The 55529-nt window shown below is 43.2% G+C and carries 55 protein-coding genes and 1 tRNA gene; 27 read left to right on the forward strand and 29 right to left on the reverse strand.

Annotation, left to right across the window (positions count from 1 at the left end):
- Positions 1-325: 325 nt before the first annotated feature.
- On the reverse strand, positions 326-568 hold the full coding sequence (locus tag N2K84_RS15315) for a hypothetical protein (protein WP_282592702.1): 243 nt from the start codon (positions 566-568) through the stop codon (positions 326-328).
- Positions 569-1078: 510 nt separating this feature from the next.
- Between N2K84_RS15315 and N2K84_RS15320 the strand changes: the two genes are divergently transcribed.
- Positions 1079-1651, forward strand: coding sequence for a hypothetical protein (locus N2K84_RS15320; protein ID WP_282592703.1), 573 nt, complete (start codon positions 1079-1081; stop codon positions 1649-1651).
- Between the two features lie 536 nt (positions 1652-2187).
- Here the strand turns inward: N2K84_RS15320 and N2K84_RS15325 are convergent.
- From N2K84_RS15325 to N2K84_RS15385, 14 genes are all read right to left on the reverse strand, one after another.
- A complete protein-coding gene (locus N2K84_RS15325; protein ID WP_282592704.1) occupies positions 2188-3360 on the reverse strand; it encodes an ATP-binding protein in 1173 nt (390 codons plus the stop codon).
- Positions 3361-3847: 487 nt separating this feature from the next.
- Positions 3848-4924: a DUF1972 domain-containing protein gene (locus tag N2K84_RS15330; RefSeq protein ID WP_282592705.1), complete on the reverse strand. Its 1077-nt coding sequence runs from the start codon at positions 4922-4924 to the stop codon at positions 3848-3850.
- Between the two features lie 66 nt (positions 4925-4990).
- Positions 4991-5992, reverse strand: a complete 1002-nt coding sequence (locus tag N2K84_RS15335; RefSeq protein WP_282592706.1) for a polysaccharide deacetylase family protein — start codon at positions 5990-5992, stop codon at positions 4991-4993.
- Between the two features lie 78 nt (positions 5993-6070).
- Positions 6071-7213, reverse strand: coding sequence for a glycosyltransferase family 4 protein (locus N2K84_RS15340; protein ID WP_282592707.1), 1143 nt, complete (start codon positions 7211-7213; stop codon positions 6071-6073).
- Positions 7214-7259: 46 nt separating this feature from the next.
- On the reverse strand, positions 7260-8009 hold the full coding sequence (locus tag N2K84_RS15345) for a glycosyltransferase family 2 protein (RefSeq protein ID WP_282592708.1): 750 nt from the start codon (positions 8007-8009) through the stop codon (positions 7260-7262).
- A gap of 1 nt (position 8010) precedes the next feature.
- On the reverse strand, positions 8011-9216 hold the full coding sequence (locus tag N2K84_RS15350; protein WP_282592709.1) for a hypothetical protein: 1206 nt from the start codon (positions 9214-9216) through the stop codon (positions 8011-8013).
- A 77-nt stretch (positions 9217-9293) separates the two neighbouring features.
- Complete coding sequence (locus N2K84_RS15355; protein ID WP_282592710.1) at positions 9294-10454, reverse strand: glycosyltransferase family 2 protein; 1161 nt, start codon at positions 10452-10454, stop codon at positions 9294-9296.
- Positions 10455-10463: 9 nt separating this feature from the next.
- Positions 10464-11453, reverse strand: coding sequence for a glycosyltransferase family 2 protein (locus N2K84_RS15360; protein WP_282592711.1), 990 nt, complete (start codon positions 11451-11453; stop codon positions 10464-10466).
- Positions 11454-11474: 21 nt separating this feature from the next.
- The gene (locus N2K84_RS15365; protein WP_282592712.1) at positions 11475-12464 is read right to left on the reverse strand and encodes a polysaccharide pyruvyl transferase family protein; all 990 of its coding nucleotides are present in this window, start codon (positions 12462-12464) and stop codon (positions 11475-11477) included.
- A 10-nt stretch (positions 12465-12474) separates the two neighbouring features.
- Positions 12475-13560: a radical SAM family protein gene (locus N2K84_RS15370; RefSeq protein ID WP_282592713.1), complete on the reverse strand. Its 1086-nt coding sequence runs from the start codon at positions 13558-13560 to the stop codon at positions 12475-12477.
- Positions 13561-13618: 58 nt separating this feature from the next.
- A complete protein-coding gene (locus N2K84_RS15375) occupies positions 13619-15133 on the reverse strand; it encodes an oligosaccharide flippase family protein (protein ID WP_282592714.1) in 1515 nt (504 codons plus the stop codon).
- Between the two features lie 315 nt (positions 15134-15448).
- Complete coding sequence (locus tag N2K84_RS20550; RefSeq protein ID WP_428221993.1) at positions 15449-15631, reverse strand: type II toxin-antitoxin system PemK/MazF family toxin; 183 nt, start codon at positions 15629-15631, stop codon at positions 15449-15451.
- A gap of 308 nt (positions 15632-15939) precedes the next feature.
- Entirely contained in the window at positions 15940-16179 is a 240-nt protein-coding gene (locus N2K84_RS15380; RefSeq protein ID WP_282592715.1) for a hypothetical protein, read from the reverse strand.
- A gap of 36 nt (positions 16180-16215) precedes the next feature.
- The gene (locus tag N2K84_RS15385; protein ID WP_282592716.1) at positions 16216-16359 is read right to left on the reverse strand and encodes a hypothetical protein; all 144 of its coding nucleotides are present in this window, start codon (positions 16357-16359) and stop codon (positions 16216-16218) included.
- Between the two features lie 267 nt (positions 16360-16626).
- Between N2K84_RS15385 and N2K84_RS15390 the strand changes: the two genes are divergently transcribed.
- Together N2K84_RS15390 and N2K84_RS15395 are read left to right on the forward strand one after the other, a co-directional pair.
- Complete coding sequence (locus tag N2K84_RS15390; RefSeq protein ID WP_282592717.1) at positions 16627-17781, forward strand: hypothetical protein; 1155 nt, start codon at positions 16627-16629, stop codon at positions 17779-17781.
- A gap of 1 nt (position 17782) precedes the next feature.
- Positions 17783-18298 (forward strand): FMN-binding protein, encoded by a 516-nt coding sequence (locus N2K84_RS15395; RefSeq protein ID WP_282592718.1) that lies wholly within the window; start codon positions 17783-17785, stop codon positions 18296-18298.
- A gap of 2 nt (positions 18299-18300) precedes the next feature.
- On the opposite strand, the gene N2K84_RS15400 is transcribed toward N2K84_RS15395, so the two are convergent.
- Positions 18301-20166 (reverse strand): ABC-F family ATP-binding cassette domain-containing protein, encoded by a 1866-nt coding sequence (locus N2K84_RS15400; protein ID WP_282592719.1) that lies wholly within the window; start codon positions 20164-20166, stop codon positions 18301-18303.
- Positions 20167-20250: 84 nt separating this feature from the next.
- Between N2K84_RS15400 and nth the strand changes: the two genes are divergently transcribed.
- From nth to N2K84_RS15415, 3 genes are all read left to right on the forward strand, one after another.
- Positions 20251-20898, forward strand: coding sequence for an endonuclease III (gene nth, locus N2K84_RS15405; RefSeq protein ID WP_282592720.1), 648 nt, complete (start codon positions 20251-20253; stop codon positions 20896-20898).
- 166 nt (positions 20899-21064) lie between these two features.
- On the forward strand, positions 21065-21235 hold the full coding sequence (locus tag N2K84_RS15410) for a DUF362 domain-containing protein (protein WP_282592721.1): 171 nt from the start codon (positions 21065-21067) through the stop codon (positions 21233-21235).
- A gap of 111 nt (positions 21236-21346) precedes the next feature.
- On the forward strand, positions 21347-21694 hold the full coding sequence (locus tag N2K84_RS15415) for a T9SS type A sorting domain-containing protein (RefSeq protein WP_282592722.1): 348 nt from the start codon (positions 21347-21349) through the stop codon (positions 21692-21694).
- Positions 21695-21698: 4 nt separating this feature from the next.
- On the opposite strand, the gene N2K84_RS15420 is transcribed toward N2K84_RS15415, so the two are convergent.
- On the reverse strand, positions 21699-24221 hold the full coding sequence (locus tag N2K84_RS15420) for a DUF5686 and carboxypeptidase-like regulatory domain-containing protein (protein WP_282592723.1): 2523 nt from the start codon (positions 24219-24221) through the stop codon (positions 21699-21701).
- Between the two features lie 354 nt (positions 24222-24575).
- On the opposite strand from N2K84_RS15420, the gene hutI reads away from it, so the two are divergent.
- Both hutI and ftcD read left to right on the forward strand, forming a co-directional pair.
- A complete protein-coding gene (hutI, locus tag N2K84_RS15425; protein WP_282592724.1) occupies positions 24576-25823 on the forward strand; it encodes an imidazolonepropionase in 1248 nt (415 codons plus the stop codon).
- A 13-nt stretch (positions 25824-25836) separates the two neighbouring features.
- Complete coding sequence (ftcD, locus tag N2K84_RS15430; protein ID WP_282592725.1) at positions 25837-27519, forward strand: glutamate formimidoyltransferase; 1683 nt, start codon at positions 25837-25839, stop codon at positions 27517-27519.
- Positions 27520-27694: 175 nt separating this feature from the next.
- On the opposite strand, the gene N2K84_RS20555 is transcribed toward ftcD, so the two are convergent.
- Positions 27695-27916: a PLDc N-terminal domain-containing protein gene (locus tag N2K84_RS20555; RefSeq protein WP_428221994.1), complete on the reverse strand. Its 222-nt coding sequence runs from the start codon at positions 27914-27916 to the stop codon at positions 27695-27697.
- Between the two features lie 141 nt (positions 27917-28057).
- Positions 28058-30127 carry an HD family phosphohydrolase gene (locus tag N2K84_RS15435; protein ID WP_282592726.1) on the reverse strand — a complete coding sequence of 690 codons (2070 nt, stop codon included), beginning with the start codon at positions 30125-30127 and terminating at the stop codon, positions 28058-28060.
- A 173-nt stretch (positions 30128-30300) separates the two neighbouring features.
- Here N2K84_RS15435 and N2K84_RS15440 point away from each other — a divergent pair, with 173 nt between their 5' ends.
- Both N2K84_RS15440 and N2K84_RS15445 read left to right on the forward strand, forming a co-directional pair.
- Positions 30301-31086 (forward strand): C40 family peptidase, encoded by a 786-nt coding sequence (locus tag N2K84_RS15440; RefSeq protein ID WP_282592727.1) that lies wholly within the window; start codon positions 30301-30303, stop codon positions 31084-31086.
- 55 nt (positions 31087-31141) lie between these two features.
- Positions 31142-31564: an NUDIX domain-containing protein gene (locus N2K84_RS15445; RefSeq protein WP_282592728.1), complete on the forward strand. Its 423-nt coding sequence runs from the start codon at positions 31142-31144 to the stop codon at positions 31562-31564.
- A 2-nt stretch (positions 31565-31566) separates the two neighbouring features.
- Here the strand turns inward: N2K84_RS15445 and N2K84_RS15450 are convergent, their stop codons facing one another.
- The 4 genes from N2K84_RS15450 to dapB form a co-directional block, all read right to left on the reverse strand.
- On the reverse strand, positions 31567-32241 hold the full coding sequence (locus N2K84_RS15450; protein WP_282592729.1) for a WbqC family protein: 675 nt from the start codon (positions 32239-32241) through the stop codon (positions 31567-31569).
- Complete coding sequence (locus tag N2K84_RS15455; RefSeq protein ID WP_282592730.1) at positions 32241-32570, reverse strand: LapA family protein; 330 nt, start codon at positions 32568-32570, stop codon at positions 32241-32243. Before N2K84_RS15455 ends, N2K84_RS15450 begins: the two co-directional genes overlap by 1 nt.
- Before the next feature lie 86 nt (positions 32571-32656).
- Positions 32657-33997, reverse strand: a complete 1341-nt coding sequence (gene lepB, locus N2K84_RS15460; protein WP_282592731.1) for a signal peptidase I — start codon at positions 33995-33997, stop codon at positions 32657-32659.
- Between the two features lie 3 nt (positions 33998-34000).
- Positions 34001-34717, reverse strand: coding sequence for a 4-hydroxy-tetrahydrodipicolinate reductase (gene dapB / locus N2K84_RS15465; protein WP_282592732.1), 717 nt, complete (start codon positions 34715-34717; stop codon positions 34001-34003).
- Positions 34718-34994: 277 nt separating this feature from the next.
- Here dapB and N2K84_RS15470 point away from each other — a divergent pair, with 277 nt between their 5' ends.
- The 9 genes from N2K84_RS15470 (at position 34995) to N2K84_RS15510 (ending at position 44370) form a co-directional block, all read left to right on the forward strand.
- Positions 34995-35483 carry a T9SS type A sorting domain-containing protein gene (locus N2K84_RS15470; protein WP_282592733.1) on the forward strand — a complete coding sequence of 163 codons (489 nt, stop codon included), beginning with the start codon at positions 34995-34997 and terminating at the stop codon, positions 35481-35483.
- A 15-nt stretch (positions 35484-35498) separates the two neighbouring features.
- Entirely contained in the window at positions 35499-36878 is a 1380-nt protein-coding gene (locus N2K84_RS15475) for a fibrobacter succinogenes major paralogous domain-containing protein (RefSeq protein WP_282592734.1), read from the forward strand.
- A gap of 318 nt (positions 36879-37196) precedes the next feature.
- Positions 37197-37772, forward strand: a complete 576-nt coding sequence (locus tag N2K84_RS15480; RefSeq protein WP_282592735.1) for a hypothetical protein — start codon at positions 37197-37199, stop codon at positions 37770-37772.
- 114 nt (positions 37773-37886) lie between these two features.
- Positions 37887-38303 carry a hypothetical protein gene (locus N2K84_RS15485; protein ID WP_282592736.1) on the forward strand — a complete coding sequence of 139 codons (417 nt, stop codon included), beginning with the start codon at positions 37887-37889 and terminating at the stop codon, positions 38301-38303.
- Between the two features lie 133 nt (positions 38304-38436).
- Positions 38437-38841 carry a hypothetical protein gene (locus tag N2K84_RS15490; RefSeq protein ID WP_282592737.1) on the forward strand — a complete coding sequence of 135 codons (405 nt, stop codon included), beginning with the start codon at positions 38437-38439 and terminating at the stop codon, positions 38839-38841.
- Between the two features lie 402 nt (positions 38842-39243).
- Positions 39244-40116 (forward strand): pyridoxamine kinase, encoded by an 873-nt coding sequence (locus tag N2K84_RS15495; RefSeq protein WP_282592738.1) that lies wholly within the window; start codon positions 39244-39246, stop codon positions 40114-40116.
- Positions 40117-40953: an HAD family hydrolase gene (locus N2K84_RS15500; protein WP_282592739.1), complete on the forward strand. Its 837-nt coding sequence runs from the start codon at positions 40117-40119 to the stop codon at positions 40951-40953.
- Positions 40954-41001: 48 nt separating this feature from the next.
- Positions 41002-43803, forward strand: a complete 2802-nt coding sequence (locus N2K84_RS15505; protein ID WP_282592740.1) for a M16 family metallopeptidase — start codon at positions 41002-41004, stop codon at positions 43801-43803.
- A gap of 129 nt (positions 43804-43932) precedes the next feature.
- Positions 43933-44370, forward strand: coding sequence for a Spy/CpxP family protein refolding chaperone (locus N2K84_RS15510; protein WP_282592741.1), 438 nt, complete (start codon positions 43933-43935; stop codon positions 44368-44370).
- Between the two features lie 61 nt (positions 44371-44431).
- On the opposite strand, the gene N2K84_RS15515 is transcribed toward N2K84_RS15510, so the two are convergent.
- The 3 genes from N2K84_RS15515 to N2K84_RS15525 all read right to left on the reverse strand — a co-directional run bounded on the left by N2K84_RS15515 (position 44432) and on the right by N2K84_RS15525 (position 46489).
- Entirely contained in the window at positions 44432-45175 is a 744-nt protein-coding gene (locus N2K84_RS15515) for a nucleotidyltransferase family protein (protein ID WP_282592742.1), read from the reverse strand.
- Between the two features lie 67 nt (positions 45176-45242).
- A complete protein-coding gene (gene ribH, locus N2K84_RS15520) occupies positions 45243-45728 on the reverse strand; it encodes a 6,7-dimethyl-8-ribityllumazine synthase (RefSeq protein WP_282592743.1) in 486 nt (161 codons plus the stop codon).
- Between the two features lie 71 nt (positions 45729-45799).
- Positions 45800-46489 carry a tetratricopeptide repeat protein gene (locus tag N2K84_RS15525; RefSeq protein WP_282592744.1) on the reverse strand — a complete coding sequence of 230 codons (690 nt, stop codon included), beginning with the start codon at positions 46487-46489 and terminating at the stop codon, positions 45800-45802.
- Positions 46490-46670: 181 nt separating this feature from the next.
- Between N2K84_RS15525 and recF the strand changes: the two genes are divergently transcribed.
- Together recF and N2K84_RS15535 are read left to right on the forward strand one after the other, a co-directional pair.
- Positions 46671-47789, forward strand: a complete 1119-nt coding sequence (gene recF / locus N2K84_RS15530; protein ID WP_282592745.1) for a DNA replication/repair protein RecF — start codon at positions 46671-46673, stop codon at positions 47787-47789.
- A complete protein-coding gene (locus N2K84_RS15535; RefSeq protein ID WP_282592746.1) occupies positions 47776-48066 on the forward strand; it encodes a DciA family protein in 291 nt (96 codons plus the stop codon). The genes recF and N2K84_RS15535 overlap by 14 nt, the downstream gene beginning before the upstream one ends.
- Here N2K84_RS15535 and ndk read toward each other — a convergent pair whose 3' ends face one another.
- A complete protein-coding gene (ndk, locus tag N2K84_RS15540) occupies positions 48067-48486 on the reverse strand; it encodes a nucleoside-diphosphate kinase (protein ID WP_282592747.1) in 420 nt (139 codons plus the stop codon). It lies immediately after the preceding gene.
- Between the two features lie 118 nt (positions 48487-48604).
- Here ndk and N2K84_RS15545 point away from each other — a divergent pair, with 118 nt between their 5' ends.
- From N2K84_RS15545 to N2K84_RS15555, 3 genes are all read left to right on the forward strand, one after another.
- Positions 48605-49639: a DHH family phosphoesterase gene (locus tag N2K84_RS15545; protein WP_282592748.1), complete on the forward strand. Its 1035-nt coding sequence runs from the start codon at positions 48605-48607 to the stop codon at positions 49637-49639.
- Between the two features lie 12 nt (positions 49640-49651).
- The gene (locus N2K84_RS15550; RefSeq protein ID WP_282592749.1) at positions 49652-50170 is read left to right on the forward strand and encodes an FKBP-type peptidyl-prolyl cis-trans isomerase; all 519 of its coding nucleotides are present in this window, start codon (positions 49652-49654) and stop codon (positions 50168-50170) included.
- Positions 50171-50286: 116 nt separating this feature from the next.
- The gene (locus tag N2K84_RS15555) at positions 50287-51315 is read left to right on the forward strand and encodes an NUDIX domain-containing protein (protein ID WP_282592750.1); all 1029 of its coding nucleotides are present in this window, start codon (positions 50287-50289) and stop codon (positions 51313-51315) included.
- A 48-nt stretch (positions 51316-51363) separates the two neighbouring features.
- Here N2K84_RS15555 and N2K84_RS15560 read toward each other — a convergent pair whose 3' ends face one another.
- Positions 51364-52065, reverse strand: a complete 702-nt coding sequence (locus N2K84_RS15560) for an SAM-dependent methyltransferase (protein WP_282592751.1) — start codon at positions 52063-52065, stop codon at positions 51364-51366.
- A gap of 39 nt (positions 52066-52104) precedes the next feature.
- On the opposite strand from N2K84_RS15560, the gene N2K84_RS15565 reads away from it, so the two are divergent.
- The gene (locus tag N2K84_RS15565) at positions 52105-52923 is read left to right on the forward strand and encodes an MBL fold metallo-hydrolase (protein WP_282592752.1); all 819 of its coding nucleotides are present in this window, start codon (positions 52105-52107) and stop codon (positions 52921-52923) included.
- Here the strand turns inward: N2K84_RS15565 and N2K84_RS15570 are convergent.
- Positions 52889-54088, reverse strand: coding sequence for an MFS transporter (locus tag N2K84_RS15570; protein WP_282592753.1), 1200 nt, complete (start codon positions 54086-54088; stop codon positions 52889-52891). The genes N2K84_RS15565 and N2K84_RS15570 overlap by 35 nt on opposite strands.
- A 212-nt stretch (positions 54089-54300) precedes the next feature.
- Between N2K84_RS15570 and asnA the strand changes: the two genes are divergently transcribed.
- Both asnA and N2K84_RS15580 read left to right on the forward strand, forming a co-directional pair.
- Complete coding sequence (gene asnA, locus N2K84_RS15575) at positions 54301-55335, forward strand: aspartate--ammonia ligase (RefSeq protein WP_282592754.1); 1035 nt, start codon at positions 54301-54303, stop codon at positions 55333-55335.
- Positions 55336-55406: 71 nt separating this feature from the next.
- A tRNA-Arg gene (locus N2K84_RS15580) sits at positions 55407-55480 on the forward strand.
- Positions 55481-55529: the final 49 nt, after the last annotated feature.

Consider the following 55529-nt stretch of genomic DNA (forward strand, 5'->3'; position numbering starts at 1 on the left):
ATCGACGAAAAACTATCGATTCCCGAGAAAGAAGCCACCTGAATACTTTACAGCGGCAAGCAGGTTGTGTGGGTGGTTGGACGCCGCATCGACGATCGCTTCAAAATCACCAAAGGCACCCAGGAGGTTTTCCGGATCAGGCTGGGGTAGGGCGCATGGTTTGCCTGCCTGAAGCCAGAAAGGACGAACTTTTAACGATATGATCGGCTTAGCGGTTTCTTCTCCCTGCGATATGAGCCGCTTAGCCGGTGATCGGCTTAGCGGTTTTCTCTCCCTGTCAGGTCTGCTCGCGTCCTGCTACCGCACGAATCCTTTCGTGTGGTGTTTAAGGATCACGCGATACAATAGCGCGGGAGCCCCCGTTTCCGGTCGATATTTCCGTATAGCTTCGGTATAGGTTCCGTAAACTTTCCGTATAGGCTCCGTATAGCGCCCGTATAGCCACCGTATAGCCACCGTATAGGCGCAGTATAGCCGCCGAATTTTTAATGTCATCGATTAAATCGATCGGTATACTGGATGTCCCGAGCTTGTTGACTTTTAGCAGGCCCGGATTCTGCCGTTTCATAATTGGCAGGTTAAATATGATGCACTGTAATTTTTAACATTCAGCATTTTTCCTCTTGTTCTTTGATTTGGACCTGTAGGGGAATTGTGTAATTGTAATAGGCCGACGTTCAGCTTGTTATGGTTTTACTCCCCGGTTTGTGGTTTACCAAATTGGTGAATTTTTTTTACTTATTTAAGCGCTTATGATCTCATATTCAGTCAACTAACAAATTTTAGTTGATAACTTTAGTGCTGTTCCCGGAAAATCGTATTTCATTTATAGATTATGCATTGTATTTTTGGTTAATAAGATTTCATATAAAGAAGATACCAACAGTACGATCTTAATAACTAATCAGAATGAATGCTGAATATCAGGAGAAAAGAAGTTATCAACAAGTTGGATTGATATCAATTGAATTGAACTATGGATCTCTCCGGCGACGCCGGGATGTCCTTCCTCTCAAACGTGCATTGCGCACGGTACGTTTGCCGAAAGGCTGATTTTTTATGCCATTAAACTTTTAATATGGCACGAATTAGTGGTAACCCCGCCGTTAAAGGGGCACGCGGTATGGTCAACGGGACGTTGGTTTACCGTAAGTATCAAGATGGGATGATCCTGACCGGAGCTCCGGAGAAGAGCTCGAAGGCCCCGAGTGAGAAACAATTGGAACACCGGAAAAACTTCAGGTTGGCGAATTTTTACGCTGCCAGGGTGAAAGCCGATCCGGAGTTGCTGGCCGCTTACCGCGAGGCAGCCGTGTATCGGGAGTATCCCAATGTTCACAGTTTCATTGTGGCCGACTACTTTCACTCGCCGGAAGTGCTTGGATTTATGATCGACCCCAAAAAAGAACCATCGGAAGTCGGTTGGGTAGCGGTACACGTGATTGATCTCATGTTCCCGAGGTCCGTGACGTTACGCATCCAAACCCCCGATGGTACTGAACTGGAGAGTGGTCCGGCCGTGATGGCCAACGACCGTCAAAGCTGGGTGTTAACCCTGCTTGATCCGACCCACCTGGCTGTTGGCAACCTCCTCGAGGTGGAGGTGACCGACTACCCGGGTCATGTGGTCAACGCGTCGTTCGTGCTCTAACACGATCTGACGCCCTATCGGAGAGGGAGCAGCAGCAACTGCTTCCTCTTTTTTTTATACTTTCCTTAGGTGTACCCAAGTTACAGAATCGAAAGCGAAATTACAAAAAAAGATACAGCCTGATTCACCGGGGACTGCCAAAATGTATGGCTGGCAGTAGAATAACAACTGACGGTACCGTCCGACCGACCGGGCGCAGCAGGTCATTCGACCAGCCACGTCATGACGTGGCCCTACCGGTCACTTTTACTACGCAACCGCTGCGAACGGGAATGCCGGGTACGGTCACGACAGGTTGTGACCGGCATCATCACTCCGAAGAAGTTAAATGTTCATCACCGCCAGTGGTACTGGCGGCAAAGTAAGGGGCTTTTCGCCCGGAACGCTGAAGGAGTTCAATATTTTTTGATTCGTTCAACCCGCTCCGGGGTTGGGGGAGCGCTCCTATTTTGCGCTTTCCCCCAATTCAATTGGGGGTGATGCATGGTTTGGTCCCTTCGGGATCAGGAAGTGACAAGCGTTTTTAATGCCTTCTGTTAGTACGTTAGTCCAAATTGCCAAAGCGGTATCGTGTTCAAATAGCCCAGCTCAATATCGTCTTTTACAGCAAAAGCGTTATCGATGCCCCGGATTTGTTTTAGCCCTCTATTTTTACCGCCAACTTCAAAGGTATAGTCACCGACCAAAAAATCAGCTATTGACGAAGCAATCACGTCATATTTTACCCGAAGCTGGTTCAGAAAAAATGTTTCCCGTATGTTGCCGGGATTCGGATGATCGCTGGCCAAATTGTAAACCAGGTTGGTATTGTCCAGGTATATTTTATTCACCTTCCCTAAACCCCTTATTCCTCCGGTGGCATCCCTCAGCTGGCTAATCATTCCTGCTTCTTCAACAAACAGGCAATAGTCGGCAATATTATTCCGGCTGGCTGCAAGTGTTGTGGCAATACTGGTCATATTGGGTTTGAACGGAACACTTTTGGCAATAATGGCCAGCAATTGCTTTAATTTCCTGCCGGTCGATACATTCATGCCGGCATAGAGCGGGATATCGGTTTCCAACGTCTGGTTAACCATCTGCTGTAGCCTTCGTTCAAAATTCTCTTCCAATGCAAAGGGGTAATAACCTTTCCTCAGGTAATCTTCAAAAAGCGGTAGCGGATGCTTTACGCCGGGGAGTTCAGCCTTGTGCGCGAGAATTTCTTCCAACGACCAGCTGCGGGTGGTTATCCGGTGAAATAGTTGCAAATACTCCCTGAACGATAATCCCTGCATATGGTACATCACGGCCCTGCGACTCAAATCCGAGGCCCCTTTATTGATATCCAGCACGGAAGAACCGGTGAAAACGACATTCAATTCCGGATGATAATCGTAGATCAGTTTTAGTTCTTTAGCCCAATCTTTATACCGGTGAATCTCGTCGATAAACAGGTATTTTCCGTTATACTTTACGAAAGCGTCAGCCAGATCAATCAACCGGTGGTCCGCGAAATAGAAATCTTCAGCAGTTACGTAAAGCGTTTCTGCGGAATTTAAGCGCTGTTTAATGTGTTGTAAAACCAATTTCGTTTTTCCAACGCCACGCGGACCGGTAAGCCCAATCATCCGGTTGTTCCAGTTTATTTCCGAATACATGTAACGGATGAATTCGGTATTGGTCTCTTTTAGAAGCTTATGGAACTGTTCGAATAATTTGTTAATCACCGGTTTTTTTATACAAAAAAATAAAATGCACTATGAATGATTATATATTGCAATAAAAATGCACTGTTAGGGTGCGTACACCCAGAGCTACCACACGAAGCCTTTCGTGTGGTGTTTAAGAATGACCACGCGATACAATCGCGCGGGAGTCGGTTGTATCGCGTGGCGTGGTTTTATAACCGCGCATTTTTATTTGTTTTGACGCTGGTCTGGCGACGCTGACAGGTCGGGACTGTTTGGGGTGAATGGGATTAATCCATCGGAGCTTCATTCAATTGTCGTTACAAACGACTTTCAGCGAACCACTCGTTACCGCTCCGCTCAAACGAGTGGTAGTTCGGAAGCCAAGGCAGACCGGCTGACCGGTTTTATTTCATAAAGAACTGTGGCAGTTTCGAGAGGTTCTTACAAAGCAGCGTCCAGGCAGGGAAGGGCAGACCGTTCCTTCGCTTGGCCCGGTAATCTTCGGTTGATTTCCCCAGTTTATTCATTGCTTAAATAGTTCCAAATATTGTTGAGATATCTTTTCCCAAGTGTAATGCTCGTTGGCGATTTCTTTCATGTCCTGCGCCAGGGATTCCAATTCTGAACTGTTAAGCGAATTAATCAATTCTGTTAATTCACTTGCCGTTCTAAAGTATCTGCCTTTATTAAAGGTTGTTTCCCGGTTATAGCTGACATCATAGGCAAATACAGGTATTCCTAGGCTCATGGCTTCAACCAGTGAGGGGTTGGTGCCGCCTGCACTGTGACCATGGACATAAACGGTGCAGTTGCTTCTGATTTGATCCAGGATTTGCTGGTCATAAATCGGGTCTAGAAGGGTTATCGATGAGAAAGAAGAATATTGTGTCTTTAAGTTGCGGCCATATTCACTTTTATCCCAATTGCCAATTAGAACCAAAGGCAGGGCGGCTTCCTTGAATGCATTGAGTATCAAATGAATATTATTTTCAGGCTCAATTCGACACACCTTAAAAGCATATTTTCCCGGAATACCAAATTGTTCGCGAATTTCACTTTTTAGCTCTATTCTTTTTGCATGATCCCCGCCGTAAGCGATAAGCTCACTTGGCTTTTTATACTCAGTGGTAACGTAGTCCTGAATGGCTTTGTTATCCGCAATAATGATATTCCCATGTTTGACTGCGAGTTTTTCCGAAAACTTAAGGAAGCGTTGAATCGATTTGCTCCATTTTTCACGTCGGTGTTCCAAGCCATCAATATTGATGATTAATTTTTTCTTCGGATAAAACAGTCTAAAAACAGGAAGGATAATACAACCGGAGACGCCTAATACCAAAATCTGTTCGTGTGTTCTTGCAGCCACAAACAATGAAATAATATCATAGGGAATGCTTTGAATTCCATTTGCATCCAGATTAATATAGTTTAACTGGGCGTGGTTATGGCGATCTTTTTTTAGTATGTAAGTTTTCGCAGAACAAAAAACTGTAATAGCTATTTTTTTCCCTAAAAACTTTGTAATATATTCGGCTAAAGTTTCAAATCCACCGTATTTACTAGGAATACCGGCAGTACCTATAAAGGCAATTTCATTCATGTTTTTGTTTAATGAGTTATCGTTCTGAAATGATGGACTATGTATTTATTTTTTGTAACTCGATTCCTATTCCTTTATCTTGATCTCGTTACTATTCATAATATCTACATTTACTATGTACGTATAATATCCATCTTTATTTTCTTTAATTTCAGTATCAATGATATTCTGTCCATCTAATGTGATCTCTTTTGAAGAAGTGAAGCTCAAGGATATGATACATGATTTCAAATTATGGTGGTAAAATAGCGCTATACAGTCGTCGATACCATCTAAAACAATTTTTTTGTCTCCATATTTTAGGTCAACCAATTTATAAATTGTATAATATTTGGCAATCTCTGTGAAAGTATCAACCCATATATCTTTATGAGAAACATAGCTTAACAATGAGTCTAATTCATAATCAGGGATTGGGTTATATCCAGCTTCATCTAGGCCGTGACCACCAAATAAAGCCCACCCATTTATAACTTGTGATTCGTCGATGGCATTGATTCTACTTTGTAGCGTATTATCCGAATTATTTCCCCATGCAACGACGTCGTTGTTGTTAACAAAAAAATTTCTGCAAAATATGTGAGTATCTTTTACAATCTCATCGGACAATTCTGATCGTAAATGAAATGGGTAAGCAAATGAATAACAATAGCCAAATAAATCGAGAAGCTTGTTTTTTGCACCTACAATTTCCTTATTTAACCCATCTATCCCCATCGTGTCCAAGCGAGCATGAGAAGCACTGTGGTCGCCAATCTCGAAATTACGAGCATTCACTTTTATTAAGTCGGATAGAAGACCTGCTGACATATAACCGGACGGATTAACAAAAAAAGTACAGGTATAGTCATATCTTTCAAAAATTTCAGAGCAGTCCTTGATTGTCCAATTATTATCATCCCAAGTAAAAGAGGCAGCGGAAATGTGATTATTCTTCCACTTACAGATTTTTACTCTAACGTCATTACTTTTGATATATATATCATTAGATTTTGAGACGGTGTCGGGTTCTTTATTACAACTCAACAATATAAAGGCTGCGAAGACAAAAAATAGGTATATTTTCATTGTCGAGAGCTATTTATTTCATTATCTGTTTTGTGATACTTAACTAGGGAAGTGTATGTGAAGACTATCCTGGTATTCTTATAGAAACTTACTTAAACCCTCTTTGTAACGGATATTAAATTTTTCTATAGTGAAATAATGGTTGAACCGTGCTTTACCCTTCTCCCCAAAAGAACCGATCTCTTTCGGATTTTCAATAAAATATTGGATGCTTTTTGAAAGCGCTTCAATGTCATTTCGTTCACAAAGAAAGCCAGTTTCATTTTCAACAATCATTTCGGGAATTCCTCCAACTCTATTGCCGATAACTGGCTTCGAGAAGAACATTCCTTCCAATACGGTAGTCGGGAAAGGATCTTCAAATACTGAAGGGACTATAACTACGTCTAAATTTCTGTAGATTACCTGAATTTCTTCAACAAATGGGATGATAGTTACACTGTTAGATAGCTCGTACTCACGAATTTTATGGTAAACCTCATCGAGCATGTATTCTTGTCCGGGAACTGTGCTGCCCACGAAGTAGAAATGACCTTGCTGTAGAATATCTTTGGGTAATTTATTTATTGCATTTAGCAAGTGTATTTGTCCTTTATGACTTGGCTTAATACGACCAATCAGTCCAAATTTTATTTTTTCGGTATTCAAATAATTTTTGGAACCATCTTTTTGTTTGTCGACGAACTCTACACCATTCTGGATGAGCAATAACTTATCGATCATCGAAGGGAGGGCTGAAGCAAGGTTCCTTTTTACAGCTTCTGAAACACAAATAACTACATTTGAGTACTTTATAGCAACTTTGTTGAGAAGTTTGTTAAGGATATTGTTATTGGATAATATCTCATGCACATGGACAATCTTTAGTGCAGATTTAGAACAGAAAAATAAAACTGGAAGAGTGGCTAAAGTATTCAAGTAAACTATTGATACTCCATTTTTGAACAATGATTTTGAATTTCTTTTAAACTTTATTAATGATATCAGAAAAGCAAAAATACCTAATGGAGTCAGATTCTTTTTGGCTATTATTGGAAGATTTTCTTCGACGACTAACAGTATATCGGGGTACTGAGCTTTCACAGTTTTTAGAAGAGGCCCATCCGATTTAATTACTAACGTTTTTTTATAATCCTTGTAGTTGTTTATAACAGATGCCAGAATTTTATCAGCTCCATATAATTCCGCAGTTGGATGAAAGAAAACAATAGATTTTTTCATAACTAATTTATTCAATTAAGCTGTTTGTGAAATTTATTACCAGCGATTAATTGGTAAGAAGTAGTTTCAATTTTAACAAATAAAATGTTGTAACATTTCTAATAAAGTAGAACTGATTTTCCAACGGGGTAAGTGTACTATGATATTTTCTTATTTTGTATAGTTCCCTAACTGCAGCATATGAAAAGCTCATTCCTCCGGTTTCCATTTTAGCAATCTTTATGGGGATGAAAATTGATTTAAGTGAATCCCTTTTTCGTACTAATAGTTCATAATCTGCGCATATTCTAAACTGGAGATCATAGTCCCCCACTTCTTTAAATAGCTTTTTATTGTGTAACGACCCTACATGTGCAGCACTCATGTACTTCCTCATTTTAGGCCAAACACACTTATCACCAATTGTAGCGACTAATTTGCCGTTTTTATCAATATATTCATTCAAAGCGCAGATGTAATCGATATACGAGACATTGTTATTTTTTAAAAATGTCAGATAATTCTGTAAAGCATTCACTTTTAGCTGATCATCTGCTCCCAAGAACATGATCCATTTTCCTTTTGCTACTTTTATGCCTTTATTCCATGCATCATAAATCCCTTTGTCATTTTCACTAATCCAAAAATCAATATCGTGTCTATTTTCATTAAGAATATCAAGGGTTCTATCATTCGATTTACCATCGATGATAATCAGTTCAATATTTTCAGATTTATTAGCCTTGATGCTGTCAAGACATCTTTGTAAATATTTCTCTGCATTATAGGTTGCAATAATTATTGAGATATCTGTCATTTTATTCAGGTTTAGTTTCGGTGCTCAAGTTAAGAAATGGGATAAATGATAAGAATATAATCATAGGTTCCAACTCTAATATTATTGGTAGTACTAAAAGTGGAGGTCCGATAATTAATGCGTAAAACAGTAAATTTTTCTTGAGCGCTATATTATTCATCAGACAAAGAAAATATAAAGCGAAAGACACTAAACCCAGATCTACTAATAGCGTTAAAACTGAGGATTCTATAACAAAGTCAAAGTTTGGGAAATTCATTCCTTTTTGCCCATGTGAACCTTTGTTAGCGCCCAAAAACCAATTCTGTTGAAGAGTATTTAAACCTTCTGTGAATGAAGATATATGACCTTGAGATGAAGAATCTTCCAATTTAACAATTGAAGTAATCCATTTTACGATTGGATACTCGTTTTTATAAATCAAAAGAAGATTAAAAAGCAACACAGCAGAAACCATAATAACTCCGATTCGAATAACGTTCGTTATTTTCATTTTTGTAAGCTTTCTGACTACTACGAATATTAGGTATGCTCCGATTGCACTTTTAGAAAAAGTAAGTATGAGGCCTATTATGAGAACGATATAAATTGAACGAATTTTTCTTCTTGAGTAAAGAAAATTAAACTCATCAATTTTTAAGTGGAATAAGGCCAAAAATGCTGCTTGAACAATTCCCGCATTGTTGGGCCCTGCGATCAAAACCCCGTTTCGTATAATGTCTGTAAAAGTAACCCTCCAATGACTAGTGATGTACGAATCGTCTTTAGTTAAAAAGTCCAAGGATTGACTAAAGTTAATCAGTAAGAATGTAATTGTACCTAAAACGGCAAATACAATAATATGCTTTGTAATCATTTTCAGGTATTCCAAGAACAACTCTCTATTTGTTAAAATCGCATTTGTGCATATCAGGAATAGAATAGGTTCAAAATAAATTCTTAAATACAAAACCGTAGGTACGACACGGTTTTGAATTATCCCTACAGTTAGATAAGTAACAGCAAAAAGGACCAATAGAAAAATTGAGAATGATATTTTACCTTTTTTAGGCACAATTAGAAAAAGGAATAGAAGAGTCAATGTTTTCAGTGGGCTAATAATACCTGGAATATGGATAATCTTTAGCAAAACGTTAATAATTACACCATACAAATTCAATGTAAATGTTAATAGAAATAATGTCCTAATCAGGTACTTTTTGCTCATGAAATATCATTTATTTAAATGAATGATTAGTCATTAAGGTTGCTATGATGCATCATTTGACTTACGCTGAAGCGATTTTACATGATTCTTTTGGCATAGTATGCCAGGCTCTTCCAAATGCGTTGAATAAGCTGCTTTATCGCTTTTCCAATGGATAAGGGCAACGTATAGTACACCCATATCCTGGTTCTGTTATCTTTGACTGCAAATGCTTCTTTTTTTCCTAAAAAAATATTGTTTTGATTGTGTTGAATATTAAGTAAAATATTTTGTTCCAGAGGCTTTAAAATCATCGGGAATTTAAGTAACGGACTTGAGCATTCGAAAGTTGACAAAAAGTATTCGGCCTTAACTCCGTCAAGCAATTTTTGGCCATATAAGTCAACTTCAAATTCGAATTTTGCCAGGTCTTTATTCAATGCTTTTATGTAAGTTGCATTCAACTCAAAATATGCGTCGTATTTAATACTCTCATTGTGGTACGGAGCGAAGTTACTATCAATGCTTTGTGTGGCAAGCTGACACTGGTATGTAAACTGGTCGGCACGGTTGTGAACGCCGGCATCGTTTATATTTGTTGCATACCCCCAATAGGGATATACAGATACCTTGTCCGACACCATCAGGTATTTTGTGAAGTACTTTAGCCAGGAAGATTCAGGCCAGCTTACAATATTGGAAGGAAGTTTGTCTGACTTGCTAACTTCCTGGCCAATGTTATACCATTGCCGGAAGTCTGACCACTGGGACTTGGTCCAACATTGCCCCCATGAACAACCGTATTGCATAAAGAAAGTGTCGTACTCTGATTTTAGCGGAACAAAAGGGAGTAATGTATGAATATGGATATTAAAAGAATAAAGAGATATTTGTGCAATTTTCTCATCGTTTTTGTAATATTCTGCCGCAGAACAAGCATATTTATAAAAATTGGGAGAGACATAAATATCATCTTCCAAAACTATTACGGCTCCATATACCTCACTTAAATCGCCGCAGGATAATATATGATTTCGCAATCCCAGATTTTGATCGTGTTTAATGATTCTTTTCGACCCAAATGACCAGTCAAAATCTTCAGCGATCCGGCAAGTTTCTTGGTTGTTTGTACCACCTCCATCAATACTGATAACAAGTGGAACATCTTGTACATTGTATATCGCGTTTTCAACTGAAGATAATAGACGCAAAAGCGATGCTGGTCGGTTATATGTTGCTATTACAATTGCTGGTTTCATAGTTTAGTATTAAAGAAATCTAAAAAGGAATCCAATGATTTTTTGAGTAAAGAAATTTTTATAAAGAGCAGGAGGTAAAAGCATAGCTTTGAATATAAGCATTTCTCGTAGAGATTTGTCAGACTTCGATTTACGAAAAAATTCAGCTATTACTGTTCTATATCTTTTTAAAGTATCACCTTGGTCATTTTCATTTATTGCACAGAGTAAATTAACCCGTAGTTTATGATATGCAAATTGTTTTTGGAGACATGCAAATTCACCATCGAAATTATTAGTCCAATCCTGAATGATCGTTAGCCAGGCTAGTATGCTTTTATTGTCAGAGCCGGTTTGCATTATCGAACCCGGTACTATGTAGTGTAAATAACCATAGTTTTTGGAAAATGTAATTCTGTGCAGATATTTAGAAACAAAAAACATCCAATGCTCATCTTCATGGATAATTCCTTCCTTAAATATCAGTTTATTTTCAATTAAAAAATCTATTTTAATTAACTTATTCCATGCGTTGACAGGGATACGAGGTTCAGAAAAACAGTGCTTCTTTATCCATAAGTGATCAGCAACATATTCGGGAAATCCTTTGGATTTTATATTTCTCCAATCTACCTCTGGCTGGGGGATTGTTTTGGTATTTCCCTGCACCATCTCCACTCCAGGATATTTCCTGGCAAGTTTAACGAGTGTATCAATACAATCAGGTGTAATCTCATCATCACTGTCGAGGTAATAAATATATTCGCCGGTTGCGGCCAAAGTACCCGTGTTTCGCGCCCCCGATAATCCTTTATTTTGTTCATGCCGGAGAATTTTAAAGTCAATCCAACCAGAGTATTCTGCGATCTGTTGCTTTAAAATTTCATAGCAATTATCCGGTGAACAATCGTCAACGAATATACATTCAATAGTTGTGTAGGTTTGGTTCTTAATTGAATCAAAACAACGTTGAATGTATTCTTCAACTTTATAAACCGGGACAATGATTGATACTTTCATGAGACTTGTTTTGTTCTGTTTCTATAATTCACGTTCAACAAATTCAATTTCTTTAGCATCTTTCAACCATGTGTTGTAAAATGAACTGTTTTTACCGTAAGAATTATCAAAAAACGTTATTGTTTTTTGTAATAAAACTGCAAGGATGGCGCCATGCAAACGCGTTGTGAAAATGTATTGATAGCTGCTCAGAAATTGAATTCCAATTTTCACTAAATATGGCATATAAATGTGAATGGCATACCAATCAACCACTTTAGCAGTGATTGCACCGAGAAACTTGAACCGGCTAAATATCCCATGCGCCGATTTCAAATAATTAAGGATATTGTTTCCTATCAAACGTTTCTCCATGCTCGGCCATTCGTGCTCCTCAACGTTTGAGTGGTTTCTTAAGTGCTTTCGAAAATCGAACGACTGAAACTCTTTGTCTTTTCGTTTAAAGAACAAGGTTTTGTCTTCTACTGGTTGGATGTATTTATTTAAATAAGATTGTGGAATACAAAATGCCATATCAGGCAAAAGCAAAATATTGTTGTTTGAAAAATTTGTTTTTAGTAATTCGTGCGTTACTAAGTCTCTGGCGCAGATGGTCAGATTAGGGTGTTTTGCCATTCGTTCAGCATCCGCTTTTAATACAGTTATATCGGCATAATAAACCGTCTGCGGGAGAACGATGATTCTATTTTCCGGAAATTCATGAATGATTCGCAAACAAAAATCAGTATGTCGGCGCCAAATATCCCCAAAGTTACCTCCTCCTTGCAGCAAAATGATAACATCTCTTGATATTGTTGGCTTACGATAGGTTTCAATGGCTGCTCTGTACCGACATTTGTAGGGTAAGGTTTTTAGAAACTCCTCTGTTCCCTTCCAGATCAACGTGTCGCCGATGTTTGTATAATAAGGTAGGTCGAGGAAGATATAATCATTTTTGATTAATGGAGTTACCTCCACCATGATTTTATCTTTTAGAAAATTCAACATTCCAATTGCTTTCTTTTGTACCACTTTAGTTAGGTTATTTCAATCTATTATAGAGCCTTGAGGCTTTATTCTTTAATTTTTTAATATTGTTCAGGACGTAATACTTTGAATTAAAATATAATTGTTGATTCTTCGAATACTCAATATTCTCATCACGAAGTTTCTGAGATAGAAAAGTTTTCATATCAGGAGAATACCAACTACCGTCTTCCCTGTCCCTGAGTTCTGCGTATGTAGGAGTATTAATCGAGGGAATTATTCCCAACGACATAAAGTGGCTGGAATTAAAGCAAAATGCGAAAGGGCAGTTTTTACCAATAGGTTCGAACTTAATCGGAGTGCTTAAATCTTCAAATATATTCTGTGTAATTCCATATCCATAGCAGCTTGTGAGTATCCCCGTTGCCAAATTCAATTTTCCAGACCAATCTCCCGCATAGCAGAATTCACGTCTTTTTACTTTGAAATTCTTTGAAGTAAATTCGAATAAGGGAGAATCCATTTCTTTACCAATTTTAAAATACTCTTCTTGTGTTTTATTGGTTAGGATTTCATACTCCTGTTTCGTCTCATCTCGTGTCAATGCTACTTGCGGAAAAGCTCCAGTATGTTCTTTTACTATTCTCTTAATTTCATCCCAATGGGGCATGTATTCATCGCACAGATTGATTTGGACAATAAAGGAACAGCCAGCTTCTTTTACCTGCCTGACGTTATTAAAAAATACATCCAGGTTATTTGTCTTGATTAATTCCAGATAGTGAAACGAAAAAGCAAAGTGAAGCTTCTTTAGAAGATTATTTGGAATAGTATTAATAATTTCTTGATGTCGTTGAGTTATTGTCCCGTTCGTAGTAACATTGACATAATGACCTTGTTCTAGAATGTTATAAATAATGCCCGTAATTTCTTTTTGTAGTAATGTTTCTCCTGAGCCGCAGATACTAATATAGGATGTACCACCCAAGCGTTCTGCACTTAAAGCCTTGCCAATATGTTTTGGGGAATACTGAAATTCTGCTTGTTTCGATGTCCTTCTATTTTCTTGAATAATATAACAATAGCTACATTTCAAATTACATGCAGTAATTGGGATTAAACATTCTAAAAATCGCTTCATAATATTACTGTTTAAACGAATATCTTTATTATTATCTCTTCTAGTCTAGCGGTAATATTTATTTTCTAATTAAGGCTATCAAAAATTTTCGTTCATTCATTGTCAAGCCTAGAAACCATATTGCAGCCGATGTGGAAATTAGTCCGGTAAGAGCAATGAATAAGAACTTACTCCATCCAGTTAATGCCAGAAAATGTTCAATTCCTAAAGGAACAGAAATTGAAACCATCGTGACCAGCGCTGCTACCCCAAAAACATGGTTAAAGAGTTTCTTAACGGGCAAAGAGGGTATTTGTATCTTTATAAGCACCACCCGCAATATTAACGCAAAAAAAGCAAGAACAATTGAAACAACTAATGTGGCTTGCGGGGGATATCCCACCTTTAAAATCCAATAAGATATGGGAAGATTAAGCAATAAAAAGCCACCTACTCCAATTTGATACCACTTAATCTTTCCTGTTGCCTGTATGGATGCGCCCAACACAAACGTAAAAGATTCGAGCAGAGAGTTAATAATTATCAGTTGGGTAAATATGACGGCATATTCGGGCACGTCAACCAGCCAGAGGTCAAGAATAAATTCCGCTTCCAAAATAATTGGGAGTCCCAAAAACAAAAGCAGAAAATAAGAAAATTTGGTTCCTCTGAAAAGCAAATTCATCATCACTTCAATTTCTCCGTTGGCGTAATTCTTAATAATTTGAGGATTAATAGCCGTGGTGAAATTTTGAGTAAAACTATTGACAGCATTGTTTACCTGGTAAGCAATTCCCCGCGCAGCATTTACAGCAGGGCCAAAGAATATATTTAAGAGAATATTGATGCCTTGTAATTTCATTATGGTTGCAAAACTTCCAATAAAACTCCAACCGGAATAGTGCAGCATTTCTTTTAATAGATCTTTCTCAAAAATAAACAGAAGGATGTATTCAGAAAAATTCCGCTGGCAAAAGAGATGATAAATCAGAAATACCAAGCCTGAAATAATTGTCAGCAAAAAACCATACGTAATTAATTTATCGAATCCGGAATAGTCAAGCAAAAGTACCATGGCCAGTTTCATTGCTACATCAAAAATTCCCAGCCAGGCATAAATATTCATCCTTTCATGGGCAATAATTGAGGCCGTAAGTGGAATTTGAATAATACTGACAATAGAACTAAAAATTGAAAACTGGTAGATCCAATTGGCAGCATAGAGCCGTTCTGCTGGTATAACCAATTTGTTATTGACAAACCACAAACCAACGGTCTCCAGAAATAGTAAAATTATAACCGCGAATAAGATATGGATCGTGAATGCCGTCCGAAATACCTTTTTTAGTTGCTGGGTATCTCCTCTCCCCAGTTCAAACGTCATAAAGCGCGATGTTGCCGCTCCTAATGCTCCCTGTAGAAAAACAAACATAGAGACAACGCCGCCCACAACATTGTATATTCCAAAGTCTTCAACCCCCAATATTCTGAGCACGATCCGGGATGTATATAAACTGATGAGCATGGTTAGCATCATCCGGATATATAACATCGCCGTATTCTTCGCTATCCGCTTATTGTTTTCTGAAGACATTGGTTTTCCGTTCTTATGACATTTCGAGGTGAAATAAAATCATCCCAATAACGGTGTTTGAGATAATTTATTCCAGTTGCTGACAAAAGTAATCAAATTCTACCAGCTGGTATTTAACAGCCGTGTGAAAATTACTGTTAATTAATATTGGGAGCCTCCCCCGGCCCCTCCAAAGGAGGGGAGTAAAGAAAGCCATCCCGGGCTTGTTCCTTCAACGATTCTTTTGGATTTTCTTGCTACTCGTTACTCATGTCTCGCGACTCTTTCAACGATCTACGCGGATGGGCACTGCAGGCTTGAAGCATGGCCAACAGATCATCGGATACCAAATAATTGGCGGATGCGAATTTCGATTTCTTTTTGAGTTGGCAAGTTTATAGTTCCTAATTTCCTTTTAATAAGCGACTGAGGAATCGATACCAATTTATGTAGCCGAATTACCGAATCTACTGCCAAGCCTGTACCTTTCCAATCATCGGAATGTTTCAGGATAATCACGTCGCTTTCTTCCTGTTCCTCCGGAATTTCTACTTTAACAGATTAAACCATGCACTCGATTTTTCTCCTGATTTCACCCCGTCCCTGAAGGGTGTCAGGAGAAAAATCTGGCTGTTCCCTTCAGGGGGCGGGGTAAAAACAGCCAGATTTTTCGAATGTGTTAAAGTAGAAGTATTTGGCTTGAAATAAACGCTATGATTACATGCTTATATTTGCCAATGCTATTGGTTAAACAAAGGGCCGGCCTGACTTTTGACGATGCAAAATCATCAAACGGAAATGGCACCAGGACAATTGAATACTTGCTCTCAGACATTAAACGGCTCTCCGTCAGTTGATTTATATATATCCTCTTGCGGCTCTTTCAAAAAATCAAAGGCAGGGTTCTTTGTGACTGACTCCATCCATAACTGCTCTTCATCATTTGTGGCATAGTCCTCCTCAATTAGTATAAGCAGACGGACATTGCAGTCTTTTTTGTTCAAGGGAAAATCGATCCTCAAATGACCGGAGTTATCAGTTTTTGATTTTATTTCTATTGCTTTCATTCGGACGGGTTTTATACAAAGGTAATTATTTTCGGATTATTGATGATTGATGAATGGAAGCCAGCGTGTTCGCGTTGTCGTGTCGTTGGGCGCAACCTTCCATCCGTCAAAAGCCGGACTGAAAGGTTTAAACGCCATTTTATCGGCGTTTTCCCGTGCGGCGGCATGAATCGCCAGCATTTCCAATTTACCTTTTCGGTGCGCCGTTCATCTATCCCGTTCTTCTATCCCGGGGTGGCACTTCCCTCTGGTCGTTTACCCCGGGCTATTCAGATTTAACCCTTTCAGGGTTTTTTCTGTGTCTTCTTGGCGGTCTTTGCGTTAAAAGACATAATATTTACACCCTTTGGCCCCGGAACTGATAAAATATCCCAATAAATAGGGATTGTGGGATTTTGGGGGCGCCGGTATTTTTGCCGGCAAATCAATCTTATATCTACGATGAAAATGAAAACTCTTGTGGCAGTTATTGCCTTGTTGGTTGGAATGCAAGCTGCTTTCGCCCAGAATACCGCTGAGGTGTTGATGAACTCTGATCAGAAATTAACGATTGGCGGCTATGCGCAAATCGATTATAACCAGAAATTCTCGTCGGATACCCGGTATAACGGAACGCTGGATGTTCACCGTATGGTGCTCATGTTTGGTTACCGGTTCAACGAGAAAACCCAGTTTATTGCCGAAGTGGAATACGAGCATGTGCAGGAAGTATATATCGAACAGGCATTCCTGAATTACCAGATCAACGACTGGCTGAACTTTCGAGGTGGCTTGATGCTGATCCCGATGGGGATTATCAATGAATATCATGAGCCGACTACCTACAATGGGGTAGAGCGTCCGAACCTCGACAGTAATATCAATCCGACCACCTGGCGCGAAATCGGCGCCGGTTTCAGTGGCCGTTTTCAGGGCCTGAACCTGAAATATCAGCTGTATGCGGTTAACGGTTTCAACGGCTACAATGGCGCCGGGACCCTGAAAGGAAGCAATGGTTTCCGCTCGGGGCGTCAGAAAGGCGCAGAGTCGTTTATGTCGAGCCCAAACCTGGCCACCAAGGTGGACTACTATGGTGTTCCGGGGCTGAAACTGGGCTTGAGCGGTTACTTTGGCAACACCCAATCGACCTTGTACAATGGGCTGGGTAAGGATGACGCGCTTGCCGAAGCCAGAGCCGACTCATCAGTTGTGGGGATCAGCATGGTGGGGGTAGATGCTGCCTACTCGCTGAAAGGGCTGGTGCTGAAAGGGCAGTTGTACCACGCTTCCGTTAGCAATACCCGCGAGTACAATGCCTTCACCGGAAAAGATTTGGGAAGCGCCCTGTTTGGCTATTATGTGGAAGCGGGCTACGACTTGCTGAGCGCCAAAAACTCGGAGCAAAAGCTGGTCCCGTTTGTTCGCTTCGAACAGTACAACACGCACCAAAAAACGGCTGGTATCGCCAAAAACGCGGCGTACGACCGCACCGACATCACAGCCGGTTTGGGGTGGTGGCTCACATCAGGCGCTGTGCTGAGAGCGGATGTGCAGTGGTTTGGCAACGAAGCCACCGATACGAAAACAAAGCAATTGAATTTGGGAATTGGAATTTGGTTCTGATATGAAACAACGAATTTACATAGGGATACTGATAGCACTTTTTTTGACACTTCAGATGGATCTTTTCGGGCAGGACTCCGAAAAGATCCTCAAGGTGTTGAGCAAGGAGATGGAAATGCCGAAAAGCAAAATACAGCTGGAGGCCTGCAAGCTGAATGATTTGCTGAGAGAAAAAGTGGACGCCGTTTACAAACTTCAGGTTGAAGGGCAGCAGGAGGGATATGTGATCCTGGCCAAGGGAATGGGACGCTATGACGAGTTTCGGTTTTTTCTGCTCACCGGGTTGGATAAGGCCACCGCAATGGTGCGGGTGGTGAACTATATTTCGGACCACGGCGGCGAAATAAGCTCGAAGAAGTGGCTGGGACAGTTTGTTGGGTATAAAGGCGGCGAGCTGAAATATGGCGAAGATATTCAGGCCATCTCGGGTGCTACCATCTCGGCCCGCTCCATCACCAACCGGGTACACGAAATTGTGAGCCTGCTGAAAGAAACGGAAATACAGGCCGTTTACTAAGCTTATATTTTCTCGCTCAGTTCGAGCCAGCGCAATTCTTTCTCGTCCAGTTCGTCGGTCAGGGATGAATATCGCTGGCTTTTTTGCAGCAGTTCTTCCGGCGACAATTCGCCCGAGTTCATGATTTTTTCCAGAGATGCTTTTTCTCGTTCCAAACGATCGAGGTCTTGTTCCAGTTGCTCAAACTCGCGCTTTTCGTTAAAGGTCAGCTTTTGCGATTGCTTTTTGGGTTTTTCGCTTACCGCCTTCGGTGCGCTTGCCGCCGCTTCCGCCTTTTCCTGCTTTTCTTCTTCCTCTACGCTATTGCGGTAAATGGTATAATTTCCCGGGAAATCCTTGATTTTGCCGTTCCCGTTGAAAACAAACAGGTGATCCACGATCTTGTCCATGAAGTAGCGGTCGTGCGAAACAATAATCACGCAGCCGTCAAAAACGGCCAGGTAATCTTCCAGCACGTTCAGGGTCATGATGTCCAAGTCGTTGGTTGGCTCATCGAGAATCAGGAAGTTGGGGTTTTGCATCAGTATGGTGCAGAGGTACAACCGGCGACGTTCGCCGCCACTGAGCTTGTCGATGGTATTGTACTGCGTTTCGGGCGGAAACAGGAACCGGGTGAGCAGTTGGCTGGCGGTCATCTTGTTGCCGTCTTCAAATTGAATGACTTCGGCAATATTTTTAACCACGTCAATCACTTTGTCGGTTTCCCGAAAGGCGATTCCTTCCTGCCGGTAGTAGCCTATTTTTATGGTTTGGCCGATTTCAACGGTTCCGCTGTCGGCCTGAATGGCGCCGGTGATAACATTCAGGAAGGTTGATTTCCCGGTACCGTTTTTGCCGACAATGCCGACTTTTTCAAATCGCGAGAACTTATAGGTAAAGTCCTCAATCAGTTTTAAGTCGCCATACGCTTTCGAAACATGTTCCAACTCCAGTATTTTGCTGCCCATGCGCGAGGAGGCAATATTTAGGTCGATGCTATCGTCACGACGTTTGTAGCCCGCTTTTTCTTTCAGTTCATAAAACTGATCGACCCGGTATTTGGCTTTGTGGCTGCGGGCTTTGGGCATGCGCCGCATCCAGTCCAGTTCGGTGCGCAACAGGTTTTGTGCCTTTTCGGTCGATGCCTGTTGTTGTTCAATACGTTCCTGACGTTTTTCCAGGTAGTAGCTGTAGTTGCCCTGGTACGAATACACCTGATTTTGATCGATCTCGATGATCTCATTGCACACCCGGTCCAAAAAATAACGGTCGTGCGTAACCATAAACAGGGTGCAGTTTGTCTTCTCCAGGTAATTTTCGAGCCATTCAATCATTTCCAGGTCGAGGTGGTTGGTTGGCTCATCCAGCATCAGCAAATCCGGTTCGTTTACCAGTACATTGGCCAGCGCCAGCCTTTTTTGTTGACCGCCCGAAAGTTCGCCTACCAGCTGGTCAAAATTGTCAATCTTTAGCTGGCTCAGGATTTGCTTCACTTTCACATCGAAGTCCCAGGCATGAAGCTCGTCCATTCGCGCTGACAGACGTTCTATTTCATTTTGCTGGTTGTGTTTTATGGCTGCTTCAAAATCGCGGACCACTTGCATCGTCGGATTTTCCGATTGCAGAGCTTGTTCCAGCACGGTCAGCGACGGATTTAAATCAGGCGCTTGCCGCAGATACCCAATCCGTACATCTTTGGTTTGTATGATTTTACCATCGTCAGGCGTGTCGTTACCCGCTAAAATTTCCATCAGGGTGGTTTTCCCGGCGCCGTTTTTGGCAATCAGGGCAACTTTTTGGTCTTTAAATATGGTGAAGGAAATATTTTCAAAGAGCATGAAATCGGCGTAGCGCTTTGAAATTTGTTCAGCCTGAATGTAGGGGGTCATGTCAAATTTGTTTTGCGCAAAAATAGGAATAATTTGTTTGGTAAGCGGGATGGTTTATTTTTGTTCGTTCTGAAAGAACTGAACATGCAAAAGAAAGAACGCTACCAGAAGGTGATCGGGTATTTCCGGCAGGCCATGCCCATTGCCGAAACCGAATTACATTATACAAATCCCTACGAATTGTTGGTTGCCGTTATCCTATCGGCCCAGTGTACCGACAAGCGCGTGAACCAGATTACACCCGACTTTTTCAAGCGGTTTCCCAAACCGGAGCTGCTGGCCGAGGTGGATGCAGCCGAAGTGTTCGATTATATCCGGTCGTGTTCCTATCCGAATAACAAAGCCAAACATTTGGTGGGCATGGCCCGCATGTTGGTGAACGATTTTAAGGGAGTAGTTCCCGATGATGTGAACGAACTGCAGAAGTTGCCGGGCGTGGGCCGAAAAACTGCCAATGTAATTGCATCGGTGGTTTACGAGAAGCCCGCCTTTGCCGTGGATACGCATGTGTTCCGGGTAGCGGCGCGCATTGGGCTTACCACCAATGCCAAAACCCCCCTCGAAACAGAAAAGCAATTGATGAAGTATTTTCCGGAGGAATTGGTTCCATTGGCCCATCATTGGTTGATTTTACATGGCCGCTACACCTGCCTGGCCCGAAAGCCGAAGTGCTCAACCTGCGGACTGAAAGATTTCTGCAACTACTTTGCAGAACAGGAGAAAAACAAGTAAGGTTGATTAAGCATGACCGGATTTAAGAGAAAGTGTCCGGACATGCCATGTTAAGCAGACTTTAAGTGTTGGTCGTTACACCGGTAAAAAAACAGGGAGGAGTACTTTGATTTTTTTCCAAACTTTGTACATTTGCTGGTAATCTCTAACTTAAAAAAGAAGTGTTATGGCTTATGTAATTTCAGATGAGTGCATTGCTTGCGGAACTTGTATTGATGAATGTCCTGTTGAAGCTATTTCTGAGGGCGATATCTACAAAATTGACGCTGATCTTTGCACTGATTGTGGCTCTTGTGCCGAAGTTTGCCCGGTTGATGCAATCTCATTGGCAGAATAGTCCCGGACAGCATAAAAAATTCGCCCGTCAATCAGTTGGCGGGCTTTTTTCTTTCCAAAAATTGTAACTTTATGGAATAATTCTTGTCTATAATGTTGTAAAGAGATAAATATGAGGGCAAAAATTTTACTTCTTCTTTTCATACTTATTGGATTTACAGCATTTTCGCAGCCCGGTGTGGTTACCACCGACGCGGAAAAGCCCTACCGGATTGAGAAAATATTTCCCAATCCGATCAATGATTATGTTTTTGTGGAGATTGAAGCTGTTGATTATGCCACCGCCCGTTTTGAGTTGTTGGATATTATGGGGAATAGGGTTCAGCAGTGGGAACCCATGCGAATTATTCCCGGTGCGCAACGGGTACGGTTGGATATCAAAAATTTACATTCGGGGGTTTACCTGTTTCGGGCAAAGATCGGCGACGAGAACATTGTCCTTCGTGTACGGAAGGTTTAAAATGTTAGAGGCCGATTTCAAATTTTGCCCGGATACCGAATGATGGGGCACCTATTGCCGATGATGGACTTACCCGCCAGATGGCTTCCACCCGAAACATGCTCAGAATATTTTCAACTCCGGCGCCAAGTTCCACATAGGGATTCTTCATGTTTGTAATGGCAGATGGAAATGCCACCACTTCCTGATGTTTTTCGCTCAACGTACCAATCATCATTTTACTGGAGAAAACCTCCCGCAGGCCTGTTTTTCGTAGCAGTGGCAAGCGGCGAAAGATAAATCCGTTCGAGTGATATTCCAGGTAGGTATGCACGTATTTATCGTGTACAAATTCCAGGTAGTTCAGTAAGTTAAAGTCATACGAATACCAACCAAAAGTTTCGTTGCCCCGCGGTATGTCGAGCATCGTGTAGGGCAGTTTTCCAAGGTATGCGCCAGCTTCAACCGCGTAGTCGAACCGGCTTTGTCCCAGGTTTATTTCTTGTTTTACTGTAGCGCCCAGCTTGCCGTAGAAATTCGATTCATCCGCATAAAATACTTGCCCGCCTCCGATCATAACATGTACAATAGGGAATTCGGTGCCCATGTAAAGCCTTAAAAATCCGTTGTCGATAAGTTTTTCTTCGCGTGACCAACGGGTATCTATACTTATTTCAACGGCACTGACGGAATTTAGCGGGAGATCATTTCTGAAAAACGGATAGAACTCAGGCGATTCGTGTTTGGTGTAGTTGAAGGCTAATTTCTGTGATAGTCCGGGGTGCCATTCGTGTTCATATATGGCGTTAAGCTTTTGTTCCCGGTAAATTTCATCCAATTGGTCATGTTTCAATAATTGCGAAACCAGGTTGTTTTCCGTCGGACTAAAGGCATTCTCGTACAGGTTGAGGATTTTCTCATTTTCGCCATGACGAATCATCTTGTCATCATAAGAGATTTTCATCACCCGGCGGTTGATAGTGGGAAATTTATAGCCAAACCCCAACATGCCGTTGACTTTTTTATTACGAGTCCCGTAACCGATTCCGCCCCAGATCATCTTGTTCTTACTGATTTCTTCGCTGGTGCGCGCACCCACAAAGAAATGATAATTTTCCACTTTATTGGTGTTAAAAAAACTGGTAAATGGCCCCAGCTCAATCTTGCCAATATCATAGTAGCTGGTCATCGACATGCGAGCCAGGTTATTGGCGCGTTTTATTGCTTTGAGTTGCGTGATGGAGTCAATAACCCGGTTGGCCATGATCTCTTTTTCGGTTAAATCTTCCAACCTGTTCGCAGCCCAAAAAAGCGAATCCCGGTTATGGGTTTCGGGGAGTTTAACGGTTTCGTAGCGGGCTTTTGGCTTACTGAGTTCAATTTCATCCCTGGGATTGATGGTTACCTGGTCGATATTGGCTGTTTGCGTATAAAATAAGGATAACCTTTTGGCATCCGGTTTTTGGGTTTTAAAGGGGATGTAATCAAACAAAGCGTCGATTTGAACCCGTTTGAAAAATGGGGTGGTATCGTTCACAAATGTGTAGTTGCTTTTCAATCGCAGGCTTTTTAAAAAGTTGATATTGCTGGTTTGCGATAAATCCCCGTCAATTTCAACAATCGAATAATATTGATTTTCAACCAGAAAATAACCTTTCAGCGTGTTTTCTCCGGTACGGCGCGGTTGGTAGTTGACCCGGTAGATTTTGTGGCTGTTTACCAGCAGGCTGTCCGCCAGAAAATATTTGTAGTAAAACCAACCATTTCCGGCAATAGGGCTTACGAAGTTTTGCGTGAACAGGTTGATAAAGTTATCGTAGTAGTTCACCTCCAGGTCGAGAGCGCTGGTATAGCCCGCAATTTCCAGCTCGTTCAATATACCAACACCCGATGTCCTGTCGGCAATAACGGTTGACTTTTGCAGCGGCGGATTCTTTTGGACTTCGTTAAATGCCAATTGCTCCGAAAAATACAGGGGCAAATAGCGCGAGCTGTCGGGCGCTGTTTTAAAAACCTGTTGGTTGTTCCGGAAAGGTTTCGACTCAATGATTTTGTCCGTTACATGGTTGATCTGGTATTCCCATTTGGTATATTTCCGGTACGAGTATTTTGTAAACTGTTCCGGATTATTCTTGTCCTTATTATGTTGGATTTGTTGAAAAAGCCTGCGCATGGGGCCTTCATCCGGGGCAACTTTTATTTCGGAGATATCGAAGGTTTCCGGTTTCAGTTGGACCGAAAGTGAGGATAATATTGTTCGTGGAATAATTTTTTCGGACGAGCGATAACCAATGGCTGAAAAAACTAAGGTATCTGTGCTTGCGGGATATTTCATCCGGTAAATACCCAATGTATCTGTCGTGGTTCCGGTCACTGAATTCTTAATCACAATATTGACATACGGAATCGGTTCTCCGGTTTGGCTGTCGGTAACAGTCCCGCTAAGAATTGATTGTTGAGAAAAGGTCTTTCCACCAATAAGTAGTAAGATCACCAAATGGATGAAGCGTAAGGCTAAATATCCAGATGACAAGCTCTGTTTTTGCATGTTCAGTTTTCTGTTTCAGTATTACACAGCTTTCGAAAGGAAGCATGCTTGGCTGTAAACAAGCTTCGTTTGAAAGGCCGCGTAAAGTTGAATAAAAAATCAGTAGGATGTTTATAAAATAGTTTTTTTACGGCTGATGATTAAATATGCTTTTATTTCGGCCTTTTGCCGAAGGGAAAGTCACAGGGCGGAGCGCCAAATCAATCGATAAGTTTGCGTTGAGATTATGCAGATGACAACTTTTGTTTGCATTTGTAAAGTGGATTTCCGAACTTAAATAAAAATTGCACGATATGATCTTAAACAGCATTTTAGTTCGGTGACAATGATTAACTTGTAATAAAGATTAGCCAGATGAGAATAGTTTTGGAGAATATAAAAGAGTTGGTTCAGGTGGCAGATTGTACCGTAAAATATAAAGCAGGACAGGATATGTCCGTTTTAAATGTTATGCGGGATGCCTATTTGGTCATGCGGGATGGGATCATCGAAGGCTTTGGGCCGATGGACCACCTGAACGATGAGAAATTGGACAATGACGTGTTAATGGAATTGGATTGCTCCGGGAGATTGGTGTTCCCGGCGTATTGCGATCCACATACGCATCTGGTTTTTCCGGCCAGCCGCGAACAGGAATTTGTTGATCGCATCAACGGACTGTCTTATCAGGAAATTGCCCGGCGGGGTGGCGGTATTTTAAATTCGGCCAAAACGTTACAGGCTTATAGCGAAGATGAGTTGTTTGATGCTTCGATGAAGCGGCTGCACGAAATTGCTTTGCTGGGTACCGGGGCTTTGGAGATAAAGAGTGGTTACGGATTGACCACCGAAAGCGAGCTGAAAATGCTACGGGTAATCCGTCGGTTGAAGGAAACCAGCCCAATGGTCATCAAATCAACATTTCTCGGGGCACATGCCATTCCTGAAATCTATTTGTCCGACCGGCAGAAGTATATCGAAATGATAGTCCATGAGATGATTCCGCAGGTTGCTGCCGAAGAGCTGGCTGATTACATCGATGTGTTTTGCGACCTGGGATTCTTCACGCCGATTGAAACCGAGCAAATACTGATGGCAGGGATTAAATACGGACTGCGCCCAAAAATTCATGCCAATGAATTAGGATTTAGCGGGGGCGTTCAGGTGGGGGTAAAATACAATGCGCTTTCGGTTGACCATCTGGAATATGTGGGCGACGATGAAATCCAGTTTCTAAAGGGCACGGAAACGATGCCGGTCGTCCTTCCCGGAGCAGCTTTTTTCCTGAATATGCCCCAGTCGCCTGTTCGGCAGATGATTACAGCCGGACTTCCGGTTGCTTTGGCTTCCGATTTTAATCCAGGTTCTTCACCTTCGGGAAATATGAACTTTGTGCAATCACTGGGGTGCATCAATTATAAAATGACACCTGAAGAAACCGTCAATGCAACAACAATCAATGCTGCTTACGCGATGGGGGTTGAAGGTATATGCGGAAGTATTTGCGAAGGAAAACTTGGTAATTTGTTTATCACCCGCGAATTACCTGGTTATGCTTCGGTTCCCTATTATTTTGGAAGTAACCTGATCGAAACCGTTATCCTCGACGGAGAATTTATCTAAACTACCTAGTTGTATGAATCAGTTAATCGAATGTGTTCCTAACTTCAGTGAAGGAAGGAACCCGCTTGTCATCAAACAAATTACCGATGCCATTGAAGGTGTTGAGGGCGTTAAGCTATTAAATGTTGATCCCGGTAAAGCAACCAACCGGACAGTGGTTACTTTTGTTGGTTCGCCCGGTGCCGTTGTCGAGGCTGCCTTTCAGGCCGTAAAAAAGGCCGCAGAGGTGATTGATATGAGCCAGCATCACGGCGAGCACCCGCGTTTTGGCGCTACCGATGTTTGTCCGTTGGTTCCGGTGGCCAATATCAGTATGGAGGAAACTGCAAAATATGCCCGCCAGTTGGCGAAACGGATTGGCGAAGAATTGGCAATACCCGTGTATTGTTATGAATTTGCTGCTCAAAACGAAGAACGCCGAAGTTTGGCCAATTGCCGTTCGGGCGAGTATGAAGGCCTTCCGCAGAAACTGAAAGACCCGAATTGGCAACCGGATTTCGGCCCGGCTGAGTTTAATGCCAAATCGGGGGCAACTGCTGTGAGTGCACGCAATTTTCTGATTGCTTACAATGTCAACCTGAACACAACGTCCGTGCGGCGTGCCAATGCTGTCGCTTTTGATGTGCGCGAAGCCGGAAGGCTGCTCCGTGAAGGCGATCCTGTTACCGGTAAACTGGTGAAAGATGAAACCGGTGAGCCGATCCGTATTCCCGGATCGTTGAAAAAAGTACGTGCTATTGGTTGGTTCATCGAGGAATATGGCATTGCCCAACTATCCATGAACCTGACCGATATTACGGTGACCCCTGTTCACGTGGCTTTTGAAGAAGTGTGTAAAAGTGCGGAAAAACGGGGTATGCGCGTCACGGGTTCGGAGCTGATTGGCTTGATCCCCTTACAAGCCATGCTGGATGCCGGAAAATATTTTTTACGTAAGCAACAGCGTTCCACCGGGATTGCGGACGAGGAAATCATTAAGATTGCTGTAAAATCGATGGGGCTGGACGAGTTAGCGCCATTCGACCCGAAACAGCGGATTATTGAGTACTTGCTGGAAAACCGGGAGCCGAAGCTTCGCCAACTAGACCTGGAGAATTTTGTAAATCGAACGGCTTCGGAAATGCCCGCTCCGGGAGGCGGTTCAGTTTCTGCCTACGTTGGGGCGCTTGGTGCTTCGCTTGCTGGTATGGTAGCTAATTTGTCGGCGCATAAAAGGGGTTGGGATGAACGTTGGGAAGAGTTTTCCGAATGGGCAGAACAAGCAAAAACATGGCAGCAAAAGTTATTGCAGTTGGTTGACGATGATACGCAGGCATTTAATCAAATCATGGAAGCCTTTGACCTTCCCAAAAACACAGCAGAAGAAAAAGCGCTGCGCTCTGCAGCGATACAACAGGCGACACTGCATGTGATTATGGTGCCACTGGAGGTGATGGAAACCGCTTTTGCATCGATGGAGGTTATTGGGCAAATGGCAGAACGGGGCAATCCCAATTCGGTTTCTGATGCCGGGGTAGGGGCACTGTGTGCCCGAACTGCGGTTCAGGGAGCCTACCTGAATGTTTTGATAAATCTGTCGGGCCTGGATGATGATGAAAAAGTGAAGGAGTTGAAGCACCGTGCTGAGGAATTATTATATCAGGCTGAATACAAAGAGCAGGCGATTTTAGCCGTTGTTTACGGCAAAATAAATTGATAAGGTCGCAGGCCTCATTGATTTATTTGATCAATACCAGAAATTAAAGGATCGAAACAAGACAAGAAATAACTTGCCGTACTTGCATAAGTACATTGAAATCAATTCACCTTTTGGGTAAATGAAGTGACGGATGCAGGAAAATTCATTCCTGGAGCAATTTTGTCATGTATGCCTAGTACCTGTTGAGCCGGCGATTACGGCCAATAAAAATATACAGAAATGGGCCAATGATGGGCAGAAGGATAATAATTGTAAGCCAGACGTATCGGTCATGATTGGTAAAGTCATTTCGCCTTACACTCATAACAGCTAAGGCTGGCAGGATTATCAACAGGATAAACAGTGACTGAATTGCCAGAATTTCATGCGATCTTATTGCCAATAGTGGATACATAAGCGCTAAATTTTTCGTTTATGCAATTTAAGATATCTTCATCCAAAATAAAAGCGTTTTCCTACATTCTTTATTAACAGATTGTTAACAAGTAATAGAGAGTTCTGGATTTGAGCATGACAGGAAATGTTATGTATTCTGTTATGTGTTTTCTTTCGGATATTCGATTCGGATATGGTAAATATTCATCAACTTTTCTGTCAGGGTTTCTTTCACGATTCGGATATCTCGCAGGGTGAGGTCTGCATTGTCCAACTGCCCGTCATCCACTTTTTGCTGCACCATATTTTCAATCACTGTTTTCAGGTTATCGGGTGTTTTTTCTTTGAGTGCACGGGTAGCTGCTTCGATTCCGTCGATGAGCATGACCACCGAAGTTTCCTTACTTTTAGGCCGGGGACCTGGATAAGAAAACTCTTTGGGGTCAATCGCCATATCGGGATTTTCATTTTTATAGAGGGTGTAAAAATACTTGGCTTGCGTGGTGCCGTGGTGCGAGCTGATGAAATCGATTAATACTTCGGGCAGCTTATGCTTACGCGCCAGTCGCACGCCATACGTTACATGGTCGATAATGACCCGGGCGCTATCTTTATAATCCAACTCGCTGTGCGGGTTCATTCCGGCAGATTGGTTCTCAATAAAATATGCAGGTTGGTTTGTTTTGCCAATGTCGTGGTACAAGGCGCCTGCGTATGCAAGGAACGGATTTCCGCCAATGCGGTGGATAACGGCCTCGGCCAGGTTGGCAATTTGCAACGAATGTTGGAACGTGCCCGGCGCTTCCTCTGCCAGTTTTCGCAGCAGGGGCTGGTTCGTGTTCGATAATTCGATCAGGGTCACATCCGAAACGAATCCGAACATCTTTTCGAAGATATAAATCAGCGGGTAAGCCAGCAGTACAAGGACAGCGTTTGCTGCGAACCATTCCAATTCCTCCCAGCGGATGGCCTCCATGTTGCCTTCCTGAATCATGGAAAGTGCCAGGTAAACAACCGAGTAGCTGATCAGTACCCACAAAGCTGTAAATACCAGGTGCGACCGCCGGTGAAGTTTGTCGAGGCTAAAAACAGCAATAATGCCTGCAATAATGTTCATAAAGATGAACTCATAATTGTTTGGCGCAAAATATCCGATTAAGAGCGAAGTAACCAACAAAGCATAAATTGCTGTTCTCGAATCGAAAAAAATACGCAGCAAGATTGGGAGAATGGCCAATGGAACAACATAAATGTTGATGAAATCGTGTTGCGAAACAAAGCGCGTGGAAAACACCATCAGGATGATTAGCAGTAGAATGAAGCTCAGGTGCCGCTTTTCCCTGAAAATCTCCGGACGAAAATAGGCCAGGTACAGAATGAGGATGAGCAGACAGGCAATGATAAGGATCAACTTGCCCAGAATGAGCAGGTAACGGTCCATGTTGTAACCCTGTTTGATGGAATAACTTTTTTTCAGCGATTCCAGAATCAGAAATTTGTCAGGCGTAACAATATCTCCTTTGAAAATGATACGCTCGCCAGCCTGCACCATTCCTTGAGTAAGTGATACCGAATTGATAAGTTTCTCCAATTCCAGCGCATTAAATTCTTCATTGTAGTTCAGGTTTGCCTGAATATAATCGGCCAGGTTGGTGCTCTGGTTCAGGTTTTCGTATTGGTCTTTTAGCAAGGTCCGGGCGCTGTCACTTAAACTTTGAAAGGCAGTTTTCATCGAATAAACAGAGCTCACCGGAATTTTTCGGGCCATTTTATCGCTCACTTCAAACAATTCGCTCTTATCTTTCAAAACCGGATGGGCCTCGGGAGATTGGGCGATAACCCCAGCCTGGTAGATTTTGGTCAGGTGCGAGGTTAATTGTTGGATGGTTTCCGGTTTCAGAGCTGGTAGCTCACCACTGATCCCCTGCAATTCCAACTCGAAATTCCGGCTTTGCAGCAGGCTCACCAACGTATCTTTGGTGTAATACGGAATGAACTGTTTTTTGACGGAATCCTGCTCGCTTTTTATTACTTCATCGGGTTTGTAAATGGCAAAATTGTAAGGGGCAATCAGGGTTTCGTGGCGCCAGGGGGCATTTTTTTGAAATTCGTACCGAAACCGGCTTTCCCCGGGAATAATCAGATAGAGCAAAAATATAGCGGCAGAAAAAGCAAATGCGATATAGAAGAAATGATAATACTGAGCCAGCCGGGTTAATAACTTTTTCATAAATATCTTTTTAGCGACTTTTGTAAAGTATTAAAACTTATTCCGAAGTTTTATCTTTGAAAAATAAAATTAGCAATTTCTTTCATGAAACACGCCATGGTAAATTAATTCACCAGCAATTAGTGTATTTTCGAGCGGGTTTTATGTGATCTTACGAAGTAATTATTGAACGTATGAATTACGGGATTTCCGGTTTGAGTATTATTCCATTGCGAAAGGAACCCTCCGAAAAAAGTGAAATGACCTCGCAGATTCTGTTTGGCGAGCACTTTTTGGTACATGAACTTTTTGTTGGTTGGTGCCGTGTCACCATGGCCTATGATGGCTATGAAGGTTGGGTGGACCAGAAAATGGTTACACCGGTGACCGACAGGTTGTTCCATAAAATTGAAAAGTCGCCGTCAGCCGTTTCTACGGATATTTTAAGCCTGGTTCCGGTAACCGACGAGCAAAACATGATGATTGTTGCCGGGAGTTCGTTGCCCTGCTGGAGACCTTATAAGCACGAATTTTCCATCAATCGCGACGTGTTTAAAATGAATGGTAAGTTCAGGTACCAGCAACCGGATAACGTGCGAAATTTCATGATCCAACATGCCCTGATGTTTTTTAATGCGCCCTATTTGTGGGGCGGACGTTCACCTTTCGGGATCGACTGTTCGGGCTTCACTCAGATTATTTATAAAATGGCCGGCATAACATTGCCGCGCGATGCCAAAGATCAGGTGCGCGAAGGAGTGGCCTTGAGTTTCGTGGAAGAATCGCAGCCCGGCGACCTCGCCTTTTTTGACGATGATGACGGGAACATTGTCCATGTTGGAATTATCTGGCAGAAGAATAAAATTATTCATGCTTCCGGTAAAGTCCGCATCGACAATGTGGACCAGTTTGGCATTTTCAATATTGATACCAAACGTTACTCGCACAAAATGCGCGTGATGAAACGGATACTTCCGTAACGTTTGTCGTTTAGTCCTAAAATCATCATTCACCAATCACCAATCATCATTCAAAATGTACACTTACAAATATCCACGTCCGGCATTAACTGTTGATGCGATTGTCTTAAAAGAAGAAAGCCACGAATTGTTGCTTATTCAGCGCGGGATTGAACCATTTATGGGAAAGTGGGCGCTTCCCGGGGGATTTGTGGAGATGGACGAATTGCTTATGGATGCCTGTAAACGGGAATTACAGGAAGAGACAGGATTGGAAATTCCGGAGTTGACCCAATTTAAAACTGCTGATAAAGTAGATCGCGATCCCCGTGGACGGACGATCTCGGTTTTGTTTTACGGCTATGTGCCTGAAAACGCAATTGTGCAAGGTGGCGATGATGCTGCAAGTGCCAACTGGTTTCCCTTGGATCAGTTACCCGAGTTGGCATTTGATCATGCGGAATTGATTGCCGAATTTGTCGAACAAATTCTGAAATAAGGTTACAAACCAAGTTGGAATTTTCCCGATTTTTCGGGCGATAGATTGCTTTTCAGCAAGACCTCGTAACTGGCCGATCCGCAGTTGAAAAGTAGGTCCAAAATACTCAGGTTGGGAATGAACCCGAATTTGTCATCAAACACTTGTGTGTAAACGATCGGCTCAAAAAACGGATCGGGAACTGATTTTTTCAGTTTGGGCTGAATGGCTTCCCTGAAATTCAGGCAATTTTCCGGTACTGCTTCAAAATCTTCTGTAAACCTGATATCGGGCGATATTTCAAGGATATCAAAAACAACCTGCAACAGTTGGAAGTTAAAGTCAAAAAGAAAATCAAATTTCTTTTCAAAGAAGGGGCGGAAATCGGCTTCCAGAATTTCAAAAAATGGCGATGAGTTGTAAGCCGAAACAATGGCTTGCCAGTGAATATGCGGCCAGTTCGTGTCGTACGAAATGCGCAGGTCTTTCATTTTTTGCTTGGGGCTGCGTCCTTTTTCTACCGGAACAATCAAGGCTTCCGGGCCGTTTGCAGCCAGAATGATCGTCCGGTTGCGGAAGGTTTGCTTGATGAAATGTTCGTGTGCCTCGATTAACACGGACGGATGCAGCAAAAATTTTGAGACGTATTGGATTGGCGGCAAATAAGCCGAACTTAACAGGATTGGTTGCGTTGTCATTAATCTTCTTCGGTAAAAAATCCTTTTTCAGATCCTCCGGTCATTTCAATGCCTTCGGGGTGATTGTCTTGTTGGGATAACGTTTCTGTCAGTTTCGCCAGTTGCTTTTGCTGATCTTTTACCGTTGATTTCAGTTTCCAGATCCGGGGGTAGTAAATCATCATGGCAGCCAGCATGCCAATCAAGACGCAAATAATCAGCGCAAGAACCAGCGGAAGATCACTGATTTGCCAAAATAGCAGCTTAATATCAATCAACATGGCGTTTTGGAGGGTGAAAATGACCAGTAACATGGCCAGCACAAGGATGAAAACAATACCAACTGACATAATCGTATTTTTGCTGTAAATTAAGAAAAAAAGGATAATTAACCAATGGGCCAATTATCCTTTTTTGAATGCCTTGCCGTTCGTTTTTACCGGACAACCCGGAACAGACGACTCCAGCGGATGTTGGCCGGAAGGCTTTTTTCCTTGTCCAGCGACAGCCAGATAAAAACAGCTTTACCCACAACGTGGTCTTCGGGCACAAATCCCCAGTAGCGCGAATCGGCCGAATTGTGGCGGTTATCGCCCATCATCCAGTAGTAATCCATGCCAAAGGTGTAGTTGTCGGTGGCCACGCCGTCAATATAAATGGTGCTGTCTTTTACGTTCAGATCGTGCTCTTCGTACAAGTCGATAATTCGATCGTAAAGTGGCAGGTTTTCCATCGTTAGGCTAATGGTTTTCCCTTTTTTCGGTATTTCCAACGGGCCAAAATTGTCCACGTTCCACGGGTAGTTCGAGCTGAAAGGGAAAATATTGCGGTCCCAATTGCCGGCAGCCATATTTACTTTTTTCACCGAAGTTACATTGGTGAGTTTTTCAATCTGTGCAGCCTGTTCGCCGGTCATCGGGAACAAAAACTGCGAGCCGTTGAACACCTGTTGGTCAGCTTTCGAAATGCCGATTTTCTCCAGGGTCCGTTTATTGATGGCTGTACCGTTTGTAGTTACAATGTAATCGTATTGGATACCGGCAAAGTGCTCTTGTTCTTTTCCGTTTACAAATACCTGCCCGTCTTTTATTTCCACCACATCGCCCGGAATGCCTATGCAGCGTTTGATATAATTCTCACGTTTATCCACCGGACGGCTGATGATTTCGCCAAAGGTGCGGGTGTCGGCCCATACGCGTTCGCGGCCATAATTTCGCACCAGGTTGTAGTAGCTCTGCGTAGGCATGTTGGTAGCCACGGTGTCGCCCTCCGGAAAGTTGAACACCACCACATCGTTGTTCTTTACCTCTCCGAAACCGGCAATCCGTTTGTACGGTCTCTGGATCAATTCCACATACGATTTGGTTTTTTGCGAAAAAGGCATGGTGTGGTGAACAAACGGAAACGACAGCGGCGTGTTGGGCAGCTTGGGTCCGTAAGAAGTTTTGCTTACGAATAGGAAGTCGCCCACCAGCATCGATTTTTCCATCGAAGAAGTGGGGATGGTGTACGCTTCGATGAAGAACATGCGGATGAATGTAGCCGCGATGACGGCAAAAATGATGGCATCGACCCATTCAACTACTTTGGTTTGCTTGCCATTTGGCGGATTCTTCTTTTTCCAAAAAGCCCAGTGTACTTTTTTAGTGACGTACATGTCGAAGATGATGGCCAGGCCAATAAACCACCAGTAGTTTTCGAGCCAGATTACCCACAGACTGTAAATAAGTCCCACTAAAATGAACTTGAACCATTTGTTGGTCAATAAATTCCTCATGTATTATAAGTTTAAAAGATCATTCATGGTTAACATTCCTTTTTTGCCGAAGCTGAATTCGGCGGCCAATACGGCGCCGAGGGCAAATCCCTGGCGGCTTTTGGCGCTGTGTTCGATCAGGATATGATCGACTTCCGATTCGTATTTGATGCGGTGGATGCCGGGAACCTGCCCCTCTCGAATGGCGGTGATTTGCATCTGCTCCGGGCTTGTTGGTTTATCCAGTGTCCACGATTTTTTGCCGGGATGGTTTTCAAAAAGCTCTTCGGCCAGGGTAATGGCTGTTCCGCTGGGAGCATCCAACTTTTGGGTATGGTGCACTTCTTCCATCGAAATATCATATTCCGGACGGTTGGCCATTAAGGCGGCCAGTTTCTTGTTGAGGGCAAAAAACAGGTTCACCCCAAGGCTGAAGTTGGAAGCGTAGAAAAACGTTCCGTTGTGTTTGTTCATTTCATCCAGCACCTCCGTTTTCCGGTCGAGCCAGCCGGTGGTGCCGCTGACAACCGGAATGCCGGCCTCGAAACAAAGCCCGTAATTGGCTGTTGCCGAAGTGGGAATGGTAAATTCGATGGCCACATCAGCTTTCCGGAGGTTTTCAACTGTCAGATCGTGTTGGTTGGTGATATCGATGGTGAGTACTAGCTCGTGTCCGCGGTCGAGGGCAATCTGTTCAATGGTCTTTCCCATTTTGCCGTATCCAATCAAAGCAATTTTCATATATCTCATTTTTTGTAAAGGCTTACAAAGATATAAATTACAGTCTAAAACTATCATTTGTTTTCCGGGCTGCCAGCCTTTTTTCGATGAACGGAAGATTGGTTTCGGTGTATCGGTTTAAACATACCGTGTGTACCTCATTTCATCATTTCTGCGTAAAATACGCAACGCTCATATACCTGAGCGCTAACGTTCACTGGGCCAAGACCCCAACTACAAAATAAAGACCGAAATAAATAAATTAATGAGTGTTTACCAATAAAAAAGGAGGTCAAACATGCGACACAAACGACTAAAATTAAGTGCCGTACTTTTGTTAGGACTCGGACTGACAGCATTGCAGGCACAGGAAAGCGTTAACGCCACAGGCAGTAATGCTTCGGGCAGCGGAGGCTCAGCAGGTTTCTCCGTGGGGCAAGTCGCGTACCAAATTAATACAGGCACAAATGGCTCAGTAGCTGAAGGGGTACAGCAACCCTATGAAATTTCCGTGGTAACTGGATTGGAAGAAGCCATAGGCATAAACCTTACGGTTTCAGCTTATCCCAACCCAACTGCCGATTATTTACAGTTGATAATTGAAAGTGAAACGTTAAAAGATTTACGCTTTCAGCTGTACGATATGAACGGAAACCTTTTGCAAGGCGAAAAAATCACAGGCAATCAAACAAGTATTGTTATGAGCAACCTTGTTCCAGCAACTTATTTTGTGACAGTGATACAAGAAAACAAAGAAGTAAAAACATTTAAAGTGATAAAAAAATAGGGGGAGGACAATAAAATGAATAGGATATTTACAATGTTGGTCCCGGTGGCTATCGGGATATTCTTAACCGCAAGTGTGTTCCTGCCACAGCAGGCAGGTGCACAATCACCTGAAAAAATGAGCTATCAGGCAGTAATTCGCAATAGTAGCGGCCAGTTAGTAACTAACACAAGTGTAGGCATGCAAATAAGCATACTACAAGGTTCTGCAAGTGGTACTTCGGTTTACGTAGAAAGACAATTCCCAACCACCAATGCAAACGGATTGGTAAGTATTGAAATTGGAGCTGGAACAGTAGTAAGTGGCAATTTTGTAACCATCAACTGGGCAAACGGACCCTATTTTATTAAAACCGAAACCGATTTGAACGGCGGTGCAAACTACACCATAACCGGCACAAGCCAATTACTGAGCGTTCCTTACGCGTTGCATGCAACAACAGCAGAAACAGTAAGCGGGGAGATTCCCGAAACAGATCCTGTATTTGTTTTATCGGTAGCAAACGGAATTACTGAGGCCGACACCATCTATTGGAACAATAAACTTGACAACTACACCGAAACACAAACTATTGGTGATGTTGCAGCTTTAGGAAATTCGGTTAATGCCCAGTTAAAAAATGTTACCAACCCCACCGACGCACAGGATGCCGCTACAAAAGCGTATGTAACGCTCAGTGTTTCGTTAACTGGCGATACCTTGTTCTTGGGAAGCGAACAATATGTGATTATCCCTGGAATAAGTGTTGCTAACCTAACCGGATCAGGTACATTTACCGACAGTCGCGATGGCAATGTGTATCACTATGTAACCATAGGCAATCAGGTATGGATGGACGAAAACCTGAAGTACCTGCCAAGTGTGGTTGGTCCCGGGACCGGTTCCGAATCAACTCCGTATTACTATGTGTATGGTTACGATGGTACCAATATAGACGATGCCAAAGCCACATCAAATTACAACATTTACGGTGTTTTATACAACTGGCCTGCGGCCATGGCAGGTTCCGCGAGCAGCAGTTCAAACCCAAGCGGCGTGCAGGGCGTATGCCCCGCAGGCTGGCATTTACCAAGCGATGCAGAGTGGGCAGAATTAACCGATTATCTGGGCGGAATAACCGTAGCCGGTGGAAAACTAAAAGAAACCGGCACCACGCATTGGAGAAGCCCAAATACAGGAGCGACCAATGAAACCGGCTTTACAGCCCTTCCGGGTGGCTTCCGTCTCAACATTGGTTCGCTCAGCAACAATGGTTACTACAGCTACTGGTGGAGCGCTACAGCGGATTATGCCAATTACGCCTGGCGCCGGTATGCTGGCTACGATTACAGCGATCTAGGCAGAAGCAGCAGCAATAAGGAGTCTGGGTTCTCCGTGCGCTGCGTGAAAGATTAAATTATTTGCTTTTTCTGCTGGCGCTGTGATCCGTGCTTTGTTTTGTAAAAACAAAAATCCTTAGGGACCACTAGTATTTCGTGCAAACTATGAAATAGTTTTTCAAGTTGGCCCGTTTCAAAAAAGTCTTTATATTTTTGATCAAGCGATGATAGAGATGAGCCGCGCGATTGATTAAACCGGAGAGAAGGTTATGCTTGGCATAATAGTGATTAAATAATCTCGGCACGCTTTGCAAAAGCGCGCCAGCGGGGGGTAACTAATATTAGAATTCAATCCTGTTACTTTAATTTAAAAAAATAGAAAAGGAAAATAAAAATGGATAAAAAAGCAACTCCTAAAGCGATATTAGACCTTTTTAAAGAAAAGTTTGACCGATTGGAATCGTCAAGTTTGATTCGTTTTATGAATAATCCAGGATGGAGATTTTCTTTTGATTTTAAAACAAACACATTAGGTTCAGATGCAAATTTTCCCGATTTAGAAAATATAGAGAGTTATGTACTTAATTTACGGTTTTTTATTCAGGATAATGAGCCTATTTCTATTCGCAACCTTAATGAGTTTTATAATAAAAATTGCCATGATCATGAAATATTAAATAAGTTTGTTGAATTACGTGATATCCTTAAATCTGAATTTGATAAATCATGGCCATTCCTTATTAATGGCAAAAAACTAACATTCCGAGATATTTTTGATGGATTTATTTATACAAAAATAGCACATAGCAAAACAGGGAGTCATTTGGTTTTTCTAAACTTGACCAAACAACCCTTTGGGTACTATTTGGCACTTGATTATTTCTTACGTTGCATCAGTCTGATTCAGGACATTCTTACAATGATTAATCATCTGAATAATATAGCTTTTAATGATTTAAAGACTAAATAATGCGTGCCAGCGGGCAAAGAAACAAGTTGAAACAAATGATATTTGAGTTGTCATAGCTATTTTATAATTATTGTCTAATGGCGACTGCTTCGATTAACCCAAATAATATATCATATGAATCCGACATTTTCACACATTATTACATTTCTATCTGGATTAGTTGTGGGGATTTTTGGTAATTATTTTGCTACTAGACTTTCTGAAAAAGCTAAAAATAAAGACCTTAGAAAAGAAAGGAAAAAGAAATTTCTTGAGATACAGAAGCGGATGCCTAATTTGATAAATGAAATGAGGGCAGATTTGAAAAGTTCTAACATGAAAGATTGTAGAGAATTTTTCATATCACCAAGCAAACAAGTTCCATTTAATACCAAGCAGCCGGTATTCTTTTACTATGAGGACGAACACCCAAATTTAATCAGTAATATCAGGATCATTGAACGTGCTGATTTTATTATCGACATAAAAGAGGGTAGGAATTCACCAAAATACCAATTTACAGAAGAATTTGTTAATCTACTGAAGAAATAAATTACCCCTTATACATCGGGATGCGCTAATACAGCCAGTAGGATCGAATTTGTTATTCGATACAGCAGCTTCGGTCAATATTGGCATAAATCCGGCGAAGCAGGTTAGACAAAACTAAAATTTGAGACCTATCATGAACTTATTTGTAATACTTATAATTGTATTAGCCGTGATAATCATATTCAGTTATCAGGCAAAAAAGAATAAGAAAAAGAAAGGTGAAGTAGTTGTACGTGAAATTCAAAAACTTTATTGGAAATTAAATGATACCGTAATCCCACTTTATAATTTCAAAAAATGTCCAACATGCGGTTCAAAGGCTATGAATATAAGAAACATATCCCCTACCGGAAAATCCATTGAATATTCATGTGAACACTGCGATGAGGTACTATCATGTACACTTATTTCGGGCAAAAATCCAAGAAAAGCAATGCATATTCAGGAAGAGATTAAGATGAAAATAATTGAATTGCGCGCTTTAATTGGAGATGAAATCCACAACAAAAATATTGACATTACCTTTAAAATTAATTAGTCTGCCCCTGCATTAGCCAGAGCAGCCATTGCACAAGTTTAAGCAGTCATTGCATTGGCCGGAGCAGCCGTTGCAGAAGTCAAAGCTGACATTGTTTCACTCAAAGCTGACATTGTTTCAGGTGAAGCGTTTATTGCGCGGGTAAGAGCAGTCATTGTTTGAGTTGAAGCGATCATTGCGCGGGTTCGAGCGGTCGTTGTTTGCGTTTAAGTGGTCATTGCAAGAGGCAACACAGTCATTGCACCCAAGTCTGAAGACTTCTCTCGCTGGAGCGGTTTTGCAAACTGTCCTAATCAAGATATTTCGAATGCTGGCAAATCCTGACCAGCCGCGGGAGGACTTTCATCAGTATCTTTGAAGTTTTAAGCAGATTCTTTTGTAAGTTTATCAAAACTTTTTGTCATGAGAATTCATTTGCAGCGCGTGGCGGCTATCCACGATCTCAGCGGATTTGGCAGGGCTTCGCTAACGGTCATTATTCCGATCTTATCCTCGATGGGCGTTCAGGTATGTCCGCTCCCCACGGCCGTTTTATCATCCCACAGTGCTTTTCCCGGCTTTCATGCCAAAGATTTAAGCCAGGAACTGCCCCATATCATTGCTCATTGGAAAAAGCTGAATATTCAGTTTGACGCGATTTATTCCGGCTACCTGGGCGCTGTTGACCAAATTGATATGGTGAAAAGTTTCATCCGCGATTTTGCCATGGACGATCAACTGGTTGTTGTGGATCCGGTGCTGGGCGACAATGGAAAACTCTATTCGACATTCAGCCCGGAGATGGTCGTAAAAATGAAGGAACTGGTAGCCTGTGCCGAAGTGATTACCCCGAACCTAACCGAGGCCGCCTTTTTGCTGGACGAGCCTTACGATAAAAACATCGGTTTGGATAAACTGAAAGGCTGGTGTAAACGTTTGGCAGATATGGGACCGAAGCAGGTGATTATTACCAGCGTACCCGATCAGGCACAGGAAAACAACACGTCGGTGATTGCCCTGAATGCTGTTGATAAACGTTTTTGGCGGGTAAGTTGCGATTACCTGCCGGCCAATTATCCGGGTACTGGCGATGCTTTTGCCAGCGTGATGGTCGGTTCGTTGTTGCAGGGAGACAGTTTACCGATTGCACTCGATCGGGCAGTTCAGTTTATTTCGATGGGGGTACGTGCTACCTTTGGCCATGCGCAAAGCCCCGCTGAAGGTATTTTGCTCGAAAAAGTGTTGCCCTCGCTCAATGCACCGGTGCAAATTAGTAGTTATCAGTTAGTGGACTAAATGAGTGTTGAAAAAAATATCGGATTGGTGGCGACAGACCTGGATGGTACGTTGTTACGGAACGACAAGTCGATCAGCCCGGATGACCTGAGAATGCTGGAACTGTTGGGCGAGCGCAATATTTTGCGCGTGGTGGCCACCGGGCGGAACCTCAAAAAAGTTCGGGAAGTTATTCCCGATCATGTACCTTTTGATTACGTGGCCTTTTCGTCGGGGGCCGGAATTTACGACTGCCTGAAGCGGGAGCTTATCTATTACCAGAATATACAGCAGGGTACGGTCAACAGAATCCTGGAATTACTCATTACCAAGGATCTGAACTTTCATTTGTTCCGGCCTGTGCCCAATAATTTCAGGTGCTGGTATCACCGCGGGAAGGAATTTTGTCACGAGTTTGAACGCTATTTCGGTTTTCACAATTCGGTGTCTGAAGCGTTGCCAAACAGCGGGCAAGTGAATTCGGATGCCTGTCAGTTTTTGGTCATGTTTCGCGATGCAGCCCAGTTTCATGATCTCAAAGCCGAACTGGAACACCAGTGTGAAGATATCAAGGTGCTACGGGCCAGCTCACCATTGGATTCCGGTTACGTGTGGATGGAAATTTTTCACCGCACAGTTTCCAAAGGCAATGCCATCCGGTTTTTGTGCGAGCACCGTCAAATATTGCCCGAAACTACGTTCGGTATCGGAAACGATTACAATGACCTGGACTTGCTGGATTTTACGTCCTTTTCTTATTTAACCGACAATGGTCCCGAAGAGCTGAAGGCCAGGTACCGCTATGCCCCGAGCAACGAAGAAAATGCTTTCAGTGTGAGCCTGAAAAATCATTTGTAATTATACATAAACGGAAGATACTCATACCAAAACATAAAAAATCGAACGATGAAACATCTTTTCAATTTTCTATTCCTGCTATTTTTTGTGGCTGGTTTTGCCCAGTCGCCCCTAAATCCGGATGATTTGCTCCCGGTTGACCCCAACGTGAGCAAAGGTGTGCTGGAAAATGGAATGACCTACTACGTCCGTTCAAACAGTACGCCCCAAAACCGGGCCGATTTGTACCTGGTAGTGCGGGCTGGCTCGGTTGATGAAGATGATGACCAGCAGGGACTGGCCCATTTTTGCGAACACATGGCTTTTAACGGAACCGAGAACTTTCCTAAAAATGAATTGGTGAGTTACCTGGAATCTATCGGGATGGAATTTGGGCCCGAAGTGAATGCCTACACCAGTTTTGATGAAACGGTTTACATGATCAAAGTGCCGTTGGACCAGGACGAGTACATCGAAAAAGGGTTGCAGGTGATGTACGATTGGGCATGCCAGGTCACCGACTCGGACGAGGAAATTGAAAAAGAACGCGGCGTCATTCACGAGGAATGGCGCGGCGGGCGTGATGCCAACGAGCGGATGATGCAGGAATGGCTACCGGTGTTTTTGCACAACAGCCGCTATGCTGAGCGTTTGCCCATTGGCAAAATGGAGATCGTGGACAACTGTCCGCCCGAAACGCTGCGTCGCTACCGGAGTGATTGGTACCGTCCCGATTTACAGGCTATTGTTGCTGTTGGAGATTTTGACCAGGAAGAAATGGTCACACGTATCAAAGAGAAATTCTCGACCGTTCCTGCCCCCGAAAACCCACGCGAGAAGCAATATTTCGATATTCCGGGTCATGCGGAAACATTGGTGTCGGTGGTTACCGACAAGGAAGCACAATATCCCATCGCCCAAATTTTTTACAAGCATCCGCTGAAGATCAGCAAAACCCTGGCCGATTACCGCGAGGGCATTAAGCACCGCTTGTTTAACGGAATGATCAGTGGCCGGTTGCAGGAGCTGACACAATCGGCCACCCCGCCATTTATTTACGGCGCTTCGGCGTACGAAGAGTTGTTTGGCCCGGCCAGCGTCTATTATTCGATGGCGGTTTGCCAAAACGGTCAGATTGAAAAAGGGATCAAAGCCGTGCTGGAAGAAAATGAGCGGGTAAAACGTTTTGGTTTCACCGAAACCGAGCTTGAACGCATGAAAAAGGCCATGCTATCTTCCATCGAAAAAGCGTACAATGAACGCGATAAGCAAAAATCGAATGCTTACGCGGAAGAATACAAACGTAATTTTCTGATGACCCGGGAGCCCATCCCGGGCATTGAAAAGGAATATCAGTATTATCAGGAATTTATTCCGGGAATCTCGCTGGAAGAGGTGAATGCCCTGGCCAATGAATGGATCATTGATGAAAGCCGGGTGATTGTTGTTACCGCACCCGAAATCGAAGGAGTGCCTGTGCCTTCGGAAAATGAAGTGTTGGCTGTTTTGGATGAAATGCAGTCCACGGAACTGGAAGCATACGAAGATGTTGTACTGGATCAGCCACTGATTAATGAAGAGATTGCTGCCGGAAAAGTTGTTGGAGAGAAGCAGTTGGATGAAGTTGGCGCCGTGGAATGGACTCTTTCAAACGGGGCAGTTGTGGTGGTAAAACCAACTGATTTTAAGGATGATGAAATCTTGTTCTCGGCTTACAGTTTGGGAGGAAATTCGCTGTATGGTCAGAACATGGATATATCGGCCGATTTGGCTGCCACCATCGTTGCCAACAGTGGCATTGGCGATTTTGATAACATTGCCCTCGAAAAATTGCTGGCGGATAAGGTTTTCTCTGTATCGCCTTACATCAACGACCTCACCGAAGGTTTCAACGGCAGTTCATCCGTAAAAGATTTGGAAACGCTGTTGGAAATGGTGTACCTCTATTTTACTGACTTGCGCGTGGACGAAAAGGCATACTCTTCCTATATGCAGCGGATTGCAGGAGTATTGGAAAATAAGGAAGCCTCGCCCGAAGCCGCTTTCCAGGATACGTTTCAGGTGGTGTCGGTCACTTACCATCCCCGTAAACGACCGATGAACAAAGCCTTGCTGAATGAGGCCAACCTGGGCGATATCAGCCAAATTGCACGTGAACGTTTTTCGAACGCCGCTGATTACAAATTCTTTTTTGTTGGAAATATCGATCCCGTTGCGTTTAAACCGTTGGCCGAAAAATATATCGGCGGAATCCCTGCAACTGAAGAAAACGAAGTGTGGCAGGATTTGCAGATTGGAGCGCCCGAAGGTGTTGTGGAAAAAACCGTCTATCGCGGCCAGGAAGAGAAAAGTATCCATTACACCACTTTTCATGGTGATTTTGATTACCGGAAAGAAAACCTGATTGCGATTGATGCCGTTGGGAAAATTCTATCTACCCGTTTGTTGGAGGTAATTCGCGAGGACAAAAGCAGTGTTTACTACATTGGCGCCAGCCCTTCGGTTGATAAACTACCTGAACCGAGGTATCGGATAACGATTTATTACGGAACCGCCCCCGATAAAGTACAGGAATTGCAGGACGCCGTTTTTGCGGAAATCCGGAAAATTGCCCAGGATGGCCCCACAGATGAAGATTTACAAAAAGCACGGGAAAAGATGCTCCGCGAGCGTGAGGTAAACCTTCGGGAAAACAAATTCTGGTTGGGCGTGCTGAACAACGGCTATTTGTACAAAGACGGCGATTTCAGTGATTTTTCGAATTACAATGCGTTGGTTGGCCAGCTTTCCAGCGAAACGATCCGGGACGCTGTCCGGAAATATTTCGACTTTGAAAACTATTTCAGTGTAACCTTAAAACCGGAACCTTAATAACCGGGAATGATCCAGAAGCTGCCTGCACCCCGGGCAGCTTTTTTTGTGCTCATTAAACCTCCCGGATAAATACAAGTCAAAGCAACCAAAAATGGAAAAGTTATTTTCAAATTTAAATTTACGAATATGAAAAAGTTTTTTTTGATTACTGTTTTGTTTTTGGGAGTTTTTTCGTTGGCACAAGCCCAGCGAGGTACCGGTCAGCGTCCTTCACAAGCTGGCGGCGGCCGTCCGCAGATGGATCCGGCTGAACGTGTGGAACGTCAGACTCAGCGATTGAAGGAAGCGCTAACCTTGACGGATGAGCAAACCGTGAAAGTGAAAGAAATTTACACGAAATACGGTGAAAAACAGCGTGAAGCTTTCCAAAAAGCACGTGAGTCCGGCCAGGAAATGGACCGCGAAAAAATGAGAGAGCAAATGCAGGCCAACATGGTCCAGCAGGACAATGAAGTGAAGGCTTTGCTGACGGCCGAGCAAAAAACAAAATTTGAAGCTGTCATCAAAGAACGGCAGGAACGTATGCGCAACTGGCAACAAGGTGGTGGTCCCGGCGGAAACTAAAAACAGCGAATGATATTTTTTTCAGGAACCGTTTCAGCAATGAAGCGGTTTTTATGTTTTCCTATGCCAATCCGCTGTCCAACTGCCGGGCGAGTGTACGGGCATCATCCAGTTGTTCGTATTTTCCCAAGTCCATCCAGATCGAATCCGCATCGGTAAAGGCCATAATCTGTTCAGTTGCTGCCAGGCGAAGGTATAAATCGATGATGGAAAACTTGCCGGTTTCGGTAATCAGGTCCAACAAATGGGGCTGAATGAGTTGCATTCCGCTAAATGCCAGTGGGGTAGAGGTATCTATTTGATGCGGGCGGCAGATTTTCAGTTCGCCTGTAATTTCATTTTTCCATCCAGTGAGCTGGTTTTCCTGGTCGAAAAGCAGGTAACGCGAGGTTTTCCGGTTGCGCACCACCAAGCTGGCCAACGCACCGCTTTGTTTGTGAGATTCGAGAAGCCGGTTTAAATCGAGATTGGTGAGGATGTCCACATTCATTAGCAGGATGGGGTCGTCGCCAGCCAGAAAATCTCTGGCTTTCAGGATTGCTCCACCTGTATCCAGCAGTTCTTCGCTTTCGTCGGACAGATGCAGATGAATACCAGTGTTTTCGTGATGACGCAGGAATTCGGTCACCATCCAGGCAAAGTGATGGACATTCACCGTAATATCCGTGATCCCGTATGCTTTCAAATAGCGGATCGATCTTTCCAGCAGGGTATGCCCTTCAAGCTCCACCAAAGCTTTTGGACGGTCGAGGGTCAGTGGTTTTAGCCGCGTGCCAAGGCCGGCTGCAAAGATCATCGCTTTCATTGCTACTTATTTTTGAAATCAAATTGAACAGGCAAATCTTATTGCGTTCGTTTCAAAACCGGGATTGCTACTTCAATTCCTTTTGGAGTGCAACCATTTTGATGGCAGTTACAGCTGCTTCGTCACCTTTGTTGCCCAGTTTCCCGCCGGCCCGGTCCATTGCTTGTTGTTCATTGTCGGTGGTCAATACGCCAAAAATAAAAGGCTTGTTGTATTTCAGGTTCAGGTCGGTGGCGCCTTGCGTCACCCCGGCGCAGATGAAATCGAAATGGCGTGTTTCGCCTTGGATGACACAGCCGATCAGAATGATCGCGTCAACCTGGGAGTACTCGGCCAGGTATTGTCCGCCCAGCGGCAGCTCAAAAGTGCCGGGAACGTGTTTTACGATGATGTCTTCTTCGTCCACACCATGCTTCGTTAGGGTGTCAACTGCACCCTGTGCCAAGGCTCCGGTAATTTCGTAGTTCCATTCAGCCACAACAATGCCGAATTTCATTCCGTTTGCTGCCGGCACTGATTCCAGGTTGTAAACCGATAAATTTTTAGTTGCCATATTTTTGTTGTTTTTGCAAAAATAAAAAATCCCCTGCAACGAGGGGATTTTTCAGTATATTTTGGATTGGATTATTTATTGAGATGAAGTTCTGTGCGGGCAATGTACTTGTCCACCGAGCGAGCCTCGGTTGAGGCTGGGTAGGTCGTTTTAATTTCGTTGTACAATTGTAGCGCGTCGGCATATTTGCTGGTTGCTTCGAGCAAGTTTCCGGCTTTCATGAGATAAACCGGTGTGGTAAACTCGTTTTTGTACGAATAGGCTTTTTTATAGGCGCTAAGGGCTTTGTCGGTTTCATTTAATTCGGCATAAGCATCGCCTTTTGCGCCTGCTGCTACAGGGGCCAGCAACAAGTCGTCGCTTTCAAAAGCATCCAGGTAATTAATAGCCTCTTCGTATTGGCCTAAACGCAGGTAACAAATGCCGCTGTAATAGCCAGCCAGGTCGGCAGCTTTGGTAACGCCGTAATCGTCAATGATATCCAAAAATCCTAAATAGTTGCCATCGCCGTTGAGGGCTAGGTTGAACGAATCTTTTTCGAAATATTGTTCGGCCATGAACATTTGCTCCTGTGCAGCTTTTTCTTTAGGAAGCACATATAATTTGGTGAAACCAAGATATGCGGCAACAATCACAACAGCAGCCCCGACAACAATCGACAGGATCTTCTGGTTTTGCTCGATAAACTGTTCACTTTTTGTCAATGCATTTTCAACTTCCGACAAATTGTCTTCTTTCTTTAGGTCTTTATTCTTTGCCATTTTAAATAAGGTTATCCAAATTTGTGACGCAAAAATATGGTTTTTTATAAAACAAAAAATACTAAGCCCTTATAAAATTTAATATTAATCAACACATTGCTGTTATTAAAATGATGAGGCGCTCAATGTTTGACGGTTCATTTTTTATTTTATTAGCTTTGCCTTGGAAATACCGAAATTCATGCATCTCGAAAGTTTATCCTTGCTCAATTTTAAAAATCTGGAAGAAGTTGACTTACAGTTTTCACCGGATCTGAATTGTTTTATCGGCAACAATGGCGCCGGTAAAACCAATCTGATGGACGCCATTTATTACCTTTCGTTTTGCAAGAGCTTTTTAAACCCGGTGGACGGATTGAACGTCCGTCACGAAGAGGAGTTTTTTGTGATTCAGGGCAAATACCAGCGACTGGGCCAGGACGAATCTATCTACTGTGGATTAAAACGAGGCCAAAAAAAGCATTTCAAACGAAATAAAAAGGAATATCAGAAATTGGCCGAGCACATCGGTTTGTTGCCGCTGATTATTATTACTCCATCCGATATTGACTTGATCATGGGGGGGAGTGAGGAGCGCAGGCGCTTTTTGGATGGGCTGATTTCGCAATATGACCAGATTTACCTGGACCACCTGCTCCGATACAACCGGGCGCTGTTGCAACGTAACAAGTTGTTGAAGCAATTTGCCAGCGAACGTTCGTACAACGAGGACAGCCTGGACGTTTGGGACGAACAACTGGTGCACTATGGCAACCTGATCCACCTAAAACGGGTGGAGTACATTGACCGTTTGCAGCCGGTTTTTCAACAGTATTACGAGTTGATTTCGTGCGGAAACGAAAGAATCGGGATGGAGCACCAGTCGCAACTTTATGAAACCGATTTTGCCCTTCTTTTGAGAGAAAATCGTCACAAAGACCGGGTAGTGCAATATACCACCGTCGGCATTCATAAAGATGACATCCTGTTCAACCTGGGCGATTACCCTATAAAAAAACTGGGCTCACAAGGTCAGAAAAAAACGTACCTGGTGGCGCTTAAGTTGGCTCAGTTCGATTTCATCAAAGCAATGTCGGGGATGACTCCAATTTTATTGCTGGATGATATTTTTGACAAGCTGGACAAAAGCCGCGTGGAACAGATTGTGAAACTGGTTGCTGATGACCATTTTGGGCAAATATTTATTACCGATACCAACCGCGAACACCTGGACCAGATTATCCGGCAGGTGGCGGCCGATTCAAAAATATTCCGGGTTAGCCAGGGAACAGTCAGGGAGCAGAACCATGAGGAAAAGTAATACCGAAAAACTGGGGCAGGTCCTCCGGCAATATATCGAAGAAAACAAGCTTCAACATAAATTGTCGGAGGTGGATATCATTGCCTCTTGGGAAGAGCTGATGGGCAAAACCGTTGCCAGCTATACCGAAGATCTGAAAATCAGCAACGGGACGCTTTTTGTAAAAACCAGTTCGCCGATGCTTCGGAACGAACTGATGATGATGAAGGAAGAAATACGAAAACGTCTGAATGAAAAAGCAGGGATGGAATTAATTCGTCAGATCATTTTTCGCTGATTAAAAACGCTCAACGCGTGAGAAAAAGAAATCACATTCGTGGATAGCATTTTCGTCACTGTCCGAACCATGAATGGCATTGTGCGTTTTCGACTCGGCAAATAACCTGCGAATGGTACCTTCTTCGGCTTCCAGCGGGTCGGTGGCCCCAATCAACTTACGAAAGTTATTCACGGCATTTTCTTTTTCAAGAATGGCAGCCACAATGGGCGACGAACTCATAAAATCAGTTAGGTCTTCAAAAAAGGGCTTGCCTTCGTGAACGGCATAAAACTCACAAGCCTGTTCTTTTTTTAACTTCGTATATTTTAATGCTTTAATGACAAAGCCGGCTTCGTTGATTTTTGCCAGAATGGGCCCGATAAGGTTTCGTTCAACAGCACCGGGTTTAATGATTGCGAGTGTTTTGTTTCCAGCCATAAATTTTAAGTTGTTTGTTGTTAGTCAGTATGACGACGAATTTAAAAAATTAATCCTTGAAAACTGATTTGGGGAGGCAATATTTTTATATTTGTAACTCCTTTAAAATAGAAGTGTTTTGAAACCATTTGATATAGAAATAATTAAGTCTTTTAGTGAGAAGTTGGGACTAGTTCAGTCCCCGATCGTGATTATGCCCCATGTCAATCCGGATGGCGATGCAGTAGGCTCGGCCCTGGGTTTTGCGAATGTGTTGAAAAATGCAGGTAAACAAGTAGTTGTAATTTCACCCAACCTGTACCCCGATTTTTACAAATGGATGGCCGGAAGCGCCGAAGTGGTCATTTTTAATGCCGAGCGCGAAAAGTCGGCCAAAATAATGAAAGAAGCCGGGATGCTGATTTGTCTCGATTTTAACCACCTGTCGCGTACGGGTGAGATGATCGAACTGGTGGAGTCATTTGAAGGGCCTAGCATACTAATCGATCATCATCCGTACCCACAGAATTTTACCGATCTGATTATCTCTCACCCGGAATATTCTTCTACTGCCGAATTGGTTTTTCATGTGGTGAAAGCATTGGGCATGGAGCCATTTGTGGACAAATGGGCAGCTGAATGTTTGTTTTGCGGCATTATGACCGATACGGGTTCGTTTGATTACAATGTTTCCGACCCGCAAACTTTTAAAACGGTGAGCGAGTTGCTTACCTATAACATTAATCCGGAAGAAATTCACGGGCGGGTGTTCGATAATTATTCGGTTGACCGGATGCGATTGCTGGGTTATTGTTTGAGCGAGTGTATGGAAGTGTATCCGGAATACCATGCAGCCATGATTTTCCTGACTAAAGAAGTGCAAAAGCGATACAATTTCGCGCCTGGCGACAGCGAGGGATTCGTTAACTATCCGCTTTCCATCAAAGGGGTACATTTTAGCACCTTGTTTACTGAGAAAGACGACCAGGTAAAAGCTTCTTTCCGCTCGAAAGGCGATTTCCCGGTCAATGAATTTGCTTCCAGCCACTTTAACGGCGGAGGGCATCGCAATGCCTCGGGAGGAGAGGTAACAACCAACCTACAGGATACCCTGACCAAATACCGGTCGCTACTGCCCGAATATGCAGAACTGCTAACTAAAACTAAATGCTGAACAATGAATAAGATGTCTAAATTAATCAACTTGATAATTCTTGCCGGGCTGATGTTTGGTGCTGTTTCCTGTTTCAAAGAAGCAGATGAACCTGAAGTCATCAACTATACACCCGAACGCGAAGCCGGGATTATCTCTGATTTTATTGCCCTGGCTGAATCGGAAGGAATCCAGATGGACACCACCGATATGGGAGTATTTTATGTCATTTTCAGTGAAGAGGAACAGGATGGCGCCCTGGTACAGGATGGTGACTCCCTTGGCATTATCTACAGAGGGTATTTCCCCGACAATGGCCTCGTGTTCGATCAATCCTCCTATTGGTATGAAGAGGGCATCTGGAAATTTACCTTTCCCACCCCGGGCTTAATCCCCGGATTTAATGATGCCATTGCTCATTTAAAAGAAGGGGACGAAGGACTTTTTCTGATTCCTTCACACCTGGCTTACGGTGTAAACGGTTCGGGAAGCATTCCTCCCTATTCGCCCTTGGTTTTTGAAATTGAGCTGAAATCTATTTATGAAGAATAAAGGAACTGTTCTTTCAGATAACGAGCTAAGCTTACAAGACACATTTTAATTAGAAGGCCTGCAGAAATGCAGGTTTTGTTTTTATGAATCGACAGCGTACAGAACTTTTAAAAAAGATGTTGCCGGGTTTTATCCCGCTGTTTGTTTTCATCTTGGTTGATGAAATCTGCGGAACCCGTGCCGGATTGATCGCTGCACTGATAATCGGCCTGGTCGAGCTCAGTTGGATCGGCTTTCGCGAGAAGCGATTCGATCGTTTTGTGGTGTTTGATACCTTGTTGCTGCTTGCTCTTGGCGGAGTTTCGATTGTACTGGACAATGACATCTTCTTTAAACTGAAACCGGGTTTGGTGGAACTGATCCTTTGTGCGGTGCTTGCTTTTTCTGCCTTCTCAAAAGTAAATCTGATTGCTCTGATGAGCAAGCGCTACCTGAAAGATATGGAGCTTTCGGGTGAGCAGATGAAAAAAATGAGGCAAAGCATGAAATTGATGTTTTATGTGTTTTTTGCCCACACGCTGCTTTCTTTTTATGCGGCATTTCAGCTGTCCGATGCTGCTTGGGCATTTATCAGCGGTGGCTTGTTCTATATGTTGTTTGGCTTGGTGTTTTTGGTTGAATTCGGGAAACAAAAGCTTGCCAATAAAAAATTGAAGTCCGAGGAGCAGCTTCCTTTGGTGAACGAGGATGGGCAAGTAATTGGCAAAGCGCCGCGATCGGTGTGCCACAACGGGCAAAAACTGCTTCACCCGGTGGTTCATCTGCATGTGCTGAACCGTCAGCAGGCTATTTATCTGCAAAAGCGGCCAATGAATAAATTGGTGCAACCCGGCAAATGGGACACAGCTGTTGGCGGGCATATTTCTTTTGGCGAAGATTTGCAAACCTCGTTACAGCGCGAAGCCTGGGAAGAAATCGGGCTGAGAAACTTCTCGGCCAACCTGGTGAAAAAATATGTATGGGAAAGTGATCTTGAGCGGGAATTGGTGTACGTTTTTGTAACACACGACTTTCAATCCATCCAACTGCACTCAGATGAAGTGGAAGAAGGCCGTTTTTGGACCCGTCAGCAAATTAAGAAAAACCTGGGGCAAGGTGTTTTTACTCCCAACTTTGAACACGAATACCGGATGCTTTTTCGTTAGGTCGGTATTTTGTTTAATCCGCACTGCCCACTGCGACTGAAAACTATTTCATCTTCCCAATACAAAAATGGCAGGCCTTTTTTGAATGTCCGGCTTCTGCTTTTTCCATTCTGCGATTGATTTTGTTTTTATGAACTCGGTGTCAAGTGTAATGTCGCAGGCGATACAGAGTTTGGTGTGCGGTTGGCAATTAGCGAGCAAATCGTCTAGCAGCTGAAGGTTTCGATAGGGGGCTTCGATAAACAGCTGGCTTTGGTTTTCGGTATAAATCCGTTTTTCGAGCAAACCGATTTGTTTGGCTTTTTCGTCTTTCTTGATGGGCAGGTAGCCGTTGAAGGCAAAATTCTGGCCGTTCATGCCCGAAGCCATCATGGCCAGCAAGATCGATGAGGGGCCAACTAACGGAATCACACGGATGCCTTTTTCGTGGGCAATTCGCACAACTTCGGCGCCTGGGTCGGCCACGCCCGGGCAACCGGCTTCCGACATTACCCCCACATGCAACCCGGTCTTGATCGGGTCCAGGTAAGCATGAAGCTGATTTTTGTCGGTGTGCTTGTTCAACTCATAAAAATGAAGCGAGTCGATATCAATTGCCTGATCCATTTTTTTTAAAAAACGCCTTGCTGTGCGAATACTCTCAACCACAAAATGAGATATGGAATGAATGATTTCCCGGTGATGATCCGGGATGACGGTATTGAGCTCGCTTTCGCCGAGTGTGAGCGGAATGAGGTAGAGATTGGCCATGAGTCAAATTTTCTTCAAAAATAATTAATTTAAGCCGACGTGCTTAAAAAATCGATTTTTTGTAGTTTTGCCAACCACATGACTGATCCGTTGCATATAAAGGTAGAATTTCTCGGAACCGGTACTTCACAAGGAGTTCCGGTGGTAGCATGCAGTTGCCCGGTTTGCATGTCGGACGATGAACGTGACAAACGCTTGAGGGCTTCGCTGTTGATTGAGGTGAATGGTTTGAAACTGGTCATCGATGCCGGTCCCGATTTTCGGCAGCAAATGTTACGGATTGGTTTGCACCAGTTGGATGCTATTTTGCTTACCCACGAACATACCGATCATATTTTTGGTTTGGACGATATCCGCGCCTTTAATTGGGTGCAAGGCCATCCAACTGATATTTATGCCGAAGCGCGGGTGCAGGAAGCCATCAAGCGCGTGTTCAACTATGTGTTTGCCAAGTATCGCTATCCGGGCATCCCGCAAATGAACCTTCATTTGATTGAAAATAAGTCTTTCCGTGTGAAGTCGCTCGACGTGTTGCCCATACGCGGTTATCATTACAAGTTGCCGGTTTTTGGTTTTCGGATCGGCAAGTTTGCCTACCTGACGGATATGAATTCGCTGGAACCAGCAGAGAAAGAAAAACTTCTGGGGTTGGATGTGTTGGTAGTGAACGCGTTGCGGGTTGAAAAGCATGTTTCGCATTTCAATCTGGAAGAAGCTCTTCAGCTAATTAGCGAAGTAAAACCCAAAAGTGCCTATCTAACACATATTTCACACCAGCTGGGCCGTCATGAAGATATTCAACAACAGCTTCCTGAAAATGTCTTTATGGCATACGATGGGCTTTGTCTTTCTCTTTGATGCTCTCTCTCCAAAGTGGCAACATGCCGGCCAACCCGCTGAGCAGGTAGCCCAGGCCTGCAACCAGCAGTGCAACCCGCAAACTGAAACGGTCGGTAAAATAACCCAGCAATGGCCCGATGATGGCGAAATTGATGCGGATGACAAAATTCCGCAGCGATAAAATAGTAGCCCGCACATCAGACTGGGTATAGCGATTGATGTAATCTTTTAGGATGGGGTGGGCAATTCCACGTAATGTATAGAAGAAGAACAACATACCGATCCCGGCCAGGCTCACTTCCCAGGCAGCCAGGAAATACCCCAGGCTTAAGCCAATGATGATGACCAGCAGCGAATTTCGCTGTCCCAACAACCGTTCGGCTTTGTACGAAAACATGGACGAAACTCCCACCGAAAGGTTCAACAAGGTCCACATCACCCCAAAAAGCGAAATTGGCAGGCCGGCTTCCTGAAAATAGGGCTGGACAAACCAGGCAAAAGTGAGTGAAGCGGTGCCGGTAAATGACGAAACCATTAGGGCTGACCGAAGTTGTCGGTGACAAAATGTTTGTTTTACGGTACGTAAAATACTGCTGAATTTCTTTTTTGTATTTACGGCATGTGTTTTAGGTTCTCTCAGGAATAGGGCAGCCGGAATGGCTACTGCCGCTACACCAAACTGAACGTAAAATGGCAGGCGCAGACTGAGTGTAGCCAGCAGTCCGCCGCAAACGCCTGCAATTGCTTCGGCAAAATTACCTGCCGAGGTAATCCAGCCTTCCTGTTTGATGTATTCCTGATTTCGGTTCGATGATTTCAGTGTATCGTAGAGCATAGCGGAATCGGCCCCTGAGACAAAACTATGGCCAATTCCCAATATGATTTCAGCAATGGCAAACGCCAAAAAACCGAAAGAAAAACTGTACAACGCAAATCCGGATGCCCCCAAAATGCCACCAAGCAGGAGGGTTTTCTTCCGGCCCCATACATCGGCGAGGTAGCCCGACGGAATTTCCATCACCACAATGGCCACCGAATAAATCGACTTCAACCAGAAAATGTCCTGCATGCTTAATCCGTTATCCTGGTAAAACAAGACAATGACCGGCATAATCAAATTAAACCACTTTGAAAATTTAATCAGGTACAGGTTGATAATATTGACACGGATATTTGCACTCATCGTGCTGTAAAAATAGAAAAATCAGCTTCCAAATTTGGATCAAATCGAATCATTCCAAAGTTGATAATTGGGAATTTCATAAGCTTCAATTCTTTCATATTTTTAAAATATTAACTTGTTTTTTAACATTCTGAAAGATTCTTCCTATTTTAGCGCAACTAAATTATTAATTGTAGATGAACGTGCCGTTTCGGCAAAAATTTCTGATCGTTATGAAATTATATTTCCCCGAAGACTATAAGTCATACCTGGACTTAAAGCAGACTGAGAAGGCTATCAAACTGATTAAGGATTTTTTTCAGCAGGACTTGTCTTCCGAATTGAAACTGAGCCGTGTTACAGCTCCTTTGTTTGTGATGCGCGGAACCGGGATCAACGATGACCTGAACGGTACGGAACGTCCGGTGGCTTTTCCGGTGAAAGAACTGAATGACCATGTGGCAGAGGTTGTCCATTCGCTGGCCAAGTGGAAGCGGATGGCCTTGGCTGATTTGGAATTTGGCCCTGGCTATGGATTATATACCGATATGAATGCCATTCGCCCTGATGAGGAGCTGGACAATATCCATTCGCTTTATGTGGATCAGTGGGACTGGGAACGTGTGATTACCAGCGAAGAACGTAACCTGGATTTCCTGAAAAAGGTAGTGCGTAAAATTTATACGGTTCTGCTGCGTACCGAATTTTTTGTGTACGAACATTATCCGCAAATTAAGCCAATTTTGCCCGAAGAAATCACGTTTATTCATGCCGAAGAACTGGCCGAAAAATATCCGGACCTAAGTCCGAAGGATCGGGAGAACTTGGTGGCAAAAAAACATGGAGCAGTTTTTATCATTGGAATTGGCGGCGTAATGCCTAATGGCGAAAAACATGATGGCCGTGCTCCCGACTACGATGACTGGACTACCGAAACAGGCAATGGATGCAAAGGCTTGAACGGCGATATCATTATTTGGAACCCTGTATTGGAAAGTGCTTTTGAAATTTCATCCATGGGAATTCGTGTTGACAGCGAGGCTTTATTGCGTCAGCTGGAGATTACTCATAATGAAGACCGCAAGGAATTGCTTTGGCACAAACGCTTGTTGAATGGTGAGTTCCCCTTGTCAATTGGAGGTGGGATCGGCCAGTCGAGGTTGTGTATGTACTTCCTGCGCAAGGCCCACATCGGCGAAATTCAGTCGAGCCTGTGGCCCGATGAAATGTATGAACAATGCAGGGCCAATAATATTCACTTGGTTTAGCAGCTTATAAAAAATAACAGGTCGGTTGGCAGCTTTTGATATTTTTATATCTTTGCAACCGCTTTAAGGATGCCTCGGTAGCTCAGTTGGATAGAGCAACTGCCTTCTAAGCAGTAGGTCATGGGTTCGAATCCCGTCCGGGGTACTTTGGGAAGATTCTAATTATGAAAATTTTAAGGAGATTAGCGAGTTGG

Origin of the sequence: Gaoshiqia sediminis, from assembly GCF_025907915.1 — a bacterium.
Taxonomy (GTDB): domain Bacteria; phylum Bacteroidota; class Bacteroidia; order Bacteroidales; family Prolixibacteraceae; genus Gaoshiqia; species Gaoshiqia sediminis.

Bases quoted from the DNA above. Each gene is read 5' to 3' on its own strand.
- N2K84_RS15315 (WP_282592702.1), bottom strand. From the start codon at position 568: ATGAAACGGCAGAATCCGGGCCTGCTAAAAGTCAACAAGCTCGGGACA.
- N2K84_RS15320 (WP_282592703.1), top strand. From the start codon at position 1,079: ATGGCACGAATTAGTGGTAACCCCGCCGTTAAAGGGGCACGCGGTATG.
- N2K84_RS15330 (WP_282592705.1), bottom strand. From the start codon at position 4,924: ATGAATGAAATTGCCTTTATAGGTACTGCCGGTATTCCTAGTAAATAC.
- N2K84_RS15335 (WP_282592706.1), bottom strand. From the start codon at position 5,992: ATGAAAATATACCTATTTTTTGTCTTCGCAGCCTTTATATTGTTGAGT.
- N2K84_RS15340 (WP_282592707.1), bottom strand. From the start codon at position 7,213: ATGAAAAAATCTATTGTTTTCTTTCATCCAACTGCGGAATTATATGGA.
- N2K84_RS15345 (WP_282592708.1), bottom strand. From the start codon at position 8,009: ATGACAGATATCTCAATAATTATTGCAACCTATAATGCAGAGAAATAT.
- N2K84_RS15350 (WP_282592709.1), bottom strand. From the start codon at position 9,216: ATGAGCAAAAAGTACCTGATTAGGACATTATTTCTATTAACATTTACA.
- N2K84_RS15355 (WP_282592710.1), bottom strand. From the start codon at position 10,454: ATGAAACCAGCAATTGTAATAGCAACATATAACCGACCAGCATCGCTT.
- N2K84_RS15360 (WP_282592711.1), bottom strand. From the start codon at position 11,453: ATGAAAGTATCAATCATTGTCCCGGTTTATAAAGTTGAAGAATACATT.
- N2K84_RS15370 (WP_282592713.1), bottom strand. From the start codon at position 13,560: ATGAAGCGATTTTTAGAATGTTTAATCCCAATTACTGCATGTAATTTG.
- N2K84_RS15375 (WP_282592714.1), bottom strand. From the start codon at position 15,133: ATGTCTTCAGAAAACAATAAGCGGATAGCGAAGAATACGGCGATGTTA.
- N2K84_RS15380 (WP_282592715.1), bottom strand. From the start codon at position 16,179: ATGAAAGCAATAGAAATAAAATCAAAAACTGATAACTCCGGTCATTTG.
- N2K84_RS15385 (WP_282592716.1), bottom strand. From the start codon at position 16,359: ATGCTGGCGATTCATGCCGCCGCACGGGAAAACGCCGATAAAATGGCG.
- N2K84_RS15390 (WP_282592717.1), top strand. From the start codon at position 16,627: ATGAAAACTCTTGTGGCAGTTATTGCCTTGTTGGTTGGAATGCAAGCT.
- N2K84_RS15395 (WP_282592718.1), top strand. From the start codon at position 17,783: ATGAAACAACGAATTTACATAGGGATACTGATAGCACTTTTTTTGACA.
- N2K84_RS15400 (WP_282592719.1), bottom strand. From the start codon at position 20,166: ATGACCCCCTACATTCAGGCTGAACAAATTTCAAAGCGCTACGCCGAT.
- nth (WP_282592720.1), top strand. From the start codon at position 20,251: ATGCAAAAGAAAGAACGCTACCAGAAGGTGATCGGGTATTTCCGGCAG.
- N2K84_RS15410 (WP_282592721.1), top strand. From the start codon at position 21,065: ATGGCTTATGTAATTTCAGATGAGTGCATTGCTTGCGGAACTTGTATT.
- N2K84_RS15415 (WP_282592722.1), top strand. From the start codon at position 21,347: ATGAGGGCAAAAATTTTACTTCTTCTTTTCATACTTATTGGATTTACA.
- N2K84_RS15420 (WP_282592723.1), bottom strand. From the start codon at position 24,221: ATGCAAAAACAGAGCTTGTCATCTGGATATTTAGCCTTACGCTTCATC.
- hutI (WP_282592724.1), top strand. From the start codon at position 24,576: ATGAGAATAGTTTTGGAGAATATAAAAGAGTTGGTTCAGGTGGCAGAT.
- ftcD (WP_282592725.1), top strand. From the start codon at position 25,837: ATGAATCAGTTAATCGAATGTGTTCCTAACTTCAGTGAAGGAAGGAAC.
- N2K84_RS20555 (WP_428221994.1), bottom strand. From the start codon at position 27,916: ATGTATCCACTATTGGCAATAAGATCGCATGAAATTCTGGCAATTCAG.
- N2K84_RS15435 (WP_282592726.1), bottom strand. From the start codon at position 30,127: ATGAAAAAGTTATTAACCCGGCTGGCTCAGTATTATCATTTCTTCTAT.
- N2K84_RS15440 (WP_282592727.1), top strand. From the start codon at position 30,301: ATGAATTACGGGATTTCCGGTTTGAGTATTATTCCATTGCGAAAGGAA.
- N2K84_RS15445 (WP_282592728.1), top strand. From the start codon at position 31,142: ATGTACACTTACAAATATCCACGTCCGGCATTAACTGTTGATGCGATT.
- N2K84_RS15450 (WP_282592729.1), bottom strand. From the start codon at position 32,241: ATGACAACGCAACCAATCCTGTTAAGTTCGGCTTATTTGCCGCCAATC.
- N2K84_RS15455 (WP_282592730.1), bottom strand. From the start codon at position 32,570: ATGTCAGTTGGTATTGTTTTCATCCTTGTGCTGGCCATGTTACTGGTC.
- lepB (WP_282592731.1), bottom strand. From the start codon at position 33,997: ATGAGGAATTTATTGACCAACAAATGGTTCAAGTTCATTTTAGTGGGA.
- dapB (WP_282592732.1), bottom strand. From the start codon at position 34,717: ATGAAAATTGCTTTGATTGGATACGGCAAAATGGGAAAGACCATTGAA.
- N2K84_RS15470 (WP_282592733.1), top strand. From the start codon at position 34,995: ATGCGACACAAACGACTAAAATTAAGTGCCGTACTTTTGTTAGGACTC.
- N2K84_RS15475 (WP_282592734.1), top strand. From the start codon at position 35,499: ATGAATAGGATATTTACAATGTTGGTCCCGGTGGCTATCGGGATATTC.
- N2K84_RS15480 (WP_282592735.1), top strand. From the start codon at position 37,197: ATGGATAAAAAAGCAACTCCTAAAGCGATATTAGACCTTTTTAAAGAA.
- N2K84_RS15485 (WP_282592736.1), top strand. From the start codon at position 37,887: ATGAATCCGACATTTTCACACATTATTACATTTCTATCTGGATTAGTT.
- N2K84_RS15490 (WP_282592737.1), top strand. From the start codon at position 38,437: ATGAACTTATTTGTAATACTTATAATTGTATTAGCCGTGATAATCATA.
- N2K84_RS15495 (WP_282592738.1), top strand. From the start codon at position 39,244: ATGAGAATTCATTTGCAGCGCGTGGCGGCTATCCACGATCTCAGCGGA.
- N2K84_RS15500 (WP_282592739.1), top strand. From the start codon at position 40,117: ATGAGTGTTGAAAAAAATATCGGATTGGTGGCGACAGACCTGGATGGT.
- N2K84_RS15505 (WP_282592740.1), top strand. From the start codon at position 41,002: ATGAAACATCTTTTCAATTTTCTATTCCTGCTATTTTTTGTGGCTGGT.
- N2K84_RS15510 (WP_282592741.1), top strand. From the start codon at position 43,933: ATGAAAAAGTTTTTTTTGATTACTGTTTTGTTTTTGGGAGTTTTTTCG.
- N2K84_RS15515 (WP_282592742.1), bottom strand. From the start codon at position 45,175: ATGAAAGCGATGATCTTTGCAGCCGGCCTTGGCACGCGGCTAAAACCA.
- ribH (WP_282592743.1), bottom strand. From the start codon at position 45,728: ATGGCAACTAAAAATTTATCGGTTTACAACCTGGAATCAGTGCCGGCA.
- N2K84_RS15525 (WP_282592744.1), bottom strand. From the start codon at position 46,489: ATGGCAAAGAATAAAGACCTAAAGAAAGAAGACAATTTGTCGGAAGTT.
- recF (WP_282592745.1), top strand. From the start codon at position 46,671: ATGCATCTCGAAAGTTTATCCTTGCTCAATTTTAAAAATCTGGAAGAA.
- N2K84_RS15535 (WP_282592746.1), top strand. From the start codon at position 47,776: ATGAGGAAAAGTAATACCGAAAAACTGGGGCAGGTCCTCCGGCAATAT.
- ndk (WP_282592747.1), bottom strand. From the start codon at position 48,486: ATGGCTGGAAACAAAACACTCGCAATCATTAAACCCGGTGCTGTTGAA.
- N2K84_RS15550 (WP_282592749.1), top strand. From the start codon at position 49,652: ATGTCTAAATTAATCAACTTGATAATTCTTGCCGGGCTGATGTTTGGT.
- N2K84_RS15555 (WP_282592750.1), top strand. From the start codon at position 50,287: ATGTTGCCGGGTTTTATCCCGCTGTTTGTTTTCATCTTGGTTGATGAA.
- N2K84_RS15560 (WP_282592751.1), bottom strand. From the start codon at position 52,065: ATGGCCAATCTCTACCTCATTCCGCTCACACTCGGCGAAAGCGAGCTC.
- N2K84_RS15570 (WP_282592753.1), bottom strand. From the start codon at position 54,088: ATGAGTGCAAATATCCGTGTCAATATTATCAACCTGTACCTGATTAAA.
- asnA (WP_282592754.1), top strand. From the start codon at position 54,301: ATGAAATTATATTTCCCCGAAGACTATAAGTCATACCTGGACTTAAAG.